The organism is Streptomyces sp. NPDC002926, assembly GCF_053591755.1.
Genome location: NZ_JBSFUK010000035.1, coordinates 1 through 48,738 on the forward strand (window position 1 = coordinate 1; position 48,738 = coordinate 48,738).

40 protein-coding genes are annotated in these 48,738 nt (G+C 70.3%); 15 read left to right on the forward strand and 25 right to left on the reverse strand.

Annotated features, from left to right (window positions below; translation table 11 throughout):
• The coding region (locus ACWDZ6_RS29805) for an adenosylhomocysteinase (RefSeq protein WP_451505308.1) at positions 1-693 on the reverse strand (693 nt) is incomplete at its 3' end.
• Positions 694-1,136: 443 nt separating this feature from the next.
• Between ACWDZ6_RS29805 and ACWDZ6_RS29810 the strand changes: the two genes are divergently transcribed.
• Positions 1,137-3,221 carry a fructose-specific PTS transporter subunit EIIC gene (locus ACWDZ6_RS29810; protein WP_451505332.1) on the forward strand — a complete coding sequence of 695 codons (2,085 nt, stop codon included), beginning with the start codon at positions 1,137-1,139 and terminating at the stop codon, positions 3,219-3,221.
• A gap of 67 nt (positions 3,222-3,288) precedes the next feature.
• Here the strand turns inward: ACWDZ6_RS29810 and ACWDZ6_RS29815 are convergent, their stop codons facing one another.
• The 7 genes from ACWDZ6_RS29815 to ACWDZ6_RS29845 all read right to left on the reverse strand — a co-directional run bounded on the left by ACWDZ6_RS29815 (position 3,289) and on the right by ACWDZ6_RS29845 (position 9,934).
• A complete protein-coding gene (locus ACWDZ6_RS29815; protein ID WP_366735832.1) occupies positions 3,289-4,266 on the reverse strand; it encodes a cation diffusion facilitator family transporter in 978 nt (325 codons plus the stop codon).
• 99 nt (positions 4,267-4,365) lie between these two features.
• The gene (gene manA, locus ACWDZ6_RS29820; protein ID WP_451505309.1) at positions 4,366-5,601 is read right to left on the reverse strand and encodes a mannose-6-phosphate isomerase, class I; all 1,236 of its coding nucleotides are present in this window, start codon (positions 5,599-5,601) and stop codon (positions 4,366-4,368) included.
• Between the two features lie 128 nt (positions 5,602-5,729).
• Positions 5,730-6,866 carry an SIS domain-containing protein gene (locus tag ACWDZ6_RS29825; protein ID WP_451505310.1) on the reverse strand — a complete coding sequence of 379 codons (1,137 nt, stop codon included), beginning with the start codon at positions 6,864-6,866 and terminating at the stop codon, positions 5,730-5,732.
• 173 nt (positions 6,867-7,039) lie between these two features.
• On the reverse strand, positions 7,040-7,222 hold the full coding sequence (locus tag ACWDZ6_RS29830) for a Trm112 family protein (RefSeq protein WP_366735829.1): 183 nt from the start codon (positions 7,220-7,222) through the stop codon (positions 7,040-7,042).
• 559 nt (positions 7,223-7,781) lie between these two features.
• Complete coding sequence (locus ACWDZ6_RS29835) at positions 7,782-9,146, reverse strand: phosphomannomutase/phosphoglucomutase (protein ID WP_451505311.1); 1,365 nt, start codon at positions 9,144-9,146, stop codon at positions 7,782-7,784.
• A gap of 50 nt (positions 9,147-9,196) precedes the next feature.
• Positions 9,197-9,466 (reverse strand): hypothetical protein, encoded by a 270-nt coding sequence (locus ACWDZ6_RS29840; protein ID WP_451505312.1) that lies wholly within the window; start codon positions 9,464-9,466, stop codon positions 9,197-9,199.
• Between the two features lie 39 nt (positions 9,467-9,505).
• Positions 9,506-9,934 (reverse strand): DUF3499 domain-containing protein, encoded by a 429-nt coding sequence (locus tag ACWDZ6_RS29845; RefSeq protein WP_451505313.1) that lies wholly within the window; start codon positions 9,932-9,934, stop codon positions 9,506-9,508.
• A gap of 274 nt (positions 9,935-10,208) precedes the next feature.
• On the opposite strand from ACWDZ6_RS29845, the gene ACWDZ6_RS29850 reads away from it, so the two are divergent.
• A complete protein-coding gene (locus ACWDZ6_RS29850) occupies positions 10,209-10,637 on the forward strand; it encodes a metallopeptidase family protein (protein ID WP_366735826.1) in 429 nt (142 codons plus the stop codon).
• A 65-nt stretch (positions 10,638-10,702) separates the two neighbouring features.
• On the opposite strand, the gene ACWDZ6_RS29855 is transcribed toward ACWDZ6_RS29850, so the two are convergent.
• The 3 genes from ACWDZ6_RS29855 to ACWDZ6_RS29865 all read right to left on the reverse strand — a co-directional run bounded on the left by ACWDZ6_RS29855 (position 10,703) and on the right by ACWDZ6_RS29865 (position 16,509).
• Positions 10,703-12,292 (reverse strand): DUF5719 family protein, encoded by a 1,590-nt coding sequence (locus tag ACWDZ6_RS29855; protein WP_451505314.1) that lies wholly within the window; start codon positions 12,290-12,292, stop codon positions 10,703-10,705.
• A complete protein-coding gene (locus tag ACWDZ6_RS29860) occupies positions 12,289-16,008 on the reverse strand; it encodes a glycosyltransferase (RefSeq protein WP_451505315.1) in 3,720 nt (1,239 codons plus the stop codon). Before ACWDZ6_RS29860 ends, ACWDZ6_RS29855 begins: the two co-directional genes overlap by 4 nt.
• Positions 16,009-16,245: 237 nt before the next feature.
• Positions 16,246-16,509, reverse strand: a complete 264-nt coding sequence (locus tag ACWDZ6_RS29865) for a WhiB family transcriptional regulator (protein WP_326650296.1) — start codon at positions 16,507-16,509, stop codon at positions 16,246-16,248.
• 683 nt (positions 16,510-17,192) lie between these two features.
• On the opposite strand from ACWDZ6_RS29865, the gene ACWDZ6_RS29870 reads away from it, so the two are divergent.
• From ACWDZ6_RS29870 to ACWDZ6_RS29880, 3 genes are all read left to right on the forward strand, one after another.
• Entirely contained in the window at positions 17,193-17,717 is a 525-nt protein-coding gene (locus ACWDZ6_RS29870) for a cysteine dioxygenase (RefSeq protein WP_451505316.1), read from the forward strand.
• Between the two features lie 91 nt (positions 17,718-17,808).
• On the forward strand, positions 17,809-18,789 hold the full coding sequence (gene cofD / locus ACWDZ6_RS29875) for a 2-phospho-L-lactate transferase (protein WP_451505317.1): 981 nt from the start codon (positions 17,809-17,811) through the stop codon (positions 18,787-18,789).
• Positions 18,786-20,084, forward strand: a complete 1,299-nt coding sequence (locus ACWDZ6_RS29880) for a coenzyme F420-0:L-glutamate ligase (RefSeq protein WP_451505318.1) — start codon at positions 18,786-18,788, stop codon at positions 20,082-20,084. The genes cofD and ACWDZ6_RS29880 overlap by 4 nt, the downstream gene beginning before the upstream one ends.
• Here ACWDZ6_RS29880 and ACWDZ6_RS29885 read toward each other — a convergent pair whose 3' ends face one another.
• From ACWDZ6_RS29885 to ACWDZ6_RS29895, 3 genes are all read right to left on the reverse strand, one after another.
• Positions 20,085-21,089 carry a DNA-3-methyladenine glycosylase family protein gene (locus ACWDZ6_RS29885; protein ID WP_451505319.1) on the reverse strand — a complete coding sequence of 335 codons (1,005 nt, stop codon included), beginning with the start codon at positions 21,087-21,089 and terminating at the stop codon, positions 20,085-20,087.
• A gap of 64 nt (positions 21,090-21,153) precedes the next feature.
• The gene (locus tag ACWDZ6_RS29890) at positions 21,154-22,236 is read right to left on the reverse strand and encodes a sugar phosphate nucleotidyltransferase (protein WP_451505320.1); all 1,083 of its coding nucleotides are present in this window, start codon (positions 22,234-22,236) and stop codon (positions 21,154-21,156) included.
• 85 nt (positions 22,237-22,321) lie between these two features.
• Positions 22,322-23,614 carry a peptidoglycan recognition protein family protein gene (locus ACWDZ6_RS29895; protein ID WP_451505321.1) on the reverse strand — a complete coding sequence of 431 codons (1,293 nt, stop codon included), beginning with the start codon at positions 23,612-23,614 and terminating at the stop codon, positions 22,322-22,324.
• A 127-nt stretch (positions 23,615-23,741) separates the two neighbouring features.
• Here ACWDZ6_RS29895 and ACWDZ6_RS29900 point away from each other — a divergent pair, with 127 nt between their 5' ends.
• The 4 genes from ACWDZ6_RS29900 to ACWDZ6_RS29915 all read left to right on the forward strand — a co-directional run bounded on the left by ACWDZ6_RS29900 (position 23,742) and on the right by ACWDZ6_RS29915 (position 29,863).
• Positions 23,742-24,494 carry a TIGR03089 family protein gene (locus ACWDZ6_RS29900; RefSeq protein WP_389182236.1) on the forward strand — a complete coding sequence of 251 codons (753 nt, stop codon included), beginning with the start codon at positions 23,742-23,744 and terminating at the stop codon, positions 24,492-24,494.
• A gap of 171 nt (positions 24,495-24,665) precedes the next feature.
• Positions 24,666-26,108, forward strand: a complete 1,443-nt coding sequence (locus tag ACWDZ6_RS29905; protein ID WP_451505322.1) for an LCP family protein — start codon at positions 24,666-24,668, stop codon at positions 26,106-26,108.
• Positions 26,109-26,329: 221 nt separating this feature from the next.
• Positions 26,330-28,084, forward strand: a complete 1,755-nt coding sequence (locus tag ACWDZ6_RS29910; RefSeq protein WP_451505323.1) for an LCP family glycopolymer transferase — start codon at positions 26,330-26,332, stop codon at positions 28,082-28,084.
• Between the two features lie 51 nt (positions 28,085-28,135).
• Complete coding sequence (locus tag ACWDZ6_RS29915) at positions 28,136-29,863, forward strand: LCP family protein (RefSeq protein WP_451505324.1); 1,728 nt, start codon at positions 28,136-28,138, stop codon at positions 29,861-29,863.
• A 55-nt stretch (positions 29,864-29,918) separates the two neighbouring features.
• Here the strand turns inward: ACWDZ6_RS29915 and ACWDZ6_RS29920 are convergent, their stop codons facing one another.
• Positions 29,919-30,935 carry a glycosyltransferase family 2 protein gene (locus ACWDZ6_RS29920; protein WP_389182248.1) on the reverse strand — a complete coding sequence of 339 codons (1,017 nt, stop codon included), beginning with the start codon at positions 30,933-30,935 and terminating at the stop codon, positions 29,919-29,921.
• Between the two features lie 73 nt (positions 30,936-31,008).
• Between ACWDZ6_RS29920 and ACWDZ6_RS29925 the strand changes: the two genes are divergently transcribed.
• Complete coding sequence (locus ACWDZ6_RS29925) at positions 31,009-32,541, forward strand: LCP family protein (RefSeq protein ID WP_451505325.1); 1,533 nt, start codon at positions 31,009-31,011, stop codon at positions 32,539-32,541.
• 7 nt (positions 32,542-32,548) lie between these two features.
• Here the strand turns inward: ACWDZ6_RS29925 and ACWDZ6_RS29930 are convergent, their stop codons facing one another.
• On the reverse strand, positions 32,549-33,097 hold the full coding sequence (locus ACWDZ6_RS29930) for an acyl-CoA thioesterase (RefSeq protein WP_351455800.1): 549 nt from the start codon (positions 33,095-33,097) through the stop codon (positions 32,549-32,551).
• A gap of 107 nt (positions 33,098-33,204) precedes the next feature.
• Here ACWDZ6_RS29930 and ACWDZ6_RS29935 point away from each other — a divergent pair, with 107 nt between their 5' ends.
• Positions 33,205-34,482: an LCP family protein gene (locus tag ACWDZ6_RS29935; RefSeq protein ID WP_451505326.1), complete on the forward strand. Its 1,278-nt coding sequence runs from the start codon at positions 33,205-33,207 to the stop codon at positions 34,480-34,482.
• On the opposite strand, the gene ACWDZ6_RS29940 is transcribed toward ACWDZ6_RS29935, so the two are convergent.
• The gene (locus ACWDZ6_RS29940; RefSeq protein ID WP_451505327.1) at positions 34,466-35,734 is read right to left on the reverse strand and encodes an MFS transporter; all 1,269 of its coding nucleotides are present in this window, start codon (positions 35,732-35,734) and stop codon (positions 34,466-34,468) included. The two genes, ACWDZ6_RS29935 and ACWDZ6_RS29940, sit on opposite strands and share 17 nt — an antisense overlap.
• 129 nt (positions 35,735-35,863) lie before the next feature.
• Positions 35,864-37,021, reverse strand: a complete 1,158-nt coding sequence (locus ACWDZ6_RS29945) for an acyl-CoA dehydrogenase (RefSeq protein ID WP_366731893.1) — start codon at positions 37,019-37,021, stop codon at positions 35,864-35,866.
• A gap of 247 nt (positions 37,022-37,268) precedes the next feature.
• On the opposite strand from ACWDZ6_RS29945, the gene ACWDZ6_RS29950 reads away from it, so the two are divergent.
• Positions 37,269-38,612, forward strand: a complete 1,344-nt coding sequence (locus ACWDZ6_RS29950) for a UDP-glucose dehydrogenase family protein (RefSeq protein WP_366731892.1) — start codon at positions 37,269-37,271, stop codon at positions 38,610-38,612.
• 73 nt (positions 38,613-38,685) lie between these two features.
• Here the strand turns inward: ACWDZ6_RS29950 and ACWDZ6_RS29955 are convergent, their stop codons facing one another.
• Entirely contained in the window at positions 38,686-39,210 is a 525-nt protein-coding gene (locus tag ACWDZ6_RS29955; RefSeq protein WP_451505328.1) for a CGNR zinc finger domain-containing protein, read from the reverse strand.
• A 94-nt stretch (positions 39,211-39,304) separates the two neighbouring features.
• On the opposite strand from ACWDZ6_RS29955, the gene ACWDZ6_RS29960 reads away from it, so the two are divergent.
• Complete coding sequence (locus ACWDZ6_RS29960) at positions 39,305-39,667, forward strand: VOC family protein (protein WP_366731890.1); 363 nt, start codon at positions 39,305-39,307, stop codon at positions 39,665-39,667.
• Between the two features lie 47 nt (positions 39,668-39,714).
• On the opposite strand, the gene ACWDZ6_RS29965 is transcribed toward ACWDZ6_RS29960, so the two are convergent.
• The 4 genes from ACWDZ6_RS29965 to ACWDZ6_RS29980 form a co-directional block, all read right to left on the reverse strand.
• Complete coding sequence (locus tag ACWDZ6_RS29965) at positions 39,715-40,809, reverse strand: membrane dipeptidase (protein ID WP_451505329.1); 1,095 nt, start codon at positions 40,807-40,809, stop codon at positions 39,715-39,717.
• A 124-nt stretch (positions 40,810-40,933) separates the two neighbouring features.
• A complete protein-coding gene (locus ACWDZ6_RS29970) occupies positions 40,934-42,130 on the reverse strand; it encodes a dipeptidase (RefSeq protein WP_451505330.1) in 1,197 nt (398 codons plus the stop codon).
• Positions 42,131-42,136: 6 nt separating this feature from the next.
• Positions 42,137-42,673, reverse strand: a complete 537-nt coding sequence (purE, locus tag ACWDZ6_RS29975; RefSeq protein ID WP_326650318.1) for a 5-(carboxyamino)imidazole ribonucleotide mutase — start codon at positions 42,671-42,673, stop codon at positions 42,137-42,139.
• Positions 42,670-43,833: a 5-(carboxyamino)imidazole ribonucleotide synthase gene (locus ACWDZ6_RS29980; protein ID WP_366731887.1), complete on the reverse strand. Its 1,164-nt coding sequence runs from the start codon at positions 43,831-43,833 to the stop codon at positions 42,670-42,672. Before ACWDZ6_RS29980 ends, purE begins: the two co-directional genes overlap by 4 nt.
• A 148-nt stretch (positions 43,834-43,981) precedes the next feature.
• Between ACWDZ6_RS29980 and ACWDZ6_RS29985 the strand changes: the two genes are divergently transcribed.
• On the forward strand, positions 43,982-44,488 hold the full coding sequence (locus ACWDZ6_RS29985; RefSeq protein WP_326650320.1) for a GtrA family protein: 507 nt from the start codon (positions 43,982-43,984) through the stop codon (positions 44,486-44,488).
• A gap of 96 nt (positions 44,489-44,584) precedes the next feature.
• Here ACWDZ6_RS29985 and ACWDZ6_RS29990 read toward each other — a convergent pair whose 3' ends face one another.
• Together ACWDZ6_RS29990 and ACWDZ6_RS29995 are read right to left on the reverse strand one after the other, a co-directional pair.
• A complete protein-coding gene (locus ACWDZ6_RS29990; protein WP_326650321.1) occupies positions 44,585-45,853 on the reverse strand; it encodes an ATP-binding protein in 1,269 nt (422 codons plus the stop codon).
• A gap of 98 nt (positions 45,854-45,951) precedes the next feature.
• A complete protein-coding gene (locus tag ACWDZ6_RS29995; protein WP_326650322.1) occupies positions 45,952-46,629 on the reverse strand; it encodes a response regulator transcription factor in 678 nt (225 codons plus the stop codon).
• Between the two features lie 469 nt (positions 46,630-47,098).
• Between ACWDZ6_RS29995 and ACWDZ6_RS30000 the strand changes: the two genes are divergently transcribed.
• Positions 47,099-48,598: a peptide MFS transporter gene (locus ACWDZ6_RS30000; RefSeq protein WP_451505331.1), complete on the forward strand. Its 1,500-nt coding sequence runs from the start codon at positions 47,099-47,101 to the stop codon at positions 48,596-48,598.
• Positions 48,599-48,738 lie beyond the last annotated feature (140 nt).

Below are 48,738 nucleotides of genomic sequence, written 5' to 3' on the forward strand. Positions count from 1 at the left end.
ATTGATCGCCGGGAAAAGCAGAGTGCCATCCCGGTGCATCTCGTACAGACGGTGCACACCCGTCGTCGTCTCCTCCGTCACACCACGAATCTCGGACGCCAGCTGCGTCCACTTCTGCGGCGCCTCCGTGAGGGTGCGGTTGAGGAGGGTCAGGATCTGCGCGTACTCCTCGCTGTCCGCGGTCGAGGGGTCCGGTGCGGCGCCGGCCTTCTCGAACTCCACGCCCTTGTGGAGCAGGAGGGTCGCGTCACCGCCGTCGTCGAGGATCATGTTCGGGCCGCCGGTGGGCGTGTTAGGCCAGGTCAGCGCCTGCTCCGTGCACCACCAGTACTCCTCCAGCGTCTCCCCCTTCCACGCGAACACCGGAATACCGGCCGGGGCCTGCGGGGTGCCGGTCGGGCCGACCGCGATCGCCGCGGCCGCGTGGTCCTGGGTGGAGAAGATGTTGCATGACGCCCAGCGGACCTCGGCGCCCAGAGCGGCCAGGGTCTCGATCAGCACCGCCGTCTGCACCGTCATGTGCAGCGAACCGGTGATCCGGGCACCCGCCAACGGCTGGGCGGCGGCGTACTCCCTGCGGATCGACATCAGACCGGGCATCTCATGCTCGGCGAGAGTGATCTCCTTGCGGCCGAACTCGGCGAGGGATAGGTCGGCGACCTTGAAGTCCTGGGCAGTGGTGACAGTCGACATGCGAGCTGCTCCTCGTGGTGTGGGTCGAGGGTGGGTACGGCTGGCTCTGCGGCGGCCATGGGCATACGAATGCCCGGGCGCCCGCAGCGCAGTTCGTCGGAGGCCCTCTCTCCCTCGGCCGGTCCGTGAAACGGAACCGCCCGACCGCCATCAGCAGCGACGTCTGACTCTGGTCACGAATCTACACCGATCGGCCCAGCGGACCCCAGCCCGCCCGGGCCGGGATCCGGACATGTTCGAGGTCCGGCTCTCCTGCCTGGTGAAAGCCTTCCGGCTTTTGCGTTCGCTCTCAGGTGTTGCACGATGCCGCGTGGATCGGGAACATCTGCACGATCTGCGCAGCGAAGCGTTAGGAGAACCACGTGACCAGTACGGCAAGTGGGCAGCGGAAGTTGAGGCTGCTCGCGGTGACCGCCTGTCCGACCGGCATCGCCCATACCTATATGGCGGCGGAGAAGCTGGCCCAGGCCGCGGAGGCGCTCGGCATCGAGATGAAGGTGGAGACTCAAGGCTCCATCGGGGCCGAAAATGTCCTCTCTGACAACGATGTCAGAGAGGCTGACGGCATCATCATCGCGGCCGACAAGGACGTGGACCGCAGCCGGTTCGTGGGGAAGAAGGTGCTGGCCGCCGGGGTCGCCGAGGGCATCCATCACCCCGAGCGGCTGATCGAGCAGGTGCAGCACGCTCCCGTGCACCAGGCCGGCGGCGGAGGCGGGGCACCGCGGGACGGCGCGGGCGGGAGCGGGGGCGCAGGCGGGGGCGGGGGCGGAAAAGAGCGCAGCGTTGTCTACAAGGCGCTGATGAACGGCGTTTCGTACATGATCCCGTTCGTGGTGGTGGGCGGTCTGCTGATCGCCATCTCGCTGGCGTTGGGGGGTCACGCGACGCCCGAGGGTTACATCATCCCGAAGGACTCCTTCTGGCTGGACGTGAACAACATCGGCGTCGTCGGCTTCACGCTGATGATCCCGGTCCTCTCCGGCTACATCGCGTACGCCATAGGCGACCGGCCCGCGCTCGTGCCGGGCATGATCGGCGGCTGGATTGCCGCGCACGGCGAGCTCTACGGCTCGCCGAAGGCGGGCGCGGGCTTCATCGGTGCGATCGTCACCGGCTTCCTGGCCGGCTATCTGGTGTTGTGGATCAAGAAGGTCAAGGTTCCGAAGTTCGTCCGGCCGATCATGCCGATCATCGTGATCCCGATCGTCGCGACCACGGTGCTGGGGCTCTTCTTCATCAACGTCATCGGCAAGCCGATCGCGTGGGTCTTCACACATCTGACCGACTGGCTCGGCGGGATGACCGGAACCAGTGCGATTCTGCTGGGCGCCATTCTGGGGCTCATGATCGCGTTCGATATGGGCGGGCCGGTCAACAAGACCGCGTTCCTGTTCGGCGCCGGGCTGATCGCCACCGGCAACCAGACCGTCATGGGTATGTGCGCCGCCGCGATTCCGGTCATGCCGCTCGGGCAGGGGCTCGCCACGCTGATCCGGCGGCGGCTCTACTCGGAGCAGGAGCGGGAAACGGGTATGGCCGCGCTCTTCATGGGGATGTTCGGGATTTCGGAGGGTGCGATTCCGTTCGCGGCGGCCAGGCCGGCCCAGGTCATTCCGGCGAACATGCTCGGTGGTGCGGTGGCGGGCGCGTTCGCCGGTCTGGCGGGCGTGGAGGACGCGGTTCCGCACGGGGGGCCGATCGTGGCCGTGCTCGGTGCGGTGGGCGGGGTGCCCATGTTCTTCCTGGCGGTCGCGATCGGCACCGTCGTCACCGCGATCACCACGAATGCCCTGATCGGCGTCAAGGAGCGGAGGACCCGCGGCGGCGGTGCGGCGGCGCCCGTGAACCTGGGCCTGGGTGTGGGCGTGGGCGTGGGTGCGCTGGTGCCCGAGCCGGCGCTTGTCGGGGTGGGTGCCGGGGGCGTACGGACCGAGACCACGCTCACGTCCCCGCCGCCTGCGGCCGAACCGGCTGAGCAGGACGAACCCGCCGAACCGGCCGCGCAGACCGAGCAGACCGCGCAGACGGCGCAGACCGCGTACACCGAACCGGCAGAACGGGCCGAGGACGATGTGCTGTCCGGATATCTGACATCGCAGACCGTCAAGGTCCAACTGGCGGCCGGCAGCAAGGAAGACGCCATCCGCGAGATGGCCGCGATGCTCGCCCGCACCGGCAAGGTCGCCGATCCCGACGCGCTCGTGGCGGCTGCCTTCGCCCGCGAGGACCAGGGCACCACCGGGCTCGGCGAGGAGATCGCCGTCCCGCACGCCAAGACTGATGCGGTCACCGCGCCGATCGTCGGGTTCGCGCGGTCGGCGGAGGGCGTGGAGTGGGGTTCGCTCGACGGTACGAAGGCCAAGCTGATCTTCATGATCACGGTGCCGGAGGCGGCCGCCGGTGATGAACACCTGCGGATCCTGGCTCTGCTGTCGCGCAAGCTCATGGACACCGGCTTCCGGGAGCGGCTGACCGCCGCGCCCGACGAGACGGCGATCCTCGGTGTGCTGCGCGAGATCCAGTAGCCCGTACAGAAGACGAAAGGGCCCCGCGCGAACGATGCGCGGGGCCCGAGCCGTTGCCAACGGGAGATCAGTGCGCGGTCTCCGGGCCCGAGCCGCCCGGGGCCTTGGCCGGGTTGACGCCCGCCGCGGCCGCCGCCTCGCTGTAGATGTCCGGCTCCAGGTAGATCACTCGGGCGATCGGGACCGCGTTACGGATGCGGTCCTCGGCGGCATTGATCGCGTCGGCGACCTCGGAGGCCGTGTCGTCGTGCTTGACCGCGATCTTCGCCGCGACCAGCAGTTCCTCCGGGCCGAGGTGGAGCGTACGCATGTGAATGATGCCGGTGACCACATCACCGTCCACGATGGCCGCCTTGATCTTCTCGACATCGTCCGTACCGGCCGCCTCACCCAGCAGCAGGGACTTCGTCTCGGCCGCCAGGACCAGCGCGATCACGATGAGCAGGATGCCGATGCAGAGGGTGCCGATGCCGTCCCAGACGCCGTTGCCCGTACCCAGGGCGAGGCCCACGCCGATGAGCGCCAGGACCAGACCGACCAGCGCGCCCAGGTCCTCCAGGAGGACGACCGGAAGCTCCGGGGCCTTGGCGCGGCGGACGAATTCGGTCCACGAGTGAGTGCCGCGTGTCTCGTTGGACTCCTTGATCGCGGTACGGAAGGAGAAGGACTCGGCGATGATCGCGAAGACGAGGACGCCGATCGGCCAGTACCAGGCCTCGATCTCGTGCGGGTGCTTGATCTTCTCGTAGCCCTCGTAGATCGCGAACATGCCGCCGACCGAGAAGAGCACGATGGAGACGAGGAAGGCGTAGATGTAGCGCTCACGGCCGTAGCCGAAGGGGTGTTGCGGGGTCGCCTCGCGCTTGGCCTTCTTGCCGCCGAGGAGCAGCAGCCCCTGGTTTCCGGAGTCCGCGAGCGAGTGCACGCTCTCCGCGAGCATCGACGACGAGCCGCTGAAGAGGAACGCAACGAACTTCGCTACCGCGATTGCGAGGTTGGCGCCCAGTGCCGCCACGATCGCCTTTGTTCCGCCTGACGCGCTCATGTGTGCCGGATGTCCCTTCGTACTTGCCTCGGTCGCCGCCCTGGCTTTGCCCGGTCTTTGCGATGCGCCATTGTTGCAGCCCTCGAAAATGGCGCCGCGTCAGGCCACCACAGTGGCTCGGAACACGGTGCCGGAACCGGATCCCGTGCCGGAGATCTCCGTCTTGTCCCCCGCCGGGACAAAGGCCGCCTCGCCGGCGGCGAGGGTCAGCTCACCGGCCGTCGTACTGCCGGCAGTCGCGCTTCTCTCGGTCACGCTCCCCCCAGGCACGCCAGCCACCGTCACGCTGCCCGCCGTGCAGAGCAGGATCTGTGGGGTGGGGGCGGTGAGATCGCGGGGCGCCGCGCCCGGGGCCAGTGCGTAGCGGGAGAGCCGGAACTCCTCGATCGGGGTTTCGTAGACCTCCTCGCCCGAGGGCGAGGCCTCCGGACGCAGAACGCCCGGCTCGGTGGCCTCGAAGCGGACGATGCGCAGCAGTTCGGGAACGTCCACATGCTTGGGAGTGAGTCCGCAGCGCAGAACATTGTCGGAGTTGGCCATGATCTCGACGCCGAGGCCGCCCAGATACGCGTGCGGGACGCCGGCGCCGAGGAACATGGCCTCGCCGGGCTGCAGCTGGACGTAGTTGAGCAGCATGGCAGCGATGACGCCCGGGTCGCCGGGGAAGTGGTGTGCGATCGCGGCGTACGGGGCGTAGGCGCCGCCGAGGTGTTCCGCGGCGGCCGCCGCTTCGGTGACGGTGGCGGCCATCTCGGCCGGGTCGGCGCTCAGGACGGCGGTCAGTACCTCGCGGAGCGCGGCCTCTTCCGGGTGGGCGTGGAGGAGATCGACGTACGGCTTGAGCGAGTCCACCTCGAGTCCCGCGAGGAGATCGGCGGTCTCGACGGGCGCACGGAATCCGCACAGGCCGTCGAAGGGCGTGAGCGCGCAGATCAATTCGGGCTTGTGGTTGGTGTCCTTGTAGTTGCGGTGCGGGGCATCGATCGGGACGCCCGCGCTCTCCTCGGCGGCGTAGCCCTCCTTCGCCTGCGCGAGGTCCGGGTGGACCTGGAGTGAGAGAGGGGCGCCGGCCGCGAGGATCTTGAGGAGGAAGGGGAGGCGCGGTCCGAATTTCGCTACGGCCGCGGAGCCGAGTTCGCGTACCGGATCGGCGTCGATGACGTCGGGCAGCGGCTGGCCCGTTGTGCTGCGGGTGACGCGGGAAGGCGCTCCCGGGTGAGCGCCCATCCACATCTCGGCCTGCGGCTCGCCGGTGGGGGCAACGCCGAGCAGGTCCGGGATGGCGGTCGTGGAGCCCCAGGCGTAGGGGCGCACGGTGTTGGAGAGGCGGTCCATGTTCTTCCTTGAGTTCGCGGTACTCGTCTTCTCAGGTGCTCGTGACCCGTGTTCTCAGGTGCCGGGGTTCTCTGGTGCCCCGGGTTCTCTGGTGCCCCGGTATCCGGGTATTGCCGCACTCGGGTTTCTCAGGCCTGAGCGCCCGAGGCCGTCAGGGCGAGGTAGACAGCCGCGAAGTCGGTGACGGCGAGGAGCTCGGCGATCGACTCCAGCTCGGTGCCCCCATCCGGTTCGAGTTCGCTGATCGGGGTGTCGTGGCCGAGCGCCAGTTCGCGGGCGGCGGGCGCGGCGGTGAGGCCGCCGATGGGCCGGTCGCGCAGAAGTACGACGCGGGCGCGCAGGGCCTGCTGCTCCTCGACGCGGTCGCGGAAGAAGTCCTCCGGGTCGGCGCCTGCCGCGAGCGCGCCCGCGAGGAGCACTCCGTGGGCGGGGAGCGCCTCGGGGAGTTCCGCGACCAGTGCGGGGCGGCCGGCCAGCTCGGCCACTACGGCGGCGAAGCGGCGGCCCGCGGGGGCGGCGCCGGCGCCCTCCGTCCAGATGAGCGGGAGGCTGTCGGCGAGCTCGGCAGCGAGCGTCTTGGCGGGATTGCTGTACGTCGCGATGGCCGGGCCGCACCGTTCGGCGGTGGCGTCGAGACGGTCGGCCACCTTGGCGAGGGTTTCCGGAGGCGCCTCGAGTACGCCGACGCGGTCGAGAAGCGCGAGGAGCGGAGTGAACAGCGCCCACAGCGCGCCGGGGCTCGCGGCCAGGGTCTCCTCGTACATCTCGTGCGGGGCGTTGGCCATGGGGACGACCATGCCGTGCGTACCGTCGACCGCCTCGGAGAGCGGGGAGCGCTCGGGAGCCACTGCCACGACGGTGCAGCCGCGGCGATACGCCTGCTCGGCCAGAAGGGCCAGGCCGGGTTCGCTGCCGTCGATGGTCGTGATGAGGAGCAGGTCCAGGGAGCCGGCCCAGCCGGGCAGCGCCCAGCGCAGGGCGCCAGCGGCCGGAGCCACGCCGGTGGGGGCGAGCCGGGCGACGGGAGCGGTGGCGCCGGCGAGCGAGCTGACCAGGTCGGCGACGCCGGTGGCGGCAGTTCCGGAGCCCGCGATGAGTACGGCCCGGGGGCGGCCCTCGGGCTTGATCTCGGCGATACCTGCCTCGGCGGCGTGCCTGGCGGCGGTGCGTACCCGCGCCCCGGCCTCGGCGGCCCCTCGTAGGAGACCTCGGCGATCGGCTCGGGCCAAGGCATCCGGGGCATCGAGGAGCGACTCGTCGAGCATGGGGGTGGGCCTCCGATCGCCGTGCGCGTGCGAGGGGATTTGGTTGTTGTGCGGTTATTTCGCTGTGGTGCGGTTCGGCTGTGGTGCGGTTCGTACGGGGTGCGTTTGGTGCGGGGTGCGGGTTTGTGCGTGGTCCGGTGCGCGCGTGGGTCCCGGTGCGCGCGTGGTGCCGGTTACTCCGGGCGGCGTGCCTCGTCGACGAGGAGGACGGGGATGGCGTCCCGTACCGGGTAGGCCAGGCCGCAGTCCTTGCCGGTGCAGATCAGCTCGGGTGTGTCGGCTGCCGTGCGGTCGCTGAGCGGAGCGTGGCAGGCCGGGCAGGCGAGGATCTCCAGGAGGCCGGCTTCGAGCGGCATGTGTGGGGTGTCCTTTCGGGCATGTCGCATGTCGAAGACGCTTCGAACATGCGGTCGCGGTCATGCGGATTGAGCCACGTCAGCCTACCGCCGGGGGGCCGGGTGCGGCGCGTTCTGGGGTGGGTCGGTGCGGGGCACGGGGTGCGGGGCGTTCCGGATGGGCGGGGCGGGGGTGCCGGGTGCGGGTGGGGTTGGGCGGGTGCGGGTACGGGCGGTGCGGGTGGGGCCGCTGCGCGGGGCGTTCCCCTACCCGCCCCTTCCCGAAACCGGGGCTCCGCCCCGGGCCCGGGCGTTTCCCCACCCGCCCGCCCTTGAGATGTGGGGGGTACGGGGTGCCCCCACGCCCCCAGGGCAGCAGCTTCGCGCCGCCCGGCCATACGCCGGACCCCCGGAGCCCTTCGCGCCACCAGGCCAGACCCCCGGCCCCGCCGGTCCGGTCGCCCTTCGCGCCACCTGGCCGGACCCGGACGCCCGGCCAGACCCCCGGCCCCGGCCCCCACCAGCGCACACGTCCCACCATCGACATTCCCGTCCCACCGACCGGCGGGCTCCCTCAGGGTCAGGTAGCCCGGACCAGTGTCAGGACCTCGTCCCGTACCTTCGCCATCGTCGCCTCGTCCCGCGCCTCCACGTTCAGGCGCAACAGTGGCTCGGTGTTCGAAGGGCGGAGGTTGAACCACCAGTCCGCCGTCGCCACCGTCAGGCCGTCCAGTTCGTCGGTCGTCACGTCCTCGCGCGCTCCGAACGCCGTCTTCACCGCCGCCGTACGGCCCGCCTGGTCGTCGACGGTGGAGTTGATCTCCCCCGAGCCCGTGTACCTGTCGTACTCCGCGACCAGCGACGAGAGCGTGCCGTGCTGCGAGCCCAGCGCCGCCAGTACATGCAGCGCCGCCAGCATGCCGGTGTCCGCGTTCCAGAAGTCCCGGAAGTAGTAGTGCGCCGAGTGCTCGCCGCCGAAGATCGCTCCCGTACGGGCCATCTCCTCCTTGATGAAGGAGTGACCGACCCTCGTACGGGCCGGAGTGCCGCCGTTCTCGCGGACGACCTCCGGGACCGACCACGACGTGATCAGGTTGTGGATCACCGTGCCACCGGGGTGCTTGGCCAGCTCTCGCGCCGCCACCAGCGCCGTGATCACCGACGGTGAGATGCCCTCGCCGCGCTCGTCCACGACGAAGCAGCGGTCCGCGTCGCCGTCGAAGGCCAGGCCCAGGTCCGCGCCCTCGGACCGGACGCGGGCCTGGAGGTCGACGATGTTCCGCGGGTCCAGCGGGTTCGCCTCGTGGTTGGGGAAGGTGCCGTCCAGCTCGAAGTACATCGGTACGAGAGTGAGGGGCAGGGACGAGAAGACGGTCGGGACCGTGTGGCCGCCCATACCGTTGCCCGCGTCCACGACCACCTTCAGCGGACGCATCGCCGACAGGTCCACCAGGGACAGCAGATGCGCGGCGTAGTCCGTCAGCGTGTCCCGCTCGGTCACCGTGCCCGCCACCTCGGCCGCGGCCGGCGCGCCCTGTTCGGACCAGGATTCGACGAGCGCGCGGATGTCCGCGAGGCCCGTGTCCTGGCCCACCGGTGCGGCGCCCGCCCGGCACATCTTGATGCCGTTGTACTGCGCCGGGTTGTGCGAGGCGGTGAACATCGCGCCGGGCAGACCCAGCTCCCCCGAGGCGAAGTACAGCTGGTCCGTCGAGCACAGGCCGATCAGGGTGACATCCGCGCCGCGGGCCGCGGCCCCGCGCGCGAACGCCCCCGAAAGCCCTGGCGACGACGGCCGCATGTCATGGCCGACGACGATCGCGTCCGCGTCCGTCACCTGGACGAAGGCGGCCCCGAACAGTTCGGCCAGGGCCTCGTCCCACTGATCCGGCACCACCCCGCGGACGTCGTACGCCTTCACGATCTGCGACAGATCAGCAGTCACGGGCCAACCTTCCTGAAGTCTCTGCGGTCACATCAAACTACCCGCACAAACTAAGGCAGCGTCCGGCCCGGTACCGAGGCGCTCTGTCCCTTACGCCGGTGAGCACCACGGCCCGTACCGGCTCCGCGGCCGGCCCGCGCGTCCGGCACGGCGACCGGCGCCGCCGCGCCCACCAACGACGCTCGGAGGTCGACGAGTTGGGCCAGTACATGGGTGGCCACCGCGAACTGGGCTGCCGTGAAGGCGAATCCGCGGGCGAGCGCGGGCGCCCATGGGCCGAGCGCGACGGGCCTCGGCGGGCTCGGGTGAGGTATGGGCACTGCCGGAGGGGGAGGGGCGCGCTTCAGTGGCGCGAGGGCTCAGGAGTCCGGGGAACGCAGTACCCGCAGATGGCCGCGGCGCGCGACCTCCATCGGGTCCGCCGTCCGGCGGCCGTTCTGCGCGGCGGCCTCGGCGGTCCGTCCCTGCGGCCGGGCCGCTTCCCTTACGGCATTGGCGAGCGCCTCGAGATCGTCGCCACTGGGGCGGGAGGGGGCGGAGCCGTCGGTGAGCCGCACAACCTCCCAGCCGCGCGGTGCGGTCAGGCGCTCACTGTGTTCGGCACACAGGTCGTAGCAGTGGGGCTCGGCATACGTGGCGAGCGGGCCGAGGACCGCGGTCGAATCGGCATAGACGTACGTCAGTGTCGCGACGGCGGGGCGGCCGCACGCGGTGCGCGAACAGCGACGTACAGGGCTCACGACGTTGGACGGTACCGCACTCTTGAGCGGGCCGCGACGACTCTCCACCAGGTCACTCCACCGTGTCGTGCTGTGACGTCTGCCATAGACGCTGCTGGAGCAACTGCCCTGACCTGCACGGGAGGAGAAGTGCGCAGGCGACGACCGCCGGTGATGCGGTCATGACTTGGGGTAAATAAGGTCAATCACGATGAGATCGGCGATCGTGGGGAGGTACGCAATCGAGCCCAAGCTTGGCCGGAATGTTCAATAAGCGACATGCTCCGTCCCGGAGGCGCCGACCCGATCGCCGCAGGCCGGTGAGAGTTACCCTGCGTCAGTGATGGACAGTTCTGTGCCGCCCCGCCAGTCCGAACCACGGCCGCGTCGCCGCGACCGCCACGGCCGCGGGATGCGCGGGCCGGTCGCCCCGCCCCAGGTACCCCTCGCCGCCAGCCGGGCCGAGTCCTTCCGGGACCTGGTTCAGGACTCGGTGGAGCGGCTGGAGCGGCGGTGGCCACAGCTCGCCGACGTCGATTTCCTCGTACTGGACGTGCCGGGCGCGCCGGACGAGTCGGTGCCGCTGGGCAGCTCGGCTCCCGCGGACAAGGAACGGCGGGCGCAGATCGTGGTCTACCGGCGGCCCGTCGAGATCCGGACAAAGAATCGCGACGAGCGCGCGCTGCTGGTGCACGAGGTGGTCGTGGAGCAGGTGGCCGAGCTGCTGGGGCTGGCGCCGGAGTCGGTCGACCCGCGGTACGGCCAGGACTGACGAGATCGGCCGGCAGCGGTCGCTCCGCTGCCGGCCGATCTCGTCAGTCGTCCAGAACCGACACGTCAGTCGTCCAGAACCGACAGGTCCTGCTCCGCCTCCGGCACCGCCACCGTCCCCCGGTCGTCCGGCAGTGTCTGCACCGTGAACATCGGGATGCCGTCCTGCGGCAGCGTGAGCGTGCGTGAGGCGTGTACCGGGCCGCCCGACACCGTCTCGACGGTGAGCGCGTACGAGCCCTTGAGGCCGGCCGGCACCGGCGGGGCGACCGCCAGTGTCGTACCGGCCTTGACCGTGTACGTCTTGACGGCCTGAGTGCCGCCCTCCGTACCCGCCGAGGCGGTGACCTTGACCTGTGCGCCGCCGTCCGGCGCGGTCAGGGAGAGGATCGAGCCCTTGGCGCGGTTGTCGGCCGCGGTCGCCCGCTCCCCCACGGGTGCGGTCGCCGGGATGAAGGCGACCTCCTGCTTGTCGCCCTTGCCGCGCACGACGCGCAGCGCCGCCACCACCGGGGTCGTCTCACTGCTCTGCGCCGGGCTGAGGATCAGTGATCCGGCCTCGCCCTTGGTGACGTCCTTCAGGTCGACGGCCGTGGTCATGCCGGACTTGATGTGCAGCGTCTCGTGTCCGGCGGGGGTGATCCGGCCGGTCGCGCCCGCCAGCTGCACCTTCAGATCGGCGTCGTCGTCGCCGGGCGCGAAGGCCACCAGCTGGACCGAGGTGGCGTCCGCGGGGATGCCCGGCAGTACGGCGGTGTCCGACGGATCGGCCGAGGCCGCCAGCCAGTCGCTGCCCGTCTTGTCGTCGGCGGCCCGCACCACCGCGCCGACGCGGCCCGTGCGGGTGGTGACATGGACGGTCAGGTCCGCGGCGGGCTCGGCGGTCAGCGTGGAGAGCAGAACGGGGACGCTGGATCCGGCGGGGACCGGGATGCCCTCGGTCAGTGTGGTCTTGAGGGCGCCGTCCTTGCCGTACAGCTCGATGTCGGCGACGGCCGCCGTCGGGTCCGGGTTGGTGAGGTGGACGTAGTCCTGGCGGTTCTCGGCGGTGGAGGCACCCGGGAACCAGAAGTCGGTGTCCGGCGCGGTGCAGCTGACGCCGAGCACGCCGCGCGAGCCGCCCACGGGGACCGTGGTGGTCTGCTGAGCGGTCCAGCCGGGTGCGAGGCGGCCGGTGGCGGTGCCGACGAGGGCGGGGGCCTCGCCGCCGCCGGCCTTGGCGGCGACGGGCTTGCCAGGCTCCTTCAGCGCGAGCACCGCCTTGTCGGGCACCGGCTTCTTCGCGCCCGGCGCGGCACCGTCCTTCCCTGCTCCGCCCTTGGCCGTGGCCTTCTTCTTCGCTTCGTCCTTCTTGGGCGCGGTGCCGGGGTCGGCCAGGGTGGCGGCGGACGGCTTCAGTTCCGCCGCGCCGCCCTTCGCCGCGCCGTCCTTCGCGTCCGCGGTCTTCCCGGCCGGGGTGAACGACGTGTACGCGGTCTCCGCGATCTCCGAGCTGCTGGGCGCCGGGCAGAGCAGGCTGGAGCGTTCGACGGGCAGCCGCGCCGCGGCCTCGGCTTCTGCCGACGAGCCGCCGTCCGGTGCGGTGAGCGCGGCGAACCCGGTGATCGCTGCGAGTGCGACGGTGGTCGCGATCAGGGAGATGGTTGTGCGCTTCACTCTGACTCGCCTCGCGAAGTGTTGCCGGGATGCTGTTCGGTCTCGCTGCCGTCGGCGTAGGGCTGGCCGCCCTGCTGCCCGTAGCCGTAGGGGTCGTACTGGCCCTCCTGGTACTGCCCGTCCCCGTAGGTCGCGGCGTGGTACGGGTCGGCCTGGTACGGCTGCTGCTGGTACTGGTCCGCAGCGCCGTACTGCTGTCCATCGGTGTAGGGCTGTCCGTCGCCGTACTGCTCGGCGCCGTACTGGGCACCGCCCTGGTACTGCTCGTTGTTGTACGGGGCGGTGTACCCGGTGTCCGCGTACGACTGCGCGTCCCATTCGCCGTACTGCTGCTGGGGCACTGCCGCGTACTGCGTCGGCTGCTGCTCGGCCTGCTGTGCGGCGGGCCGGGCGTAGAGGTCCTGGTCCGGGTCGGCATAGCCCTGTACCTGCTCGGCCGTCCCCACCTCCGTCTCCGACTCGGCCTCTGCCTGCGCGCGCAGTCTGCGTGCCCTGCGGCCCTCGCCCTCCACCGGCTGGGCCGGTACGACGATCTCCTCCTCCGGCAGATCGTCGTCGATCTCCCGGCGCCGGCCCGGAAGCGCGAGCACCAGCAGCACCAGCGCCAGTGCGCCCTGGATCCAGATCCAGGCCGTGTGGGTGGCGGGGGCGTCGTACGTCAGGTCGAGCCGGCCGCCCTCGGCGGGCAGTTCGAAGCCCTGGGCCCAGCCGTCGACGGTGGTCTTCGGCAGTACGCGGCCGTCGACCGTGGCCTGCCAGCCTTCGTCGGCACTGTCCGCGATGCGCAGCACGCGTCCGGACGCGCCGGCCGGGATCTCGGCGTGGGCCTCGACCGGGTCGGCGGCGACGGGCAGGGGGTCGGTCTTGCCGGTGACGATGGTGGCCCGCGCGACCTGGCGGTCGACGCGCCACAGTGCGCTGCCGTCGAGCTGGCTGAGGCGGCTGAGGCCCGGGGTGGCGTCGAGGACGCGGCTGGTCTGGCGCGGCGCGCCGTCGCGTACGAGCACGTACCGGATCGCGAAGCCGCTGAGCTGGCTGGTCTGGTCGGCTCCGGAGCCCGCGACGAGGTTGGCGACGACCTTGTCGAGGCGGCCGTCGCTGCCGCCGGCCTCGGCCAGCTCGGCGTCGCCGAGGCGGCTGCCGGAGCCCCGTACGAGGGTGTACGAGACCTTGGCGGCGGAGGCGCCGCCGAGGACGAGGGTGCGGGGCTGGTCGCGGGTGTCACTCTCTTCGGCGACGAAGGCGGGCACCTGGACGGGGTCGCGTCGCTGCAGCGGTCCTGCGGCGCCGCTGAGCATCCAGTTGCCCGCGGCGAGGAGGGGGGCGATGCCGGCCGCGAGCGCGATGAGGGCCGCGACGGGCTGGCGCCAGCCGAAGTTCTGGGCGGCGACGCGGGAGCGGCCGCCTTCGGCGCCGAGGACGGCGGCGGCGAGCAGCGCGATGCCGTAGACGAGGGTGGCGGGTCCCGCCCAGCCGGAGCCGTTGGCGAGTGCCGCGAAGATCAGCGCGACGAGTGCGGCGGCCCAGGCGGTGCGGACGGCGAACTGCCGTTCGCCGCGCAGCAGCGCCGCGAGTGCGGCCACGACTATGCCGATGAGCAGGATTCCGCCCGCGGCCTTGGGGCCGCCGGGGCTCATGCCGAGGAGGTCGAGTGCGGAGGCCGATCCGGTGCCGAATTCGAGTCCGGCTTCATGGAAGAAGCCGGACGGGCCGGTGAGCAGGGTCAGCGACCAGGGCGCGAGTACGAGAAGCGGGGTACCGACGGCGGCCAGGAAGCGCAGCCCGTACGCCGTGATGTCGTCGCGTCGCAGCACGAGGACGCAGATGCCGAGGACGAGCGCGATCGGCCACACGATGGGCGTGAACGCCATCGTGAAGGTCAGCAGGAGGGCGTAGGCCCAGGTGGCGCGCCAGCTTCCGCGCCCGCCGCCGTGGCCGCAGCGCAGTCCGTGGGCGGCGACGGCGGCGCGTGCGATGAGGGGCAGCAGGATCGCGAGTACGGCGGTGCCGAGCCGTCCGGTGGCGAGTGCGCCGGTCGCCGCGGGCAGGAAGGCGTACGCGATGCTCGCCCAGGCCCGCAGCAGCCGGGACTCGACGATGGGGCGGGAGGCGAAGTAGGCGGTGAGTCCGGCGAGCGGGACCGAGCAGACGAGCAGCACGGTGAGTGCGAAGCCGGTGGAGCCGAGGAAGAGGGTGGAGAGGGCCGCGAGCACCGCGAGGTAGGGCGGTGCGGTCTGGGTGCCGCCGGTGCCGAGGGGGTGCCAGTTGTCGGCGTAGCGGGCCCAGAGGTCCCAGACGTCGGCGGGGGCGGGCAGCAGTGCGCCGCCCGCGAGGGCGCCGCCGCCGAAGAGTCCGCGGCAGGCGACGAGGGAGACGACGAGCAGGACGGCGAAGAGCACCGGTCCTGGCTTGCGCCCGATTTTCTTGAGGCGGGCGAACTGTTCGATCTCGAGGAAGTCCGCGTCGTCGCCGCCGGGGCCGGATTCGACGGCGCCGTGCCGGGAGCCGCCGGAGTCGGCGTCGGAGCCGCTGCCGAAGTGGCCCGCGACCTGTTCGGCGGTGGCGCGGAGGGTCGCGCCCGGCGGCGGGAAGAGGGGGCGCAGTTCGCCGGCCTCGACCGCTCGCCGAGAGCGCCTGCGGCGTCCGGCGATGATCCGTTCGGGCCGCAGCAGGGTGCCGAAGAGTCCCATGACTTCGTCGACGGCCTGGCCGGGGACTTTTCCGACGAGGTAGGCGAGGGTGCGCAGCAGGGTGCCGATGACGATGCGCAGGAGGACGTACGGGAGGGCGGCGCCGCGTGAGTTGGTGAGGAGGGTGTAGACGGCGCCGGCCTTGTCGACCCGGTGCGGGCTGGCGACGGAGCGTCCCGCGCAGTCGACGGTGCGGCGTTCGCGGGCGGCGGCTTCGGCGTGCCGCATGACCGCGTCGGGGGCGATGAGGACGCGGTGTCCCGCGGCGTGGGCGCGCCAGCAGATGTCGACGTCGTCGCGCATGAGGGGCAGTCGGCGGTCGAAGCCGCCGAGCTCTTCGAAGACGTCGCGGCGGATGAGCATGCCCGCGGAGGAGACGGAGAGGACGGAGCGGATCTGGTCGTGCTGTCCCTGGTCCTGTTCGCGCCGGTCGAGCCCGGTCCAGCGGCGTCCGCTGTTGGCGATGGAGACGCCTGCTTCGAGGAGCTGTTTGCGGTCGTACCAGCCGCGGAGTTTGGGTCCGATGATGGCGGCGTACTCGTCGGAATCGGCGACGCGCAGGAGTTCGGCGAGAGCGCCGGGCTCCGGTGCGCTGTCGTCGTGGAGGAGCCACAGCCATTGGACGGGTTCGCCGTGAGGCAGCTCGGGCAGGTCGTAGGCGTCGTCGCGCCAGCTCCTGCTGACCGGGTCCCAGCCGCTGGGCCGCTTCAGATAGGGCAGGTCGTCGGGGGTGAGTACGCCCGCGGTGCGGGCCGCTTCGTCGACGGCGGTGCCGAAGCCGGTGCGGCGGGCGAGGTGCAGTACGCGTTCGGGGCCGAGTGCTTCGGTGACCAGCCGGGCGGAGTCGTCGGCGCTGCCGGTGTCGGCGGCGACGACGTTCTGTACGGGGCGTTCCTGGCCGAGGAGTCCGGCGAGGGCGTCGGGGAGCCAGCGCGCACCGTCGTGGGAGACGAGCACGGCGGTGACGACATGCCGCGGGAACTCTGGCGGGTGTGCGGGAACAAACGCGGCTGTGGTGGGGGACATTGAGGTACGGGCCCTCCGGCCGGGGGGTCGCCCCGTAGGGGCGCTGGAGCATCTCGGACGGGGCCCCACACTAACGGTATGAAAAAGCGCTGCGGCGCGAAGCGACTCGTTGGGGGGTGGTGCGGGCGACGGGTGGCACAGAACAGTCCGCCGACTGCTGGGAGTGCGCAGGCGGCGGACCGTGGTTTACGTAGGGGCTTGTGGTGTTTGGTCGGGTCTCGGGTATCGGTTCGGTGTTCAGACGGCGGCCTTCTTCAGCCGGCGGCGTTCGCGTTCGGACAGGCCGCCCCAGATACCGAATCGCTCGTCGTTGGCGAGGGCGTACTCGAGACACTCGGGGCGGACCTCGCAGGCGAGGCAGACCTTCTTGGCCTCGCGGGTGGATCCGCCCTTCTCAGGGAAGAAGGACTCGGGATCGGTCTGGGCGCACAACGCGCGCTCCTGCCAGCCGAGTTCCTCGTCCGCGTCCTCGACCAGCAGTTGTTCGAACAGCTCGGTCATGTGCGCCCCTCGTCTGTTTTTGCGTCCCCGTGATGTTGCCGGTGTCGCTTTTCGGCCGAACGACACGAGTGAAATTACAAGTGTGGTGCTCCGAGCCAGTCAAGCCGAGATCTGCTATTGGGCCCGGTATTCACTCTGGGGAACCAAAGCTATGCGGAAAGTGTTCAAATCATGAAAAACCTGACACCGGTCAGCAGCCTGCCCCGCGCTCTCCCTCTCACACAGAGGAGACGTCGCAGGGTTCGATCTTGTTGCACATCGAGCCACTGAAGCGATCCGGATCACAGTCCGATCACGGGACCGCAACGGCGTTTGCGAGCGCGGTTGCTGCGCCATGTCTCCGCGGCAGCGACTGCACAAACCTTTCTCCGCACCCAGTAACCGGATGAGGTGAAACATTACCGCCAAATCGGTCATTGGGTTGACAGTATTGAACCCACCCGTCACCTTTGATTGCATGCCAGTGACCTCAGCGCTCTTCGCCACCCACATCCGTGGGTTCCGCAGCGCTGTCCAGGCGCGCTGTTGCTGTTCCAGCTGTTGATGCCTTAGCGCTCCAGCTTCACCACCGCGTACGGCTCATCTCCGTATGCACCGCATGTCCTGCGACACCCTCCCCCAAACTCCGTCCGGGGGACCCCAGCACTGCAACTCACGTTCTCTGCCGAGGAACCACCGCACCCATGAACAGCGACAGCGACCTCCAGATCGCCGGCGACATCCTCGCCGTACAGCACCTCCTCCAGCCCGCCCCCGAGCACCCGGCCACTGTCGCCGACTTCGTCGGCCTGGCCCGCTCCATCGCTGCCGACCGCGCGCAGTGGGCCCACCTCGTCCAGTACGACACCACCACCCGCTGGTACCACCGGCTGCGCACCGGCCCCGGCTACGAGGTGTGGCTGCTGTCCTGGGTCCCGGGCCAGGGCAGCGGACTGCACGACCACGGACTCTCCTCCGGTGTGCTGACCGTCCTCGACGGCGAGCTCACCGAGCGCACCGCGGAGACCTCCCGGTCCCTGTCGGCCGGCGCGCAGCGGGTGTTCGCGCCCGGCTATGTGCACGAGGTCGTCAATGATTCGTTCGAACCGGCCGTCAGCCTGCACATCTACTACCCGGGTCTGACCGAGATGCCGATGCACAGCGCCGGGGTCGCCCATGCGCAATGCCAGGGCCGCTCCCCGGCGGAACGGAAGGCCGTCCCCGCCTGACACCCCCGCCCTCCCCCGGCTACCGCGGGGAGGTGCTCCCGTCCCGGCCACCACCCTCATGGGACCAGGCTCCGCCTGACAGACTGTCCGCATGCGCATTGTGGTTCTGGCCGGCGGCATCGGCGGCGCCCGTTTCCTCCGCGGTCTCAAGCAGGCCGCGCCCGAAGCGGACGTCACGGTGATCGGCAACACCGGCGACGACATCCATCTGTTCGGACTGAAGGTCTGCCCCGACCTCGACACCGTGATGTACACCCTCGGCGGTGGCATCAACGAGGAGCAGGGCTGGGGGCGTACGGACGAGACCTTCCAGGTCAAGAGCGAGCTCGCCGCGTACGGCGTGGGACCCGAGTGGTTCGGCCTCGGCGACCGCGACTTCGCCACGCACATCGTCCGTACGCAGATGCTGGGCGCGGGCTATCCGCTCAGCGCCGTCACCGAGGCGCTCTGCGCGCGCTGGAACCCGGGCGTACGGCTGCTGCCGATGTCCGACGACCGTGTGGAGACGCATGTCGCCGTCACCGTGCCGGACAACGGCTCCGCCGGGGGGCCGGGCGAGCGCAAGGTCATCCACTTCCAGGAGTACTGGGTGAAGCTGCGGGCGTCCGTGGCCGCGGAGGCCGTCGTGCCCGTCGGCGCGGACCAGGCGAAGCCGGCGCCCGGGGTGCTGGAGGCGATCGCCGCCGCCGACGTCGTCATCTTCCCGCCGTCCAACCCCGTCGTCAGCGTCGGCACGATCCTGTCCGTTCCCGGGATCCGCGAGGCCATCGCCGAGGCGGGCGTCCCGGTCGTGGGCCTGTCCCCCATCGTCGGGGACGCGCCGGTGCGTGGCATGGCCGACAAGGTCCTGGCGGCGGTGGGCGTGGAGGCGACGGCCGCGGCCGTCGCCCAGCACTACGGCTCGGGGCTGCTCGACGGCTGGCTGGTCGACACGGTGGACGCGGGCGCGGTGGCGGAGGTCGAGGCGGCGGGGATCCGCTGCCGGGCCGTGCCGCTGCTGATGACGGATGTGGACGCGACCGCCGAGATGGCGCGTCAGGCGCTGGCGCTGGCCGAGGAAGTACGGGCGTGAACCCGCCCTCCTACCGGGTCTGGGCGCTGCCCGGTCTTGCGGAGGTCCGGCCGGGCGACGACCTCGCGAAGCTGATCACCGCCGCCTCGCCCGAGCTGGTGGACGGCGACGTACTGCTCGTCACGTCGAAGATCGTGAGCAAGGCGGAGGGGCGGATCGTCGAGGCGGCCGACCGCGAGGCGGCCATCGACGCGGAGACGGTACGGGTGGTGGCGCGGCGCGGCCCCCTGCGGATCGTCGAGAACCGGCAGGGCCTGGTGATGGCCGCGGCCGGCGTCGACGCCTCCAACACCCCTGCCGGAACAGTGCTGTTGCTGCCCGCCGATCCTGATGCCTCGGCGCGGGCGATCCGGGAGGGGCTGCGGGCATCGCTCGGGGTCGACGTCGGCGTGATCGTCACGGACACCTTCGGCCGGCCCTGGCGCAACGGTCTGACCGATGTCGCGATCGGCGCGGCGGGCGTGCGGGTGCTGGACGATCTGCGCGGCGGGGCCGATGCGCACGGCAATCCGCTGAGCGCGACCGTCGTCGCCACCGCGGACGAACTGGCCGCGGCGGGCGACCTGGTGAAGGGCAAGACGGAGGGGCTGCCGGTCGCGGTGGTGCGCGGTCTGCCGCATCTGGTGGCCGACGCGGCCGAGGGAGCGCGCGCGATGGTCCGGGTCGCGGCCGACGACATGTTCCGGCTGGGGACCTCGGAGGCGGTACGGGAGGCGGTCACCCAGCGCCGTACGGTGCGGGAGTTCACTCAGGAGCCGGTGGACGGCGGGGCGGTGCGCCGCGCCGTCGCTGCGGCAGTGACGGCTCCGGCACCGCATCACACGACGCCCTGGCGGTTCGTACTCCTCGAATCCGCTTCGGCGCGCACCGGGTTGCTCGACGCGATGCGGGACGCGTGGATCGCCGACCTGCGGCGCGACGGCAAGTCGGAGGAATCCATCGCCAGGCGGGTGCGGCGCGGGGACGTGCTGCGCAAGGCGCCGTATCTGGTCGTGCCGTGTCTGGTGATGGACGGCGCGCACCACTACGGGGATCCGCGGCGCGATGCCGCCGAGCGCGAGATGTTCGTGGTCGCGGCGGGCGCGGGCGTGCAGAACTTCCTGGTGGCGCTGGCGGGTGAACGGCTCGGCTCGGCATGGGTGTCGTCCACGATGTTCTGCCGCGAGGTCGTCCGGGACGTGCTGGGGCTGCCGGCCGGATGGGATCCGATGGGCGCGGTGGCGGTCGGGCATGCGGCCGGAGCGCCGAAGGAACGGCCGGCGCGGGAGGCTTCGGCCTTCATCGAGGTGCGCTAGCTACAGCTTGGAGATGTCGGTGCGGGGCATCTTGGGCACGCGGCGGGCCGGGGTGCGGCCGCTCAGCAGGATCAGGCGGGCGGCTCGGTGGCGCTGGCCTGCGTACGGGGCCAGGAGTTCGAGCATCGCCGCGTCGTCCGCGTCGCGGTCGCCCGCGAGCGCGTAACCGATGATGCCGGGCAGATGCAGATCGCCGACGGTGACGGCGTCGGGGGCGCCGTTGCTGCGCTGAACCGTTTCGGTGGAGGTCCAGGGGCCGATGCCGGAGATCAACTCCAGTCTTGCCTGGGCCTGTTGGGGCTCCATCGCCGCGGCCTCCTCCAGACGGCGGGCGACACGGACCGCGCGCAGGATCGTCGATGCGCGCTTGTTGTCGACGCCCGCACGGTGCCACTCCCAGGAAGGGATCAGCGCCCAGGTGCGGGGCTCGGGCATCACGCACATACGCGTTGCCGGGCCGGGTGCGGGCTCGCCGTACTTCCGTACGAGCAGCCGCCAGGCGCGGTACGCCTCGTCCGTGGTGACCTTCTGCTCCAGGATCGAGGGGATCAGCGATTCCAGGACCAGGCCGGTGCGGGTCAGGCGGAGGCCGGGGCGGCGGTGCTGGGACGCGGCGACGAGGCGGTGGCGCGGGGTGAAGGCGGCGGGGTCGTCCGCCTCGCCGAGCAGTGCGGGGAGGTGCTCGAGCAGCCAGTCGGCGCCGGGGCCCCAGGCCTCGGCCTCGGCGGCGCCGGCGCTCGCGTGCAGGGCGACGCGGAGGGTTCCGGGCCCGGCGGGCGTAAGGGTGGCACGCCAGACGGAGCCGTCCGGGGTGGTACGGAAGGTGGGGTCGCCGGGCCCGCGACGGAGCGGCCCGAGCACGATCCCGAGGTCGAGGGGCCCGGGGGGCGTCCAGCACCGCGTGCGGGAGCCGCCCCGCGTCTGCGCGGGGACGCCGGAGGGGACGGCGGTGTAGCCGCCTCGCACGGTGGTGCGGGTGGGGCGGGGGCTGAAGCGTCCTGCCACGGTCGGGGTCCTCGGGGATCGGGTGTCCTATGAGGGTAGGCGGTCCTCGGCCCGGCCCCTGTGGTTACTGGTCCGAAGAGAACCGCACCGACGACGGTGGCAGCACCGCGTCGCACCACACCCTCGCGCCGTCGCGGAGCTCGTTGTCCGCGCCCACCGACGCGCCGTCGCCGACCACCACGCCCGACAGGACCGTGCGGGCTCCGACTCTCGCGCCCGCGCCGATCAGCGAGGCGGAGATCACCGCGCCCTCCTCCACCACCGCGCCCTCCAGGACCGCGCTGCCGTCGATCCGGGTGCCGCCGCCGATCCGGGCGCCACCGCCGATCACCGTGCCGCCCGTCAGTTTCGCGTCGGGCGCCACTGTCGCCGACGGAAGGACCAGGCGGTCGCCGCAACGGCCCGGGACCGCCGGGGACGGGGCGCGCCCCATGACCAGGTCGGCGGAGCCGCGGACGAAGGCCTGCGGGGTGCCGAGATCGAGCCAGTACGTGGAGTCGACCATGCCCTGGAGGTGGGCTCCGGAGGACAGCAGGTCGGGGAAGGTCTCGCGTTCGACCGAGACCGGGCGGCCCGTCGGGATGGTGTCGATGACGGAGCGGCGGAAGACGTACGCGCCGGCGTTGATCTGGTCGGTGACGATCTCCTGCGGCGTCTGGGGCTTCTCCAGGAAGGCCGTGACCCGGCCGGAAGGGTCCGTGGGCACCAGACCGAACGCCCGCGGATCCTCGACCCGGGTGAGATGGAGCGAGACGTCCGCGCCGGACGTCTGGTGCGTGGCGACGAGCGCAGCGATGTCCAGGCCCGTCAGGATGTCGCCGTTGAAGATCAGGACCGGATCCTCCGGGCCCGAGTGCAGCCGCGACGCGACATTGCGGATCGCTCCGCCCGTGCCGAGCGGCTCCTCCTCGGTGACGTACTCCAGGTGGAGGCCGAGCGAGGAGCCGTCGCCGAAGTACGGCTCGAAGACCTCGGCCAGGTACGACGTGGCCAGCACGATGTGCTCGACCCCGGCCGCCCGCGCACGCGCCAGCTGATGCGTCAGGAACGGGACACCTGCCGCCGGAACCATCGGCTTCGGCGTATTGACGGTGAGCGGGCGCAACCGGGTGCCCTTGCCGCCGACCAGGAGGATCGCTTCTGTCACCTTGTCGTCTCTGCTTCCTGATGGGGCCGGCAACGGTCACTCGTTCGAGACCGGCAGTGTATGCAGTTGGTCGGCGCCTTCCCCGTCAGCTCCGGCCCTGCAACACCGCCGAGGAGGTCCGGGCCGTGCCGAGCTTGCCGTAGAGAAGGCTTCCCGGGCATTCCGTGAAGAATGCGTCCCGGTGCCCGGAGATGGTGTTGAAGCTGACGTTCTTGCCCTTCGCGTACTTGCCGCTTCCTCCCGACGTCAGCACCGACTTGCCGCGCGGGTCGATTCCGTACAGCCCGAGCTTCCAGGCGGTCAGCTGCGCGATGGCGTTCACCGCGGCCGCGGGCGGGGTGGACAGACTGTATGTGCCGAGCACGGCGATTCCCGTGCTGTCCGTGTTGAATCCCAGAGTGTGCGCGCCGAGGACCGGATTGGCCACACCTCCCGCGCGCCCTTCGTAGATGTTTCCGCACTTGTCGACGGCGAAGTTGTATCCGAAGTCGCGCCAGCCACTGCTCACTACGTGGTAGCGGTAGATACTGCGCAGGACGGAGGGCGCCTGGGCGCAGGTGTAGCTGTTGCCGGTGGCGGTGTGGTGCACGAAGGCGACCTTCACGGAATTGGTGTAGACGAAGCCCGGCTCGCGCAGCGACTCGTCCGCGCCCCATCCCTTGCGCGTGATGATGCGCGGGCGCGGTCCGATGTACGGACTCGCTTCCAGGGCGCCGATCGCGCCCGCCGCTTTCGCGTCCGCTTCCGTCTCGGCCCGGGAAAGCGCCGGGATCACATCCTCCTCCGACATCGCCACCTCGTCGCCGGGATCGACCGCCCCCTCCCCGCCCGCGGGCGGCGCCTGGGCGGCCACCGAGTCCCCGCCGGGATCGACGAGTTCGAGGCTGAGTCCTTCCGGCAGCGGCCACGGTCCCGCCGCCTCCGCGCTGACGCGTACCTCGACGCCGTCCGAGGCTCCGACCCAGAGCGGGGCCGTGGCGCCGCGGACCCTCCCCCATTCGCTCTCCCTGGTACCGGGATCGGCGCGGTGCTCGTCGTTGTGGGTCTCCACGTCCTGCCAGCCGGACCACGCGCCGGAGCCGACGGCTCTGGTGCGGACCTGGACGCTGCCGTGGAGTACGGCGTTCACGTCGTCCCAGACGACGCCGACCAAGGAGAACGGTCTGACGTCACGACGGGTCAGCCCCTGTTCCGCCGCGGGCCCGAGGGACCGGCCCGGATCCGTCTCGTCGAGGGGCGCGAGTGGCAGGGACTGGGTGGAGCCGGGCACATCGGGCGCCCGGGGCGACACGGCGGCGGCGCCGGAGGCCGACGAGAGCGGGAGTACGAGCGCGACAGTGCACGCGACGCCGATCGAAGAAGCTAGGAATCCACGCATGGGTTCGATCCTGACCCGGGCCCGCCGACTCCGCTCCTCAAGGAAATTGACGGCGCATCGGCCCGAGGGGTGTACGCATCACCGGTACGGCGGCCTGTCCGGCACCGTGCCGCGTACGCTTGCGCGCGTGAACGCCAGCGACCGTACCCCTGCCGACCTGCTGCGATCCGCGCTCGCCGCGGACCCGGCGCGCCCCTTGGTCACCTTCTACGACGACGCCACCGGTGAGCGCGTCGAATTGTCCGTGGCCACCTTCGCCAATTGGGTGGCCAAGACAGCGAATCTGCTCCAGGGCGATCTTGCCGCCGCGCCCGGCGACCGGCTCGCGCTGCTGCTTCCTGCGCACTGGCAGAGCGCGGTCTGGCTGCTCGCCTGCTCCTCGGTCGGGGTGAGCGTGGAGGTGGGCGGCGACCCGGCGGACGCCGATCTCGTGGTCAGCGGCCCGGACACGCTGGAGGCGGCGCGGGCCTGTTCCGGGGAGCGGGTCGCTCTCGCGCTGCGGCCGCTGGGCGGCCGTTTCCCGCAGCCGCCGGCGGGCTTCGCCGACTACGCGGTGGAGGTGCCGGGGCAGGGTGACCGCTTCGCCCCCTACGCGCCGGTGGACCCGGCCGCGCCCGCGCTCGCCGTCGGCGGCTTGGAGCTGACGGGCGCGCAACTGGTCGAGCGGGCTCGCACGGATGCTGCCGATCTGGGGCTTTCGCCCGGTTCGAGACTACTGACGGGACGCTCGTACGACTCCTGGGAGGGGCTGTCGGCCGGGCTGTTCGCGCCGCTGGCGGCCGGCGGGTCGGTGGTGCTGTGCCGCCATCTCGGCGAGCTGTCCCAAGAGGGCCTCGGGAAGCGGATCGAAAGCGAGCGCGTCACCAACACCGCGGTATGAGAAGCCTCTGAGGTCCACTCGTGTGGCGCACACACGGGCCGAGCCCCCGGGCCTCAGCATCAACTCCGGTACATGATCGGCGATACCCGTGCTTCAAAAGACAACCAAGCGTGAGGTTCAGCCGTCTAGTCCTGCGATCGGCGACCCAGCGCGCCGCCGACGCCATGAAGGATGGACGCAGACGTGACGGACAGTGCTGGCACGCCCGCCGAACCGGACAAGCCGGCCGACGACGAGCCGACCGCCGGAACGTCTGGGCCCGAGGCCGGCACGGCGGACGCGGCGGGCACGGCGGACGCGGCGGACACAGTCCCGACGGGCGACGCCGCCGCGAACGAGGTCCCGAAGGGCGAAGCCGGTACGGCCGGTGGGCTACCGGACGAGGCCCCGGCCACGCCGTCCGCCGCCGACGGACAGCCGGCCGACACCGACGGCACCGACGACACCACCGACGACGCCCCTGCCGGAACCCCCAACCACAAGCACCGCTGGATGCGTTGGACCGCGCTCGGCACCTCCGTCGTCCTGCTCGCCGCGGCCGGCGTCGGCTGGTGGTTCTACCGCAAACTCGACGGCAACATCACCACCGACACCACCGCCGCCGCCGAGCTCGAGACATACGAGAAGGAGCGCCCGACGCCCGTCGCGCACGGCGCGCAGAACATCCTGCTGCTCGGCTCCGACACCCGCTCCGGCGAGGGCAACAGCAAGTACGGCCGCGACGACGGCGGCAGCCAGCGCTCCGACACCACGATCCTGCTGCATATCGCCGCCAACCGGCAGAGCGCGACGGCGATGTCCATCCCGCGCGACCTGATGGTGACCATCCCGAGCTGCCACAGGCCGGACGGGACCCGCACGAAGGAGCAGTTCTCGCAGTTCAACTGGGCCTTCGAGTTCGGCGGTACGGCCTGCACGATCCGCACCGTCGAACGCTTCACCGGGATCCGCGTCGATCACCACATGGTGGTCGACTTCAGCGGCTTCAAGGACATGGTCAACGCCGTGCACGGGGTCGAGGTCTGCCTCAAGGAGCCGATCGACGACGCCGACGCACACCTCAAGCTTCCCGCCGGCAAGCAGGCGCTCAACGGCGAGCAGGCCCTCGGTTTCGTACGGGCCCGCAAGTCCATCGGCAACGGCAGCGACACCGAACGCATGGACCGCCAGCAGCAGTTCCTCGGTGCGCTGGTGAAGAAGGTGCAGAGCAACGGCGTACTGCTCAATCCGATCCGGCTCTACCCGGTGCTGGACGCGGCGACCAAGTCGCTGACCACCGATCCGGGTCTCGACTCGCTCAGAGACCTGTACGACCTGACCCGCTCGGTTCGTAACATTCCGACGGAAAAGGTGCAGTTCCTGACAGTTCCCCGGCAGCCGTACCGCGCCGACCCGAACCGCGACGAGCTCATCGAGTCCAAGGCCGCCCAGCTCTTCAAACGGCTGCGGGAAGACACACCCGTCGCGGTCGTCGCCGGAAAGAAGGACAAAGATGCGGGATCCGGAAATGATTCGCAGCAGTCCTCGGCCGGGACCGACGAGAGCGCGTCCGGGGGCCCGAATCCGACGCCGACTTTCTCCGGCACGAATGCGGCCGCGGGCATGTGCGGGTAAAGCGATGGCCAAGCCGGAGTCGGCGGTCCATGACGATTGGGCGGAATGCCCGCTTGTAAGGGACGTGGAATTTGTCACGAGCGTCGCCCGACGCTGAACTGGGCGGATAGTGTGACGCGATCCGGTGCTTCCGACCTTGGGTCGCGCACTGCAGGACCGAAAGACCGAGCGCCCTTCGGGGGAGGCGCCTCGCGTGGCACCGACGGAGGACTCAGGCAACCGTGGATGCGCAAAGCCGTGGGCGGGCGGACGAGATCGACCCCGCCGACCAGTGGGTATTCAACCCGCAGACAGGCAATTACGAACTGCGACTGGACCAATCCGGACAGCAGTCGTCGGCTGCGAAATCCACGGCTCCCAGAACCCCGGCACCGCGAAGTTCGACGCGCCGCAGTCCCGGCGTGCCCGGACAGGAGGCTCCGGGCAGGGAGGTTCCCGGCCGCGAGACTCCGGGACGTGAGGTCCCGGGCCAGCGCTCGCGCCGCGCGGGCAGCGGTTCCGGCGGTACGCCGCCCCCCACTGCGGGCCGCCGCAAGCGCAAGCAGCCCAAGTCGCGCAAGAAGAAGGCGCTGCTGTGGACGGGCGGCGTGATGGCCTTCGTCGTCGCCGCCGGCTCCATCGGTGCGTACCTCGTCTACCAGCACTTCAACTCGAACCTGAACACGGTCGACGTCACAGGCGCCGGCAGCGGCGGCTTCAAGAAGGACCAGGCCGTCAACATCCTGGTGATCGGCACGGACAAGCGGTCCGGCAAGGGCAACGACGGCTACGGCGACAAGAACAGCGTCGGCCACGCCGACACCTCGATCCTCTTCCATGTCTCCAAGGACCGGACCAACGCGACCGCGCTGTCCATCCCGCGTGACCTGATCACCGACATCCCGGACTGCGAGACCAAGACCGCGGACGGCACCGAGGTCATACGTGGTACGCACAAGACCCGGTTCAACGAGAGCCTCGGCCAGGAGGGCCGCGACCCCGGCTGCACCATGCGTACGGTCAAGGCGCTCACCGGACTCACCGTCGACCACTTCATGATGGCCGACTTCAACGCGGTGAAGTCGATGACGACGGCCGTCGGTGGCGTCGAGGTCTGTCTCGCCAAGGACATCCATGACAAGGACTCCAAGCTCAACCTGCCGGCGGGCAAGCACGTCCTCGAAGGGGAGCAGGCTCTCGCCTTCGTCCGTACCCGTCACTCGGTGGGCTTCGGCGGCGACCTGAGCCGGATCGAGATCCAGCAGCAGTTCCTGAGCTCGCTGATCCGGAAGATGAAGTCCAGCGACACCCTCTCCAGCCCCAGCAAGATGTGGGACCTGGCCGAGGCCGCCACCAAGGCGCTCACGGTCGACAGCGGGATAGGGAAGATCTCCAGGCTCCGCGATCTCGGTATGGAGCTCTCGAAGGTGAATCCGAAGAACATCACGTTCGCGACCGTGCCGGTGGTCGACAACACCGACGGCGCGACCGTGCTGCTCAACGAGTCCAAGGCCAAGCCGCTGTTCTCGATGATGCAGAACGACACCTCGCTCACCGAGGTGAAGCAGAAGGAGCAGGACGCCAAGAACAAGCAGCAGGGCCTGCTCGAGGGGACCAGGGCGGCCGCCTCCGAGGTACGGGTAGCGGTCTTCAACGGCAGCGAGACGCAGGGCGCGGCACTGGCGACCCTGACCTGGCTGCAGAACGAGGAAGGCGTACTGAAGTCGAGCAATGAGGGCAACGCCCCGCAGAAGCTCGGCAGGACGACGCTGACGTACGCACCGAACCAGGCCGATCAGGCCCGCAAGCTCGCGGACCTGATGGGTCTGCCGGCCGCGGCACTGAAGCCGGGCACGAAGGACGCCGTGGGGCGTGCGGCGATGACGCTGACCCTCGGCTCCGACTACAAGGGCGCAGGGGTGCCCATCACCGGTCCGGCCAAGGCGCCGGAGGGTGTGCAGAAGGTAGAAGCAGACAAACAGGTATGTGCCAAATGACGCCGGAACACCGGGTCATGGGGAGAGCCTGAACGACAGGGGGGACCCGGGGTGGGACAGAACAGGGTGCGGGGGGAGGGGACGCGGGACCGCGTCCGGCAGGCCCGTGAACTGGGATGGGACGACAGCCTGTACGGCGAGGGAGGGGAGGCTCCCAAGGGCCGCACGGACACGATCGGCCGCCAGGACCGGCATGACCAGCCGGGTGGCGACGACACCGCGACGGAGAACGGCGACGGCGGCGCGGAGAGCGGCCACCGGCGCGGTGGCCCGAGACGGCGCGAGAAACGCGGCAAGCGCCGGATACTGCGGTGGGTCGCGTCCGTGCTGTCGCTGCTGATACTCGGCACGGCGGCGGCCGGTTATCTGTACTACGAGCACCTCAACAGCAAGCTCAAGAAGGACGACCTCACGCTCGGCGGCAAGATGCGCGAGCACCAGGCCAACGCCGCGGGTCAGACGCCGCTGAACATCCTGCTGATCGGCTCGGACGCGCGGAACTCCAAGAAGAACCAGGAGCTCGGCGGCGCCAAGGAGACGTTCAACGGCGTGCCGCTGGCGGACGTACAGATGCTGGTGCACGTCTCGGCCGACCGCAGCAACATTTCGGTGATCAGCATGCCGCGCGACACCGTGCTGAAGATCCCGGAGTGCAAGGACCCCGACACCGGCAAGACGTACCGAGCCACCAGAGAGGCGCCGACCAACGAGTCGCTGGGCCGTGGCGGACCCGGCTGCACGGTGGCCACCTGGTACGAGCTCACGGGCATCACCATCGACCACTTCATGATGATCGACTTCGCGGGTGTGGTCTCCATGGCCGACGCCATCGGCGGCGTCCCGGTCTGCGTCGAGAAGAACGTCTACTCGCGCAACAAGAAAGGCCAGGGCTCCGGCCTCAAGCTGGAGGCGGGCACACACCCGGTCAAGGGCGAGCAGGCCCTGCAATGGCTGCGTACGCGCTACGGCTTCGACGACGGCACCGACCTCGCCCGCACACGCGCGCAGCACATGTACATGAACTCGATGGTCCGGGAGCTGCGCAAGAACACCAAGCTCACCGACCCGGCCAAGCTGCGCAACCTCGCCGAGGCCGCCATCGACGCGCTCACCGTCGACAAGGGCATCAACACCGTCAAGGACCTGTACGACCTGGGCGAGGAGCTCAAGAGCGTTCCCACCGGCCGGATCACCATGACCACGATGCCGAACTTCTACTCCACGCGCTTCGAGGGGAAGGTCGAGCCCCAGCCCGGCGATGCCGAGCAGCTGTTCCGGATGGTCCGCGAGGACATTCCGCTGGACGGCAAGGCCCCGAAGAAGCGGCCGACCACCACCCCGGCCGTGTCCAAGGACCCGGCGGCGGCGCCCGGTGAGATCGCGGTGATGGTGCAGAACGGCACCGGGGGCGACGGACAGACGGCCGAGAAGGGCCGTGCGACAGCGGTCGCCGGGGTCCTGACCGGCAAGGGGTACGCCCTGGCCAAGGCCGACAGCACGACCGACCCGCAGAAGAAGACGGTCATCCGCTTCTCCAACGCGGAACTGGAGGGCGATGCGCAGGCGGTCGCCAAATCCCTCGGGATTCCGCTGACTTCGGTGAAGAAGTCGACCGAGGTCACCGGCATCAGCCTGATCGTGGGCGCGGACTGGCGTCAGGGCGATGCCTATCCGAAGTCGGCGGGGCAGCAGGACAACAAGACACCGACGTCGGCGAAGCCCCTGAACGGCGAGGACAAGACGGCGTGCATGCCGGTGCAGGCCGGCTTCACCTGGTAGGTCGTACGCGAAGGGCCCCGGGCACGCGATGCGTACCCGGGGCCCTTCCTGCGTATCAGGCGGAGGCCGTCCGCACAGCCGGACGGCGGCTCGCGATGACCTTCTTCGCCAGCGAGCGCGGGCTGGTCAGGAAGCCGTACCCCCACGACATGTGCATCGTGGCCAGCGCGACGGGGATCTGCAGTCGCGCCTTCAGCGGCAGGCCCCTGCCCGCGGGGACGGATCCGGCGGCGATCGAGGCCAGATAGCCGGCCGGCACCACAAAGCCCCACGGGCTGAGGGCAGCGCCGAGCACGAGGCCCGCGGCGATCGCGCAGAGGGCGGTCGGCGGGGCGAGGTAGCGGAGGTTGATGGAACCGGAGTGGTAGCGGGCGACGACATGGCGCCAGCGGCCGTAGTCCTTGTACTGCTTGGCCAGCGCCTTCACGGAGGGGCGCGGCCGGTACTGGACCTTGAGCTCCGGCGAGAACCAGATGAGGCCGCCCGCCTCGCGGATGCGGAAGTTCAGCTCCCAGTCCTGGGCGCGGATGAACTCCTCGTTGTAGCCGCCCTGTTGCTCCAGCGCCTCACGACGGAAGACACCCAGATACACGGTTTCGGCCGGGGCCGCCGTGCCGCCGGTGTGGAAGGCGGCGTTGCCCACGCCTATTTTCGAGGTCATGGCGGCGGCGACCGCGTGCTCCCAGTCGTTCTCGCCCTCGGCGTGCATGATGCCGCCGACGTTTTGCGCGCCGGTCTCCTCCAGGAGCCGGACCGCGGTGGCGATGTAGTCGGCCGACAGCATGCCGTGCCCGTCGACCCGTACCACGACCGGATGGCGCGATGCCTTGATGGCGGCATTCAGCGCGGCCGGGGTGCGGCCGGTGGGGTTCGGGACGGTGTGGACGCGGGGGTCCTCCCGTACGAGCTCGGCGGCGATCTCGTCGGTGCGGTCCGTGGACGGTCCGAGCGCGATCACCACCTCCATCTCGCCGTCGTAATCCTGCTCGAGGATGTGACGGACGGAGTCGCGCAGATGCCGCTCCTCATTGAGGACCGGCATGATCACGGAGACAGCGGGTGTGGCGTTCATCGGTCGCCACGTTACCGCGAACGGGGGACACGGACGCGCGGCGGCCGGGTCGCTGCCCGTTGTCGCAGATCGTATGGGCCTACGGTGCTCGCGATCCCTGTCACTCGCGGAGGTGTCCCACGTGCCCACGCCGCCCCGCTCCCGCCGTCCGCAGCCGACCGCTCAGCCCAGGACCGGACGGCCGGCCGGGAAGAGACGGCCGGCCGGGAGCAGACGGCCGGTGAAGCGGCCCCGCTGGGGAATGCGGGTGGCGACATCGCTCTCGGTCCTGGTACTGAGCGCGGGCGGCATCGGGCACGCGGTGATGACGAGCGTGGACACCGGCATCGGCCGCATCGACCCGTTCAGGGACATGAAGAACCGGCCCGACGGGGGCCACGGCATGAATCTGCTCCTCGTCGGCACCGACGGGCGCGACAAGATCACGCCGCAGGAGAAGCGGAAGTACCGTCTGGGCGGCGCGCCCTGCCGCTGCACCGACACGATCATGCTGGTGCACATCTCGGCGGACCGGGAGCGCGCGAGTGTGGTGAGCCTGCCGCGGGACAGCTACACCGAGATCCCCGAGCACACCGTCGTCGCCACCGGCAAGCACCACAAACCACACCCGATCAAGCTCAACGCGGTGTACTCGGAAGGCGGGCCGGGCCTGACGGTGCGGACTGTCGAGCACATGACCAAGGTGAAGATCGACCACTATCTGGAGGTCGACTTCACCAGCTTCATGAAGACGGTGGACACGCTGGGCGGGGTGGAGATCTGCAACGTCAGGCCGCTGAAGGACTCGTACACCGGTCTGAATCTGGGCGTCGGCACGCACAGGCTCACCGGCGGCCAGGCACTGCAATATGTGCGCTCGCGCCATATCGACGGAACGGCGGACCTGGGCCGGATGCAGCGCCAGCAGCGCTTTCTCGCGGCTCTCATCCACCAGGCGAGCAGTAGCGGCGTCCTGCTGAACCCGGTCAGGTTCCGGGATGTCGCCTCGACGATGCTGAACTCCGTACGGGCCGACCGGGGCTTCGGACCGGAGGAGATGCTCGCGCTCGGCGAGGCGATGCGCGACTTCACGCCCGCCTCGTCGGAGTTCACGTCCGTGCCGGTCCGCCCCGCCGGCAGATGGACCAAGGGCCTCGGCTCCACGGTGAAGTGGGACCGCGCGAAGTCCGAGAAGCTCTTCCAGATGCTGCGCGAGGACAAGCCGCTCGCGCAGCACCCGCCGAAGACGCGGAAGGCGACGGTGGTCGATGTGCCGCCGCGGCAGATCCGGGTGCAGGTCTACAACGGCACGCCCACCGACGGGCTCGGCAGGACGGTCGACACGGCCCTGCACTCCACCGGCTTCAACACCACTCGCACGCCGCTGAACGGCGGGAGCCGCGACGTGCGCCGTACCTATGTGACGTACGACCCACGCTGGGACCGCTCGGCGAAGTCGCTCGCGGCCGCGCTGCCGGGGTGCGAGCTGCGGGCGGTCAAGCGGCAGGGGCCGACACTGAAGGTGACAGCGGGGCGGGACTACAAGGGTGTCACGCCGGTGCGGGCGGAGGAGGTGTACCGGGGCAGGTTCGCCGCGGCCACCGGCGACCAGGTCGTCTGCCCGTAAGACCTGGTCAGTCCTCGATGCCCTCGGCGGCGCGCTTCTCCCGCAGCTCCTTGATCGCGCGACGCCGGGCGAGGCGGTGTGTGCGGCGGATCTGCGCCTCCTGGTAGCGCCGCCGGTCGCGCTCGGTCTCGGGGACCACGGGCGGTACGCGACGGGGCTTGCCGTCGCCGTCGACCGCCGCGAAGACGAGATAGGCGCTGCCGACCTGCTGCGCCGGGGTGGACTCGTTCCATCGCTCGGCCAGGACCCGTACGCCGACCTCCATCGAGGACCGTCCTGTCCAGTTGACCTGGGCCTTCACATGAACCAGATCACCGACCCTGACCGGCTCCAGGAAGACCATCTCGTCCATGGAGGCGGTGACCGCCGGCCCGCCGGAATGACGCCCGGCGACCGCGCCCGCCGCGTCGTCCACCAGCTTCATGATCACGCCGCCGTGCACCGTGCCGAGGAGGTTGGTGTCACTGCCGGTCATGATGTGGCTGAGGGTGGTACGGGACGCTGCGGTGGGCTTGCCCGGTATCTCTGTCTCCGGGCGCTGGGCCTGATCTGTCATGGCGACCACCATATGCCGGGCCACATTGCATCAGCTTCGCAACAGCCCTGGTGCTATTCCCCACACGCCCTGTGAGGCACGGGGGCGATGACTGCACACTGGTCCGCATGAACGATTGGCCCGATGGGTGGTCCGACGACCGCGGCAACGGAAACGGACGCGGCTATGGACGCGGCAGCTCGGGCGCGCAGCCCGAGGGCGCGCGCGTGATGCGCCATGTCCAGCGCCCTGCTCCTCCGCAGCGCGGCGGCGTCCCGCCGCAGTCGCGGGGGTACGACGATGGCTATGACCAGCAGGCGTACGACAGCGGCTACAACACGGGCCAGGTCTACGGCGGCCAGGGCGGCGGCCAGGGCGGCGACGGAGGCCCTCCGTACGGCGGGCCGCCAGGCACCGGCCCGGCCCCGGACTGGCGCCGCCGGCTCAAGATAGGTTCGCTGACGCTGGTCGTACTGCTGCTCGCGGTCTCCATAGGCACGTACTTCTGGGCCGACTCCAAGCTCAAGCGCGAGGTCGACCTCGCCAAGGTCATCGAGCGGCCGGGCAGCGGCGAGGGCACGAACTATCTGATCGTGGGTTCCGACAGCCGTGAGGGCATGTCGGCCGACGAGAAGAAGAAGCTCCACACCGGCTCGGCCGAGGGCAAGCGGACCGACTCGATGATGATCCTGCACGACGGCTCGAACGGCCCGACGCTGATCTCGCTGCCGCGCGACTCGGATGTGGAGATACCGTCCTTCAAGGGCTCGGACTCCGGCAAGCTGTTCCCGGCGAAGGGCCGGCACACCAAGTTGAACGCCGCTTACGCGGAGGACGGCCCGGAGCTGCTGGTCCGCACGGTGGAGCACAACACGGGCCTGCACATCGACCACTACGTCGAGATCGGCTTCGCGGGTTTCGCGAACATCGTGGACGCGATCGGCGGCGTCGAGATCGACATCCCGAAGGCCTTCAAGGACAAGAACTCGGGCGCGGACTTCCAGGCGGGCAAGCAGACCCTCAACGGCGAGCAGTCGCTGGCCTTCGTACGGACGCGGTACGCGTTCGCGGGCAGCGACCTGGACCGTACGAAGAACCAGCAGAAGTTCCTCGCGTCCCTGGCGAGCCAGACGGCGACGCCGGGCACGATCCTCAACCCGTTCAAGCTCTACCCGACCATGGGCGCGGGCCTGGACACGCTCATCGTCGACAAGGACATGTCCCTGTGGTCGCTGGGCAAGATGTTCTTCGCGATGAAGGGCGTCACGGGCGGCGAGGGCAAGTCCATGAACATGCCGATCTCGGGCAGCACGGGCGGGAACCTGGTCTGGGACAAGGAGAAGGTCAAGCAGCTCGTGGAGCAGCTGAAGAACGACGAGAAGGTCACGGTCACCTCGGACCGCTGACCCCCACACAGGCACCTCCGGAAGTGGCGGCCCGCTGTGTGTGAGGGTCGCGCAGGGTCCGGATCTCTCGGGTGAACATCGGCAGCGCGGACAGGGCGATGCCCGCGCTGCCGACCGCCATGGCTCCGGTGGTGCCGAGCGCCCCGCCCAGGACGCCGCCGAGCGCAGCGCCGAGCGGGAGCACGCCGAAGGTGAAGGTGCGGTACGCGCCGTTGCTGCGCGCGAGCGCTGTCCTGGGGATCAGCAGCTGCCGGATCGTGACGGACAGCACATTGGCGCTGCCGAGCCCGATGCCGGAGAGCAGCTGGCAGGCGGCGAGCAGCACTCCGTACGACAGACCGCGCCCGGGCAGCAGGGGCAGCGCGAGCGGGACGCCCGTGGACAGGACGAGCGAGACGGCGAAGGCGCGGCCGTAGCCGAGCCGGGCCGCGACCCGCAGGCCGAGCATCGCGCCCAGGAAGGCCCCGGCGCCACCCGCGCTCAGCGCCAGGCCGTAGCCACCGGCGGACAGTCCGCGCTCCTTGACCGCGAGGACGACCAGATTGACGACGAGGATCTGCGCGGACGCGTTGTAGAGCGCCGCGTGGGTGGTGAGCGAGCGCAGGAAAGGGCTGACCCGGATCTGCCGCACCCCTTCCCCGATGCCGGGCCTGGCGTCCTGGGCGGCGGGCTCGGGCTCGGCCCGCCGGGCGCCCGCGATGCCGAGTGCGCTCGCGACATACGAGAGGGCGTCGGCGAGGACGGCGACGGCAGGCCCGAGGAGCTGCACGAGCAGACCGGCGATGCCCGGCCCGCCGACCTGTGCGGCGGTCGACGATCCCTGCAAAGCGCGGTTGGCCGCGGCGAGTTCGGTGTCTTCGACCAGGTCCGGCACGTACGCGAAGCTCGCGATGTCGAAGACGACGCTCGCCGCGCCGACGACGAGGGCGACCGCCACCAGCAGCCCGAGCGACATCGCGCCGAACCCCCAGGCCACCGGCACCGCCCCGAGCGCGGCGGCCCGCAGCACGTCGGCCGCGATCATCACGGGGCGCCTGCGCCGGTGCTCCAGCCAGTGCCCGGCGAGAAGCGGCAGGGCGACGCTGGGCAGATAGGTGGCGGTGGCGACGGCGCTGACGCCGGCGGCTCCCGCGTCGAGGGTGAGGGCCGCGGTGAGGGGGAGGGCGACGGCGGTGACGTGCGTCCCGACGGCGGAGACGGTGTGTCCGGCCCAGAACAGCCGGAAGTCCCGGTCGTGCGCCAACGATCCCATGGTTACCCCTTAACCCAGTCATCAGGTAACCGTCAGTCCATCATGAAACCCGGCCCCGGTGAAGCCCGTGGCGGGCAGAAACGACAGAGGCACCCCGAAGGGTGCCTCTGTGCGTGAACTTCCCCGCGGTTACGGCAGGTTGCGGGCCATCACGATCCGCTGGACCTGGTTCGTGCCCTCGTAGATCTGGGTGATCTTGGCATCGCGCATCATGCGCTCGACCGGGTAGTCACGGGTGTAGCCGTAGCCGCCGAGCAGCTGGACCGCGTCCGTGGTGACCTCCATCGCGACGTCGGAGGCGAAGCACTTCGCCGCCGCGCCGAAGAAGGTCAGGTCGCCGTCCACGCGCTGCGACTTGGCGGCCGCGGAGTAGGTGAGCTGGCGGGCGGCCTCGAGCTTCATGGCCATGTCGGCGAGCATGAACTGGATGCCCTGGAAGTCGGCGATCGGCTTGCCGAACTGCTTGCGCTCCTGGACGTAGCCCTTGGCGTAGTCCAGCGCGCCCTGGGCGATGCCGAGGGCCTGGGCCGCGATCGTGATGCGGGTGTGGTCCAGGGTCTTCATCGCGGTGGCGAAGCCGGTGCCCTCCTCGCCGATCATGCGGTCCGCGGGGATGCGGACGTTGTCGAGGTAGACCTCGCGGGTCGGGGAGCCCTTGATGCCGAGCTTCTTCTCCGGGGCGCCGAAGGAGACACCTTCGTCCGACTTCTCGACGACGAAGGCGCTGATGCCCTTGGAGCGCTTGGTCGGGTCGGTGACCGCCATGACCGTGTAGTACTCGGAGACACCGGCGTTGGTGATCCAGCGCTTCACGCCGTTGAGGACCCAGAAGTCCCCGTCGCGTACGGCCTTCGTCTTCATACCGGCGGCGTCGGAGCCGGCGTCCGGCTCGGAGAGGCAGTACGAGAACATGCCGTCGCCCTGGGCCAGCGGACCCAGGTACCTCTTCTTGAGGTCTTCGCCGCCCGAGAGGATCACGGGGAGGGAGCCGAGCTTGTTGACGGCCGGGATGAGGGAGGAGGACGCGCAGACGCGGGCCACCTCCTCGATGACGATCACGGTCGCCAGCGCGTCGGCGCCGGCGCCGCCGTACTCCTCGGGGACGTGGACCGCGTGCAGATCGGCGGAGACCAGCGCGTCCAGAGCCTCCTGCGGGAAGCGGGCCTGCTCGTCGACCTCGGCGGCGAACGGCGCGATCTTCGCCTCGGCGAGCGAGCGGATGGCGTCGCGGAGCATGTCGTGCTCTTCGGACGGGCGGTACAGGTCGAAATCAGCCGATCCGGCCAAGGTCTCTCACTCCCCAGTGACGCTAACTACCGTTAAGTAACCTGATTTTAGTGGTCTTGCTGCTCCCAGGCATACGTGAGCTTGACGACAGCAGGAATCGTCCCCCCGCAGCGGGCAGCCCGCGAAACCCCAACCGGCCACCGGCAGCAACCGCCAACGCCCCCGCCCACGGTCACCACGACCACGGTACGCGGCCCCGGCTATGCTCGGGCAGCGCACCTGAGCCCGCACTTCACTGGAGCACCGCATGGCCCTCAAGATCACCGTGATCGGCACCGGATATCTCGGCGCCACACACGCCGCGGCCATGGCGGAGCTGGGTTTCGAAGTGCTCGGCCTCGATGTCGTTCCCGAGAAGATCGAGATGCTGTCGGCCGGCAAGGTCCCCATGTACGAGCCGGGACTCGAGGACCTGCTCGCCAAGCATGTCGCCGGGATCGAGGGATCGAGCGGCCGGCTGCGTTTCACGACCTCCTGGGAGGAGATCGGGGAGTTCGGCGACGTTCATTTCGTCTGCGTGAACACTCCGCAGAAGCACGGCGAGTACGCGTGCGACATGTCGTACGTGGACCGCGCCTTCGCCTCACTCGCACCGCAGCTGAAGCGGCCGGCGCTGGTCGTCGGCAAGTCGACCGTGCCGGTCGGCAGCGCGGCCCGCCTGGCGGAGCTGCTCGTCGAGCTGGCTCCGGTGGGCGCGGACGCGGAGCTGGCGTGGAACCCGGAGTTCCTGCGCGAGGGCTTCGCCGTCCAGGACACGCTGCACCCCGACCGGATCGTGGTCGGCGTGGAGAGCGAGCGCGCGGAGAAGCTGCTGCGCGAGGTGTACGCGACGCCGGTCGGCGAAGGGTCGCCGTTCGTGGTGATGGACTTCCCGACCGCCGAACTGGTGAAGACCTCCGCGAACTCCTTCCTCGCGACGAAGATCTCGTTCATCAACGCGATGGCGGAGGTGTGCGAGGCCGCGGACGGCGATGTCGTGAAGCTGGCCGAGGCGATCGGTTACGACGAGCGGATCGGCTCCAAGTTCCTGCGGGCCGGGATCGGCTTCGGCGGCGGATGTCTGCCGAAGGACATCCGCGCGTTCATGGCGCGCGCCGGTGAGCTGGGCGCCGACCAGGCGCTGACCTTCCTGCGGGAGGTCGACTCGATCAATATGCGGCGGCGCGGTCACATGGTGGAACTGGCGCGGGACGCGGTGGGCGGTGACTCCTTCCTGGGGAAGCGTGTCGCCGTGCTGGGCGCGACGTTCAAGCCGGACTCGGACGACGTACGGGATTCACCGGCGCTGAATGTGGCGGGCCAGATCCATCTGCAGGGCGGCCAGGTGACGGTGTACGACCCGAAGGGCATGGAGAACGCGCGCCGCCTCTTCCCGACGCTGGCCTACGCGGAGTCGGCGCTGGACGCGGTGCGCGGCGCGGATGTGGTGCTGCACCTGACGGAGTGGCGCGAGTTCCGCGAGCTGGACGCGGTGGCGCTGGGCGAGGTCGCGACCAGCCGGATCATCCTGGACGGGCGGAACGCGCTGGACAGCGCGCACTGGCGCGAGGCGGGCTGGACGTACCGGGCGATGGGCCGCCCGCGCGCCTGAGCGGCCACGTCGGGGGGCGAGGCGGATTCGAGCGTGCGGGCCCGTGCCCGCGGTCGGGCCGGCCCTCGGGTTGTCAGACCGAGGCGTCCGGGTCCGACCGGCGCGCCCTGTAGGTGCGCATCTTGGCGCGGGCGCCGCAGACCGACATCGAGCACCAGCGGCGGCGGCCCGCCGGGCTGCGGTCGTAGTACGCCCACTGGCAGTCCTCGGCCTCGCACGCCTTGAGACGTGCCCAGGTCCCGTTGGCGGCCGCGGCCGCGAGTGCCTCGGCGATACGCGAGACGAGCGTGTCCGGGGTCGCCGGACGGAGCGCGGCCGTGCCGTCCTCGGCCACCGTCACCAGCAGCGGCGCCTCGGCCAGGAAGCTGTCGAGTACCGCCGGCGAGCGGTCCGGTGCGCGGTGGCCCGCGTGCGCCAGGCAGGCGGCGCGCAGGGCCTCGCGGAGTTCGCGGGCGGCGGGGACGTCCCGCTCGGCGAGACCGAAGGCGGCGCGGCCCTCCGTCGTGTCCAGAGCGTCGGTGCCGGTCTCGACGTCCAGCGTATTCACCAGGGCCTCGACCAGCGACAGGCCGCCCGGTGCGGGCGCCTTCTCATTCATGGTTGCGACGTTACCTCCAATAGGAGAGCATCAAGTAACCGTTACCGGTTACCAGTGCTTAGCGGTAACTGATACACAGACCGAGGAGGAAACCATGGCCATCGCCACGCTGGGGACCGTCGTTCTGGACTGTCCCGATCCCGTCGCACTCGGCCGTTTCTACGCCGCGCTGCTGGGCGGCCGGGTCCAGGACGACGGGGAGGGCTGGGTCGACCTGGCGGAGGCCCCGGGCACCCCGCTGGCCTTCCAGGCCGCGCCCGGCTTCGTACCGCCGAAGTGGCCGGCTCCCGACGGCTCGCAGCAGTTCCACCTGGACCTGACGGTGGAGGATCTGGACGCGGCGGAGAAGCGCGTACTGGCGCTGGGCGCGACGGTGCTGGACGCGGCGGACAGGGCACGGTCCTGGCGGGTGTACGCGGATCCGGCGGGGCATCCCTTCTGCCTCTGCGCCTGCTGAGGGGCGGGCGCGCGCCTCAGCAGGCGGGCCGGCCCGCGCGCCGGGGTTCAGGCGTCCAGCGCCGGCAGCGTTGCCGTCGACGGCCCGCGGCGCGGTTGCGTGGCGCGGGCCAGGAACTCCGCCTCCCGTAGCACCCGCGAAACGTTCGACCAGGTCAGGGCCTCGATATCCGGCTCCGGCCAGTCGCGGTCGAGGAGTTCGGCGATCACCCGGGGGAAGCAGGACACATCGCCCAGTCCCGGGGCGTGCGGGGTTCCGGTGTCGTAGGCGCCGCTGAGGCCGACCGACTCCGGGCCCGCCACCTCGCGGACGTGGTCCAGGCGGTCCGCCGTCTCGCGGATCGTCGTGGCCGTGCACGCGACCATGCACACGCCACGGTTGGCACGCAGCAGGCCCAGCACATCGTCCGGGACCCGCGCCGGGTGGTGCGAGACGACCACCGGCGCCCCGGCGACCGCGAGCGTACGGCGCATCGTGTCGGCCGAGCACCCGGCGAGGTCGACGAGGACACCGAGGCGGTTCATCTCGCGAACGACCTCGTGGCCGAAGCGGGTCAGCCCGGTGCCCTGGGTCCAGCTGGTGCCCGCCAGGGTGAGGCTGCGGACGCCGAGGGCGTGGAACGCCCGCAGCGTGCCCAGCGAGTCGCTCAGCGCCGGACCCGCCACCGGGCCGAGGAGGGTGGCGACACGGCCGCAGTTGCGGGCGTCGGCCAGGTCGTCGGCACTCAGCGCGAGGCGCAGGCCTTCGGGACAGGAGGCCACCAGGGAGCGGACCAGGTCGATCTGTTCCAGAGTGGCGCTCAGCGCACGTTCCCCGGTCAGCTCGGGCGGCACGTGCAGGGACAGGAACTGCGCGCCGACGCATCCGTCGCGCAGCCGCGGGATGTCGGTCTCCAGCACCCGCTCGCCCAGTTCGATGTCGTACTCGTACCCGGAGGCGTATTTCAGCGCCCGGGCCAGTCCGCTGTGACCGTCGGCTATGGGGTGCGCGGCGAGGAGCTCGCGGGCGCGTTCAAGGCTTCCGGCAGGCTCCGCCTGATCGGGCCGCCCGGCCGGCGGCACTCTCGTGCTGGGCGGGACCGGGCTGTCGAGATCACCGACCGCGGCGGTGGCGGCATGGGGGTCGTCCTCGAGATCTGCCATGTCTGGGTGCTCCGAGCTTCGACGGCGGTGCCGTAGGGCCACCGTGGCACGGGAGCGGCGAGGGTTCACGGCAGGGTGGTGCGTTCGGGGGTACGGCGCCTCGTTCGCGTACCCCCGAACGCACTCAGCCGTCGAGCTGCTCGATCGTCGCGTTGGACGGTCCGCGGCCCCTCTGGAGGTCGCGGGCGACGTCCTCGGCCGCGCGCAGTGTGCGCACCGCGTTCTGCCAGGTGAGCTTCGCCAGATCGGCGTCGGACCAGCCGCGGCGCAGCAGCTCCGCGATCAGGTTCGGGTAGCCGGCGACGTCCTCGAGCCCGGCCGGGGTGAAGGCCGTGCCGTCGAAGTCGCCGCCGATGCCGACGTGGTCGATGCCGGCGACCTCGCGCATATGGTCGAGATGGTCGGCGACCGTCGCGGCCGTCGCCATCGGCCGGGGGTTCGCCGCCTCGAAGGCCTGATGGACCTTCATCGCCTCCCGTGTGGTGTCCAGGTGGTGGAGGCCGTGCGCGCGCATGTTCTCGTCCGCGGCCAGGGTCCACTCGACGGCCGCCGGGAGGATGAACTTCGGTACGAACGTCGCCATGGCGATTCCGCCGTTGGCGGGCAGCTGCGCCAGCACCTCGTCGGGAATGTTGCGCACGTGGTCGCATATGGCCCGGGACGAGGAGTGCGAGAAGACGACCGGCGAGACCGAGGTGGCGAGCGCGTCCCGCATCGTCGATTCGGCGACGTGCGAGAGGTCGACCAGCATGCCGACGCGGTTCATCTCCCGTACGACTTCATGGCCGAAGGCCGACAGACCGCCGACGCCCACCTCGTCGGTCGCCGAGTCCGCCCACGCGATGTTGTCGTTGTGGGTGAGCGTCATATAGCGGACGCCCAGCGCGAACAGGGCCCGCAGGGTGGCGAGGGAGTTGTTGATGGAGTGGCCGCCCTCGGCGCCCATGAGCGAGGCGATACGGCCCTCGCCACGCGCCTTCTCCATATCGTCGGCGCTCAGGGCCGCGGCCAGGTCCGCCGGATAACGCTCAAGGAGCTGGCGCACCCCGTCGATCTGCTCGAGGGTCGCGCTGACGGCGTCGTCGCCGGCCATGTCGCTGCGTACGTACACGGACCAGAACTGCGCGCCGACCCCACCGGAGCGCAGCCTCGGGATGTCGGTGTGCAGCCGGCCGGTCTGGTCGCCTGAGATGTCGAGGAGGTCCAGGTCGTAGCGGACGTTCTGGCGCAGCGCCCAGGGCAGGTCGTTGTGGCCGTCGACGACGGGGTGGGCGGCGAGGAGTTCACGCGCCGCGATGAGGAAGTCCGTGGCTGAGTCCATTGCCTCTTACTTCCCGAAGCCGAAGGCGCCCGCACCCTCGACCTTGGTGCGCAGCCGTTTGCCCTTCTCGGTGGCCTGGTCGTTCAGCTCCTGCTGGAACTCCCGCATACGGGCGAGGAGTTCGCTGTCATGCGTGGCCAGGATGCGGGCCGCGAGCAGTCCGGCGTTACGGGCGCCGGCGACGGAGACGGTGGCCACGGGCACGCCCGCCGGCATCTGCACGATGGAGAGCAGGGAGTCCATCCCGTCGAGGTACTTCAGCGGCACCGGCACGCCGATCACCGGCAGCGGGGTGACGGAAGCGAGCATGCCCGGCAGATGGGCCGCTCCCCCGGCGCCCGCGATGATCGCCTTGAGGCCGCGGCCGTCGGCCTCCTCGCCGTACGCGATCATCTCGCGCGGCATCCGGTGCGCGGAGACGACATCCACCTCGAAGGGAATCTCGAACTCTTCGAGGGCCTGCGCGGCGGCCTCCATGACGGGCCAGTCGGAGTCCGAGCCCATGACGATGCCGACGAGGGGGCTGGCTGCGGGGCTGGTCATTCCGTGATCGTTCCTCTGAGATAGCCGGCTGCGTGACGGGCGCGCTCCAGCACGTCGTCCAGGTCGTCGCCGTAGGTGTTGACGTGCCCCACCTTGCGGCCGGGCTTCACGTCCTTGCCATACATATGGATCTTGAGCTGTGGGTCGCGGGCCATGCAGTGCAGATAGGCCGCGTACATGTCGGGGTAGTCGCCCCCCAGCACATTGCACATGACCGTCCAGCCGCTCCGCGGGCGCGGGTCGCCGAGCGGGAGGTCGAGGACGGCGCGGACATGGTTGGCGAACTGCGAGGTGACTGCGCCGTCCTGGGTCCAGTGGCCGGAGTTGTGCGGGCGCATGGCGAGCTCGTTGACCAGGATGCGGCCGTCGGTCGTCTCGAAGAGCTCGACCGCGAGATGGCCGACGACGCCGAGGTCCTTCGCGATCCGCAGGGCAAGCTCCTGTGCCTGTCCCGCGAGCGCCTCCGGCAGGTCCGGCGCGGGCGCGATCACCGTGTCGCAGACGCCGTCGACCTGCTGGGACTCGACGACGGGATAGGCGACGGCCTGGCCGTGCGGGGAGCGGACGATGTTCGCCGCGAGCTCGCGGGTGAAGTCGACCTTCTCCTCCGCGAGGACGGGGACACCGGCCCGGAACGGGGCCTCGGCGTCGTGCTGCGTACGGACGAACCAGACGCCCTTGCCGTCGTAGCCGCCGCGCACGGTCTTGAGGATGACGGGGAAGCCGCCCACCTCCTCGGCGAACGCCGACACATCGGCGGGGTCCGCGACGATGCGGTGGCGCGGGCTGGGCGCACCGAGCTCATCGAGCTTCGCGCGCATCACGCCCTTGTCCTGCGCGTGCACCAAGGCCTCGGACCCCGGACGCACGGGGATACCGTCCGCCTCCAGGGCCCGCAGGTGCTCGATCGGGACATGCTCGTGATCGAAAGTGATCACGTCACAGCCCCGCGCGAACTCACGGAGCGTGTCCAGGTCGCGATAGTCGCCGATGACGACCTCGCTGACCACCTGGGCCGCCGAGTCCTGCGGAGTGTCACTGAGGAGCTTGAATCTGATGCCGAGGGGGATGCCCGCCTCGTGGGTCATACGGGCGAGCTGACCGCCGCCGACCATGCCGACTACCGGGAACGTCACCCTCTTAGGGTATCCGCCGCCCACGGTGGCCCTGTCTCCCGTGGGCCCGGGCCACCGTAGCCCTCGTCACAACATCGCCACTCCTTTGCAAACGTCCGCAGGCAACTCCTGGGAGTGCTGGTTAGCATGGCTGAGTTGACGACACCGACCCGAACGGGGCTGAGCGATCACCATGAGTGAACGAAGCGCACTGCGTGTGCGGCTCGAGCAGCTCACACGCGAGTTCGCGAAGTTCGGCGCGGTTGGTGGTGTGGGGCTCCTGGTGGACCTGGGAGTCTTCAATCTCGTACGGACCCTCACGGACCTGCCCGTCGTACGGGCGAGCATCGTGGCCACGGTCGTCGCCATCGCCTTCAACTATCTGGGCTTCCGCTACTTCACCTACCGGGACCGCGACAAGGGCCGCAGGACCAAGGAGCTGACGCTCTTCTTCCTGTTCAGCCTGGTCGGGCTGGTGATCCAGAGCGGGGTGCTCTACGCCGCGACGTACGGGTTCGGCTGGGACAGTCCGCTCCAGAGCAATGTGTTCAAGTTCCTCGGTATCGGCATCGCGACGCTGTTCCGCTTCTGGTCGTACCGCACCTGGGTGTTCCGGGCGCTGCCGGCCCGCGAGGCCGTACAGACAGCGGAGTCCTTCCTCGGGCAGCGGCAGCCGCAGCCCGACCGGGTCGCGCGCTGAGTCCGCTCGCACGCTGAGCCCGGGCGTGCGCCGAGCCCGCTCACACACTGAGCCCCGTCCGGCGCCGAGCCGGGGCCGGACCCTGCCGCCCGACGGCTATCTGACCGTCGGCGTGTGGCCGTCGTGGTGGCTGCGCTGCACGCGGCTCAGGAAGAGCGCGAAGACCGGCGGGTACTGCTGGAGCAGCTCGAGCCGCCCGCCGTCCGCCTCCGCCAGATCGCGGGCCACTGCCAGTCCGATGCCGGTGGAATTGCGGCCGCTGATGGTCCGCTCGAAGATCCGCGCGCCGAGGTCCGCCGGCACTCCGGGGCCCTCGTCGGTGACCTCGACGACGGCCTGGTTGCCGGTGACGCGGGTGCGGACGGCGACGGTGCCGCCGCCGTGCATGAGCGAGTTCTCGATCAGCGCGGCGAGGACCTGGGCGACCGCGCCCGGAGTGCCGACGGCGCGCATGCCCTGCCGCCCCGAGCAGACGATCGCCCGGCCCACGCTGCGGTAGGCCGGCCGCCACTCCTCCAGCTGCTGTTTGACGACCTCGTCCAGATCGAAGACGACGGCGGAACCGGTGCGCGGATCACGGGAGTTGGTGAGCAGTCGCTCCACCACATCGGTGAGCCGCTCCACCTGGGCGAGCGCGATGCTCGCCTCCTCCTTCACCGTCTCGAGGTCCTCGGCGACGGTGATCTCCTCCAGCCGCATGGAGAGCGCGGTCAGCGGCGTACGGAGCTGGTGCGAGGCGTCCGCGGCGAGCCGGCGCTCGGCGGTCAGCATCCGTGCGATGCGCTCGGCGCTGGAGTCGAGGACGTCGGCGACCCGGTCGAGCTCGGGGACGCCGTAGCGCTTGTGGCGGGGGCGCGGGTCGCCCGAGCCGAGGCGCTCGGCAGTCTCGGCGAGATCGGTGAGCGGCGAGCCGAGCCGGTTCGCCTGGCGTACGGCGAGCAGTACGGCGGCGATGACCGCGAGCAGCGCGACTCCGCCGATGATCAGCAGAGTCCGGCCGACCTCGCGGGTGACGGAGGAACGGGACTCCTCGACGGTGACGGACTCACCGCGCTCGCCGCGCGCGACGCCGCGGATGACACTGCCGGAGGGGCGCTTGCCGATCTCGATGGGCGAACGGCCGGGGATCTGGATCAGCGCGTAGCGCTTGGCACCGCTCTGTTCGGCCAGGATGTCGGGGTTGACGGGCTCCCCGCCGATGAGCCGGCTGTCGACGATGCTGATGAGCCGGAGAGCCTCGGAGTCCACGCTCTCCTGGGCGCTGCTGCTGATGGTGCGGGTCTCGACGAGGACGAGGGAGACCCCGAAGACGGCGATGACGACGAGCACGACGGCGAGCGTGGAGTTGATGAGGCGGCGACGCAAAGTGCCCTCCGGGCGGGACGCGGGGTACGGGGAGTGCCCGTACTTCAGCGTAGGCGTCGTGGCGCGGTTTCTGTCCGGGGCGGGCTCGGCCCCGTGGCTCAGCTCTTCTCGAAGCGGAAGCCCACACCCCGGACGGTGGCGATATAGCGCGGGTTCGCCGCATCGTCGCCGAGCTTCTTGCGCAGCCAGGAGATGTGCATGTCCAGCGTCTTGGTGGACGACCACCACGTGGTGTCCCAGACCTCGCGCATCAGCTGGTCGCGGGTGACGACCCGACCCGCGTCCCTGACCAGGACCCGCAGCAGGTCGAACTCCTTGGCGGTGAGCTGGAGCTCCTCGTCGCCCATCCAGGCCCGGTGCGACTCGACGTCGATCCGTACGCCGTGGGTGGCGGGCGCCGGGACCGGCTCGGTGGCGCCGCGCCGCAGCAGGGCACGCACCCGGGCGAGCAGCTCGGCGAGCCGGAACGGCTTGGTCACGTAGTCGTCGGCGCCGGCGTCCAGGCCCACCACGGTGTCCACCTCGTCGGCACGGGCGGTCAGCACCAGGACGGGCACGGTGTGGCCTTCGGCACGCAGCCGCCTGGCGACCTCCAGGCCGTCCATGCCGGGCAGTCCGAGGTCGAGGACGACGAGGTCCACGCCTCCCACAAGTCCGGCCTCGAGCGCGGTCGGACCGTCCTCGCGCACCTCGACCTCGTAACCTTCCCGGCGTAGGGCGCGGGCCAGCGGCTCCGAGATGGAAGCGTCGTCCTCGGCGAGCAGTACACGGGTCATGTGGGTGATGGTAGTCCGCGTTACTCGCTGGTTGGGGCGTGATCGTCAAGGCCTGCGGGTCTGGGATGCAATCATGGTTGCCGCCTTCGAATTAGGGCAGCGGTTCCCTTTGGATCCTGTGATCCATGTCTCAAGTCCTTTCATATGCCACTGTGTCGTGTCGTATGGTGGCGAGACGCCTGTAGTAGTACACGGGACCTTTGGCCTGCCGAGCGCGCCAAGGGTCTCTCTGCTGCCGGAGGTTGGCTCTGCCGGCCTCGAAGACAGTGAATGACCTATGGACCGGGCCTGGTGCGCGACACAGCGCGCGAGGCGTGGATCCCGGTGCGGACTGCCCCTCGACTCCCGCTTCTGCGGAGTGAACCCCTCAGGCGTGGGGTGGGGCACACCCGTTGCCGGTGCCGGCCACCCCCACACCGGGCGCGTACCGCTCACAAAGCGCCGCGTCCCGAGCAAGCAAGGATCGACCATGGCGTCCAGCCTGACGAAGGACCCGGCCAGCTCCGCTGAGTCCGAGAAGACCTTCCTCGGCCACCCCCGCGGCCTGGCCAACCTGTTCATGACAGAGATGTGGGAGCGTTACAGCTTCTACGGCATGCGGGCCCTGCTCGTGCTCTACCTGGCCACGAACGTGGCAGACGGTGGACTCGGTTTCAACGACGCGACCGCCGTCGCCATCTACTCCGTCTACAACGCGATGGTGTATCTGCTCGCCCTGCCCGGCGGCTGGCTCGGTGACCGGGTCTGGGGCGCACGCAAGGCCGTGGCCATGGCAGGCGTAATCATCATGACCGGCCACTTCCTGCTGGCGGTCCCCGCGGAGATCTCCTTCTTCGTCGGTCTCGCGCTGATCGCGGCCGGTTCGGGTGTCCTGAAGGCCAACATCTCCACGATGGTCGGCCACCTGTACCCGGACAAGAACGACCCGCGCCGCGACGGTGGCTTCACGATCTTCTACATGGGCATCAACCTTGGTGCCTTCGCCGCCCCGCTGACGATCGGCTGGGTCGGCCAGAAGGTCAGCTGGCACCTCGGCTTCGCCATGGCCGGTGTGGGTATGGCCATCGGTCTGCTCTTCTACTTCCTTGGCTTCCGCCACCTGAGCGAGGAGTCGCACAAGGTCCCGGCCCCGCTGTCCGCCGAGGAGCGGGCCGGCACGATCAAGAAGTCGCTGATCTGGCTGGGCGTCGCGGGTGCCGCGTACGCCATCGTCGGCCTGGCCGGTCTGTTCACCATCAACTGGGCGCTGTGGCCGCTGACCATCCTGGGCCTCGTGCTGCCGGCGTACTACCTGCTCCGCATCAAGCGGGACAAGGACCTGTCGGACGTCGAGCAGCGCCGGATGTCCGGTTACATCTGGTTCTTCGTCGCCGCCGCCGTCTTCTGGGCGATCTACGACCAGACCGGTTCGACGCTGTCGCTCTTCGCGAAGAACGACACCCAGTCGACGCTGTTCGGCTTCAGCTTCCCGGAGAGCTGGTTCCAGTCCCTGAACCCGCTGTTCGTGATGGCTCTGGCCCCGCTCTTCGCCTGGATGTGGGTCGCGCTGAACAAGCGCGACAAGGAGCCGACCACGCTCTCGAAGTTCGCCGCGGCCCTGGTACTGATCGGTGCCTCCTTCGGCGTGATGATGGTGGCGCAGGGCATGGCCGCGGGCGACGCTCGCGTCTCCCCGATGTGGCTGGTTGGCGTGTACTTCATCCAGACCATCGGTGAGCTGTGCCTCTCCCCGGTCGGCCTGTCGCTGACCACCAAGCTGGCCCCGCAGAAGTACGCCTCCCAGATGATGGGTGTCTTCTTCCTCGCCGTCACCGCCGGCGACTCGCTCATCGCGCTGGTCCAGCTGATCGGCGCGCCGACCGATACCCAGGGCTGGTTCGCCAGCCAGGGCGTCCTCGCCGCGCTCGCGGGTCTCGCGATCTTCATGTACCGCAAGAAGGTTCAGCCGCTCATGGGTGGCGTGCACTGACGCACGGCAAGCACTGAGAAGGGACTGGCCCGGCACGCTCAGCGTGCCCGGGCCGGCGCAGGACCCCGAGGAGGATGTCAACCGCAGAAGAGAAGAAAAAACAAAAAAAAAACAAAATAGAAAATTTTATTGTTTTTTTA

Excerpts from the sequence above, each read along its gene's own strand:
- ACWDZ6_RS29810 (WP_451505332.1), top strand. The coding sequence starts at position 1,137 with ATGGCGGCGGAGAAGCTGGCCCAGGCCGCGGAGGCGCTCGGCATCGAG.
- ACWDZ6_RS29815 (WP_366735832.1), bottom strand. The coding sequence starts at position 4,266 with ATGAGCGCGTCAGGCGGAACAAAGGCGATCGTGGCGGCACTGGGCGCC.
- manA (WP_451505309.1), bottom strand. The coding sequence starts at position 5,601 with ATGGACCGCCTCTCCAACACCGTGCGCCCCTACGCCTGGGGCTCCACG.
- ACWDZ6_RS29825 (WP_451505310.1), bottom strand. The coding sequence starts at position 6,866 with ATGCTCGACGAGTCGCTCCTCGATGCCCCGGATGCCTTGGCCCGAGCC.
- ACWDZ6_RS29830 (WP_366735829.1), bottom strand. The coding sequence starts at position 7,222 with ATGCCGCTCGAAGCCGGCCTCCTGGAGATCCTCGCCTGCCCGGCCTGC.
- ACWDZ6_RS29850 (WP_366735826.1), top strand. The coding sequence starts at position 10,209 with ATGGACAGTTCTGTGCCGCCCCGCCAGTCCGAACCACGGCCGCGTCGC.
- ACWDZ6_RS29860 (WP_451505315.1), bottom strand. The coding sequence starts at position 16,008 with ATGTCCCCCACCACAGCCGCGTTTGTTCCCGCACACCCGCCAGAGTTC.
- ACWDZ6_RS29865 (WP_326650296.1), bottom strand. The coding sequence starts at position 16,509 with ATGACCGAGCTGTTCGAACAACTGCTGGTCGAGGACGCGGACGAGGAA.
- ACWDZ6_RS29870 (WP_451505316.1), top strand. The coding sequence starts at position 17,193 with ATGAACAGCGACAGCGACCTCCAGATCGCCGGCGACATCCTCGCCGTA.
- cofD (WP_451505317.1), top strand. The coding sequence starts at position 17,809 with ATGCGCATTGTGGTTCTGGCCGGCGGCATCGGCGGCGCCCGTTTCCTC.
- ACWDZ6_RS29895 (WP_451505321.1), bottom strand. The coding sequence starts at position 23,614 with ATGCGTGGATTCCTAGCTTCTTCGATCGGCGTCGCGTGCACTGTCGCG.
- ACWDZ6_RS29905 (WP_451505322.1), top strand. The coding sequence starts at position 24,666 with ATGGACGCAGACGTGACGGACAGTGCTGGCACGCCCGCCGAACCGGAC.
- ACWDZ6_RS29920 (WP_389182248.1), bottom strand. The coding sequence starts at position 30,935 with ATGAACGCCACACCCGCTGTCTCCGTGATCATGCCGGTCCTCAATGAG.
- ACWDZ6_RS29925 (WP_451505325.1), top strand. The coding sequence starts at position 31,009 with ATGGGCCTACGGTGCTCGCGATCCCTGTCACTCGCGGAGGTGTCCCAC.
- ACWDZ6_RS29930 (WP_351455800.1), bottom strand. The coding sequence starts at position 33,097 with ATGACAGATCAGGCCCAGCGCCCGGAGACAGAGATACCGGGCAAGCCC.
- ACWDZ6_RS29935 (WP_451505326.1), top strand. The coding sequence starts at position 33,205 with ATGAACGATTGGCCCGATGGGTGGTCCGACGACCGCGGCAACGGAAAC.
- ACWDZ6_RS29940 (WP_451505327.1), bottom strand. The coding sequence starts at position 35,734 with ATGGGATCGTTGGCGCACGACCGGGACTTCCGGCTGTTCTGGGCCGGA.
- ACWDZ6_RS29950 (WP_366731892.1), top strand. The coding sequence starts at position 37,269 with ATGGCCCTCAAGATCACCGTGATCGGCACCGGATATCTCGGCGCCACA.
- ACWDZ6_RS29955 (WP_451505328.1), bottom strand. The coding sequence starts at position 39,210 with ATGAATGAGAAGGCGCCCGCACCGGGCGGCCTGTCGCTGGTCGAGGCC.
- ACWDZ6_RS29960 (WP_366731890.1), top strand. The coding sequence starts at position 39,305 with ATGGCCATCGCCACGCTGGGGACCGTCGTTCTGGACTGTCCCGATCCC.
- ACWDZ6_RS29965 (WP_451505329.1), bottom strand. The coding sequence starts at position 40,809 with ATGGCAGATCTCGAGGACGACCCCCATGCCGCCACCGCCGCGGTCGGT.
- ACWDZ6_RS29970 (WP_451505330.1), bottom strand. The coding sequence starts at position 42,130 with ATGGACTCAGCCACGGACTTCCTCATCGCGGCGCGTGAACTCCTCGCC.
- purE (WP_326650318.1), bottom strand. The coding sequence starts at position 42,673 with ATGACCAGCCCCGCAGCCAGCCCCCTCGTCGGCATCGTCATGGGCTCG.
- ACWDZ6_RS29985 (WP_326650320.1), top strand. The coding sequence starts at position 43,982 with ATGAGTGAACGAAGCGCACTGCGTGTGCGGCTCGAGCAGCTCACACGC.
- ACWDZ6_RS29995 (WP_326650322.1), bottom strand. The coding sequence starts at position 46,629 with ATGACCCGTGTACTGCTCGCCGAGGACGACGCTTCCATCTCGGAGCCG.
- ACWDZ6_RS30000 (WP_451505331.1), top strand. The coding sequence starts at position 47,099 with ATGGCGTCCAGCCTGACGAAGGACCCGGCCAGCTCCGCTGAGTCCGAG.